The 56,268-nt window shown below is 69.4% G+C and carries 49 protein-coding genes and 1 tRNA gene (1 of these 50 only partly in view); 25 read left to right on the top strand and 25 right to left on the bottom strand.

Features of this window, described 5'->3' with window-relative positions:
• Positions 1-945, bottom strand: partial view of a diguanylate cyclase gene (locus VDQ83_RS12960; RefSeq protein ID WP_455435252.1) — the 5' portion only. 216 nt of this gene lie to the left of the window's left edge; only the first 945 of its 1,161 coding nucleotides appear in the window; its start codon is at positions 943-945; its stop codon lies beyond the left edge, outside the window.
• A 238-nt stretch (positions 946-1,183) separates the two neighbouring features.
• Here VDQ83_RS12960 and VDQ83_RS12955 point away from each other — a divergent pair, with 238 nt between their 5' ends.
• Positions 1,184-3,100: a CocE/NonD family hydrolase gene (locus tag VDQ83_RS12955; RefSeq protein ID WP_455435251.1), complete on the top strand. Its 1,917-nt coding sequence runs from the start codon at positions 1,184-1,186 to the stop codon at positions 3,098-3,100.
• A 367-nt stretch (positions 3,101-3,467) separates the two neighbouring features.
• Here the strand turns inward: VDQ83_RS12955 and VDQ83_RS12950 are convergent.
• From VDQ83_RS12950 to VDQ83_RS12935, 4 genes are all read right to left on the bottom strand, one after another.
• Positions 3,468-3,544, bottom strand: a tRNA-Pro gene (locus VDQ83_RS12950).
• A 60-nt stretch (positions 3,545-3,604) separates the two neighbouring features.
• Positions 3,605-3,715, bottom strand: coding sequence for a cytochrome bd-I oxidase subunit CydX (gene cydX / locus VDQ83_RS12945; RefSeq protein ID WP_263397977.1), 111 nt, complete (start codon positions 3,713-3,715; stop codon positions 3,605-3,607).
• 34 nt (positions 3,716-3,749) lie between these two features.
• Positions 3,750-4,901: a cytochrome d ubiquinol oxidase subunit II gene (cydB, locus tag VDQ83_RS12940; RefSeq protein ID WP_263397978.1), complete on the bottom strand. Its 1,152-nt coding sequence runs from the start codon at positions 4,899-4,901 to the stop codon at positions 3,750-3,752.
• Positions 4,902-4,920: 19 nt separating this feature from the next.
• Positions 4,921-6,510: a cytochrome ubiquinol oxidase subunit I gene (locus tag VDQ83_RS12935; RefSeq protein WP_455435250.1), complete on the bottom strand. Its 1,590-nt coding sequence runs from the start codon at positions 6,508-6,510 to the stop codon at positions 4,921-4,923.
• 201 nt (positions 6,511-6,711) lie between these two features.
• Here VDQ83_RS12935 and VDQ83_RS12930 point away from each other — a divergent pair, with 201 nt between their 5' ends.
• Positions 6,712-8,685, top strand: coding sequence for an ABC transporter ATP-binding protein/permease (locus VDQ83_RS12930; protein ID WP_455435249.1), 1,974 nt, complete (start codon positions 6,712-6,714; stop codon positions 8,683-8,685).
• Positions 8,682-10,358, top strand: coding sequence for a thiol reductant ABC exporter subunit CydC (cydC, locus tag VDQ83_RS12925; RefSeq protein WP_455435248.1), 1,677 nt, complete (start codon positions 8,682-8,684; stop codon positions 10,356-10,358). Before VDQ83_RS12930 ends, cydC begins: the two co-directional genes overlap by 4 nt.
• Before the next feature lie 459 nt (positions 10,359-10,817).
• Here cydC and metX read toward each other — a convergent pair whose 3' ends face one another.
• The 10 genes from metX to ccmA all read right to left on the bottom strand — a co-directional run bounded on the left by metX (position 10,818) and on the right by ccmA (position 19,383).
• Complete coding sequence (gene metX / locus VDQ83_RS12920) at positions 10,818-11,930, bottom strand: homoserine O-acetyltransferase MetX (protein WP_455435247.1); 1,113 nt, start codon at positions 11,928-11,930, stop codon at positions 10,818-10,820.
• Between the two features lie 448 nt (positions 11,931-12,378).
• Positions 12,379-13,455 carry a tetratricopeptide repeat protein gene (locus VDQ83_RS12915; protein WP_455435246.1) on the bottom strand — a complete coding sequence of 359 codons (1,077 nt, stop codon included), beginning with the start codon at positions 13,453-13,455 and terminating at the stop codon, positions 12,379-12,381.
• A 4-nt stretch (positions 13,456-13,459) separates the two neighbouring features.
• Positions 13,460-13,903 (bottom strand): cytochrome c-type biogenesis protein, encoded by a 444-nt coding sequence (locus VDQ83_RS12910; protein WP_455435245.1) that lies wholly within the window; start codon positions 13,901-13,903, stop codon positions 13,460-13,462.
• Positions 13,900-14,505 carry a DsbE family thiol:disulfide interchange protein gene (locus tag VDQ83_RS12905; protein ID WP_455435244.1) on the bottom strand — a complete coding sequence of 202 codons (606 nt, stop codon included), beginning with the start codon at positions 14,503-14,505 and terminating at the stop codon, positions 13,900-13,902. Before VDQ83_RS12905 ends, VDQ83_RS12910 begins: the two co-directional genes overlap by 4 nt.
• Positions 14,505-16,439: a heme lyase CcmF/NrfE family subunit gene (locus VDQ83_RS12900; protein ID WP_455435243.1), complete on the bottom strand. Its 1,935-nt coding sequence runs from the start codon at positions 16,437-16,439 to the stop codon at positions 14,505-14,507. Before VDQ83_RS12900 ends, VDQ83_RS12905 begins: the two co-directional genes overlap by 1 nt.
• Before the next feature lie 120 nt (positions 16,440-16,559).
• The gene (gene ccmE, locus VDQ83_RS12895) at positions 16,560-17,012 is read right to left on the bottom strand and encodes a cytochrome c maturation protein CcmE (RefSeq protein WP_455435242.1); all 453 of its coding nucleotides are present in this window, start codon (positions 17,010-17,012) and stop codon (positions 16,560-16,562) included.
• On the bottom strand, positions 17,009-17,182 hold the full coding sequence (locus VDQ83_RS12890; protein ID WP_455435241.1) for a heme exporter protein CcmD: 174 nt from the start codon (positions 17,180-17,182) through the stop codon (positions 17,009-17,011). The genes ccmE and VDQ83_RS12890 overlap by 4 nt, the downstream gene beginning before the upstream one ends.
• Positions 17,179-17,928, bottom strand: a complete 750-nt coding sequence (gene ccmC / locus VDQ83_RS12885) for a heme ABC transporter permease CcmC (protein WP_455435240.1) — start codon at positions 17,926-17,928, stop codon at positions 17,179-17,181. Before ccmC ends, VDQ83_RS12890 begins: the two co-directional genes overlap by 4 nt.
• A gap of 115 nt (positions 17,929-18,043) precedes the next feature.
• Entirely contained in the window at positions 18,044-18,739 is a 696-nt protein-coding gene (gene ccmB, locus VDQ83_RS12880) for a heme exporter protein CcmB (RefSeq protein WP_179563973.1), read from the bottom strand.
• Positions 18,736-19,383, bottom strand: coding sequence for a heme ABC exporter ATP-binding protein CcmA (gene ccmA / locus VDQ83_RS12875; RefSeq protein ID WP_455435239.1), 648 nt, complete (start codon positions 19,381-19,383; stop codon positions 18,736-18,738). Before ccmA ends, ccmB begins: the two co-directional genes overlap by 4 nt.
• 229 nt (positions 19,384-19,612) lie before the next feature.
• On the opposite strand from ccmA, the gene VDQ83_RS12870 reads away from it, so the two are divergent.
• The 3 genes from VDQ83_RS12870 to VDQ83_RS12860 all read left to right on the top strand — a co-directional run bounded on the left by VDQ83_RS12870 (position 19,613) and on the right by VDQ83_RS12860 (position 22,248).
• Positions 19,613-20,761 (top strand): pyridoxal phosphate-dependent aminotransferase, encoded by a 1,149-nt coding sequence (locus tag VDQ83_RS12870; protein ID WP_455435238.1) that lies wholly within the window; start codon positions 19,613-19,615, stop codon positions 20,759-20,761.
• A gap of 125 nt (positions 20,762-20,886) precedes the next feature.
• Entirely contained in the window at positions 20,887-21,723 is an 837-nt protein-coding gene (locus VDQ83_RS12865; RefSeq protein ID WP_455435237.1) for an amidohydrolase, read from the top strand.
• 90 nt (positions 21,724-21,813) lie between these two features.
• On the top strand, positions 21,814-22,248 hold the full coding sequence (locus tag VDQ83_RS12860; protein ID WP_263397993.1) for a hypothetical protein: 435 nt from the start codon (positions 21,814-21,816) through the stop codon (positions 22,246-22,248).
• A gap of 82 nt (positions 22,249-22,330) precedes the next feature.
• On the opposite strand, the gene VDQ83_RS12855 is transcribed toward VDQ83_RS12860, so the two are convergent.
• From VDQ83_RS12855 to VDQ83_RS12840, 4 genes are all read right to left on the bottom strand, one after another.
• Positions 22,331-23,023 (bottom strand): hypothetical protein, encoded by a 693-nt coding sequence (locus VDQ83_RS12855; RefSeq protein ID WP_455435236.1) that lies wholly within the window; start codon positions 23,021-23,023, stop codon positions 22,331-22,333.
• Between the two features lie 620 nt (positions 23,024-23,643).
• Positions 23,644-25,206: a pseudouridine synthase gene (locus VDQ83_RS12850; protein WP_263397995.1), complete on the bottom strand. Its 1,563-nt coding sequence runs from the start codon at positions 25,204-25,206 to the stop codon at positions 23,644-23,646.
• Positions 25,199-26,224 (bottom strand): SMC-Scp complex subunit ScpB, encoded by a 1,026-nt coding sequence (gene scpB, locus VDQ83_RS12845; protein WP_455435235.1) that lies wholly within the window; start codon positions 26,222-26,224, stop codon positions 25,199-25,201. The genes VDQ83_RS12850 and scpB overlap by 8 nt, the downstream gene beginning before the upstream one ends.
• 22 nt (positions 26,225-26,246) lie before the next feature.
• Positions 26,247-27,185, bottom strand: coding sequence for a segregation and condensation protein A (locus tag VDQ83_RS12840; protein WP_263397997.1), 939 nt, complete (start codon positions 27,183-27,185; stop codon positions 26,247-26,249).
• Positions 27,186-27,548: 363 nt separating this feature from the next.
• Here VDQ83_RS12840 and VDQ83_RS12835 point away from each other — a divergent pair, with 363 nt between their 5' ends.
• From VDQ83_RS12835 to VDQ83_RS12795, 9 genes are all read left to right on the top strand, one after another.
• A complete protein-coding gene (locus VDQ83_RS12835; protein ID WP_263397998.1) occupies positions 27,549-27,848 on the top strand; it encodes a YciI family protein in 300 nt (99 codons plus the stop codon).
• On the top strand, positions 27,845-28,144 hold the full coding sequence (locus VDQ83_RS12830; protein ID WP_455435234.1) for a BolA family protein: 300 nt from the start codon (positions 27,845-27,847) through the stop codon (positions 28,142-28,144). The genes VDQ83_RS12835 and VDQ83_RS12830 overlap by 4 nt, the downstream gene beginning before the upstream one ends.
• 248 nt (positions 28,145-28,392) lie before the next feature.
• Entirely contained in the window at positions 28,393-29,412 is a 1,020-nt protein-coding gene (locus VDQ83_RS12825) for a LacI family DNA-binding transcriptional regulator (protein WP_263398000.1), read from the top strand.
• Between the two features lie 118 nt (positions 29,413-29,530).
• Positions 29,531-32,494, top strand: coding sequence for a TonB-dependent receptor (locus tag VDQ83_RS12820; protein WP_455435233.1), 2,964 nt, complete (start codon positions 29,531-29,533; stop codon positions 32,492-32,494).
• 100 nt (positions 32,495-32,594) lie between these two features.
• The gene (locus VDQ83_RS12815; protein WP_455435232.1) at positions 32,595-34,220 is read left to right on the top strand and encodes a glucoamylase family protein; all 1,626 of its coding nucleotides are present in this window, start codon (positions 32,595-32,597) and stop codon (positions 34,218-34,220) included.
• The gene (locus tag VDQ83_RS12810; protein WP_455435231.1) at positions 34,217-35,530 is read left to right on the top strand and encodes a sugar ABC transporter substrate-binding protein; all 1,314 of its coding nucleotides are present in this window, start codon (positions 34,217-34,219) and stop codon (positions 35,528-35,530) included. Before VDQ83_RS12815 ends, VDQ83_RS12810 begins: the two co-directional genes overlap by 4 nt.
• The gene (locus VDQ83_RS12805) at positions 35,527-36,408 is read left to right on the top strand and encodes a carbohydrate ABC transporter permease (RefSeq protein WP_263109714.1); all 882 of its coding nucleotides are present in this window, start codon (positions 35,527-35,529) and stop codon (positions 36,406-36,408) included. The genes VDQ83_RS12810 and VDQ83_RS12805 overlap by 4 nt, the downstream gene beginning before the upstream one ends.
• Complete coding sequence (locus VDQ83_RS12800) at positions 36,405-37,241, top strand: carbohydrate ABC transporter permease (protein ID WP_184411024.1); 837 nt, start codon at positions 36,405-36,407, stop codon at positions 37,239-37,241. The genes VDQ83_RS12805 and VDQ83_RS12800 overlap by 4 nt, the downstream gene beginning before the upstream one ends.
• Before the next feature lie 390 nt (positions 37,242-37,631).
• On the top strand, positions 37,632-40,775 hold the full coding sequence (locus tag VDQ83_RS12795) for a discoidin domain-containing protein (protein ID WP_455435230.1): 3,144 nt from the start codon (positions 37,632-37,634) through the stop codon (positions 40,773-40,775).
• Between the two features lie 173 nt (positions 40,776-40,948).
• Here VDQ83_RS12795 and VDQ83_RS12790 read toward each other — a convergent pair whose 3' ends face one another.
• The 5 genes from VDQ83_RS12790 to zwf form a co-directional block, all read right to left on the bottom strand.
• Positions 40,949-41,608, bottom strand: coding sequence for a bifunctional 4-hydroxy-2-oxoglutarate aldolase/2-dehydro-3-deoxy-phosphogluconate aldolase (locus VDQ83_RS12790; protein WP_263398004.1), 660 nt, complete (start codon positions 41,606-41,608; stop codon positions 40,949-40,951).
• Positions 41,609-41,704: 96 nt separating this feature from the next.
• Positions 41,705-43,621, bottom strand: a complete 1,917-nt coding sequence (gene edd, locus VDQ83_RS12785) for a phosphogluconate dehydratase (protein WP_263398005.1) — start codon at positions 43,619-43,621, stop codon at positions 41,705-41,707.
• A gap of 127 nt (positions 43,622-43,748) precedes the next feature.
• The gene (pgl, locus tag VDQ83_RS12780; protein WP_455435229.1) at positions 43,749-44,468 is read right to left on the bottom strand and encodes a 6-phosphogluconolactonase; all 720 of its coding nucleotides are present in this window, start codon (positions 44,466-44,468) and stop codon (positions 43,749-43,751) included.
• A complete protein-coding gene (glk, locus tag VDQ83_RS12775; protein ID WP_309914946.1) occupies positions 44,465-45,472 on the bottom strand; it encodes a glucokinase in 1,008 nt (335 codons plus the stop codon). The genes pgl and glk overlap by 4 nt, the downstream gene beginning before the upstream one ends.
• Positions 45,469-46,932: a glucose-6-phosphate dehydrogenase gene (gene zwf / locus VDQ83_RS12770; protein ID WP_455435228.1), complete on the bottom strand. Its 1,464-nt coding sequence runs from the start codon at positions 46,930-46,932 to the stop codon at positions 45,469-45,471. The genes glk and zwf overlap by 4 nt, the downstream gene beginning before the upstream one ends.
• Positions 46,933-47,341: 409 nt before the next feature.
• Here zwf and VDQ83_RS12765 point away from each other — a divergent pair, with 409 nt between their 5' ends.
• Complete coding sequence (locus VDQ83_RS12765; protein WP_455435227.1) at positions 47,342-48,457, top strand: ABC transporter ATP-binding protein; 1,116 nt, start codon at positions 47,342-47,344, stop codon at positions 48,455-48,457.
• Between the two features lie 37 nt (positions 48,458-48,494).
• On the opposite strand, the gene ygfZ is transcribed toward VDQ83_RS12765, so the two are convergent.
• Complete coding sequence (gene ygfZ, locus VDQ83_RS12760) at positions 48,495-49,361, bottom strand: CAF17-like 4Fe-4S cluster assembly/insertion protein YgfZ (RefSeq protein WP_455435226.1); 867 nt, start codon at positions 49,359-49,361, stop codon at positions 48,495-48,497.
• A gap of 38 nt (positions 49,362-49,399) precedes the next feature.
• Between ygfZ and VDQ83_RS12755 the strand changes: the two genes are divergently transcribed.
• From VDQ83_RS12755 to lolD, 9 genes are all read left to right on the top strand, one after another.
• On the top strand, positions 49,400-49,570 hold the full coding sequence (locus tag VDQ83_RS12755) for a DUF1674 domain-containing protein (protein ID WP_263398011.1): 171 nt from the start codon (positions 49,400-49,402) through the stop codon (positions 49,568-49,570).
• Positions 49,571-49,631: 61 nt separating this feature from the next.
• Positions 49,632-50,024 (top strand): succinate dehydrogenase, cytochrome b556 subunit, encoded by a 393-nt coding sequence (gene sdhC / locus VDQ83_RS12750; RefSeq protein ID WP_455435225.1) that lies wholly within the window; start codon positions 49,632-49,634, stop codon positions 50,022-50,024.
• Positions 50,021-50,407 (top strand): succinate dehydrogenase, hydrophobic membrane anchor protein, encoded by a 387-nt coding sequence (sdhD, locus tag VDQ83_RS12745; protein WP_184411015.1) that lies wholly within the window; start codon positions 50,021-50,023, stop codon positions 50,405-50,407. Before sdhC ends, sdhD begins: the two co-directional genes overlap by 4 nt.
• A 34-nt stretch (positions 50,408-50,441) precedes the next feature.
• The gene (gene sdhA / locus VDQ83_RS12740) at positions 50,442-52,232 is read left to right on the top strand and encodes a succinate dehydrogenase flavoprotein subunit (protein WP_309914959.1); all 1,791 of its coding nucleotides are present in this window, start codon (positions 50,442-50,444) and stop codon (positions 52,230-52,232) included.
• Between the two features lie 105 nt (positions 52,233-52,337).
• Positions 52,338-53,120: a succinate dehydrogenase iron-sulfur subunit gene (locus VDQ83_RS12735; RefSeq protein ID WP_179564023.1), complete on the top strand. Its 783-nt coding sequence runs from the start codon at positions 52,338-52,340 to the stop codon at positions 53,118-53,120.
• Between the two features lie 128 nt (positions 53,121-53,248).
• Complete coding sequence (locus VDQ83_RS12730) at positions 53,249-53,497, top strand: FAD assembly factor SdhE (RefSeq protein ID WP_455435224.1); 249 nt, start codon at positions 53,249-53,251, stop codon at positions 53,495-53,497.
• Positions 53,448-53,903 (top strand): hypothetical protein, encoded by a 456-nt coding sequence (locus tag VDQ83_RS12725; RefSeq protein WP_455435223.1) that lies wholly within the window; start codon positions 53,448-53,450, stop codon positions 53,901-53,903. The genes VDQ83_RS12730 and VDQ83_RS12725 overlap by 50 nt, the downstream gene beginning before the upstream one ends.
• A 23-nt stretch (positions 53,904-53,926) precedes the next feature.
• A complete protein-coding gene (locus VDQ83_RS12720) occupies positions 53,927-55,171 on the top strand; it encodes a lipoprotein-releasing ABC transporter permease subunit (protein WP_309914969.1) in 1,245 nt (414 codons plus the stop codon).
• 10 nt (positions 55,172-55,181) lie between these two features.
• Positions 55,182-55,919, top strand: a complete 738-nt coding sequence (lolD, locus tag VDQ83_RS12715; RefSeq protein WP_263398432.1) for a lipoprotein-releasing ABC transporter ATP-binding protein LolD — start codon at positions 55,182-55,184, stop codon at positions 55,917-55,919.
• Positions 55,920-56,268 lie beyond the last annotated feature (349 nt).

The raw sequence follows: 56,268 nt of genomic DNA, 5'->3' as shown, positions 1-56,268 counted from the left end.
CTCGGCCATCGCATTGGCCTGCGCCAGATCGGTATCCGGCAGCACGCAGACGAACTCTTCGCCGCCGAAGCGGAAGATCCAGTCGCCCTTGCGCAGGCTGCGCCGCGCGATCTGCGCGGCCAGCACGATGACCGCGTCGCCGAGCCTGTGGCCATGGCGGTCGTTGATGCGCTTGAAATGGTCGATGTCGAAGAACAGCACCGAGCGGCGGCGCGCGCCGCGATCGCGCCATTGCTCCGCGCGCTGCTCGAAGAAGCGGCGGTTGTACAGGCCGGTCATCGGATCGCGTACCGAGTCGTCGTAGTAGCGCAGCGCCTCGCGCTCCTTGTGCATGGCCACCAGCAGTGCGCTGGCCAGCAGCACGTGCAGCAGGATCCTCACGTTGTAGAAGACCACCGCCCAGGTCTGCGCCGGCGCCGCGCCCAACGGCTGCGGCAGCCAGTGCGCGAAGGCCACCGCCAGCGCCGCCAACCCTGCGGCCACCCCGAACACGATGGCCAGCAGCCTGGCCGACGGAAGGCCGCCGTTGCGCCGGCGCCACAGTTCCCTCGCCGGCAGCGCGCTGTAGAGGCAGACCAGCCCGACGCGCAGGCCCGCGTTGGCCATGGCCCAGCCGTGGCGGTCGAACACGGCGATCGCCAAGCCCAGCCACAGCAGCGCCGGCAGCAGCAGCCAGCCCCATTTCGGCGGACGGTCGTAGAACGCGCGGATCGCCTGCCAGCCGAACGCATAGGCGAGGGTGATGCAGAACGCGCCCAGTTGCAGGCCGAGCCTGCCGGGAAACGCCTGCGGCTGGATCAGGAACGCGCAACCGCAGGCGCCGGCGAAGAACGGCATCGCCAACCACAGGCGCTTGCCCGCCTGCGGGCGGGCGACCAGCACCAGCAACGACAGGCACAGCAGCACCACGGTGGTGTAGCCGAGCAGCGTGGGAACATCGACCATGGCGGCAACAAGGGCCTTGCTGGCGCGTGGCAGCCAGGCGGGCCCTCTCGGAAAACGCCCATTATCCCCCCATTGCTCCGGCACGGGCGGGGTGCGTTGCCTGCCGCCGTTTTCCGCGTCGGCGGCCGTCGCCGCTTCAGGTTCACCACGAAGTCGCCACGTGCGTCGAGGCCGGAGCGACACTTCCGCCCGGGCCGCGGTTGCGCCTACAGTCGCGATCTCACTGCCCGGAGGTTCCATGCGCCCCATCGCCGCCCGCTTGCTCGTCACCGTCATTGCCGCCGCGCTGGCGACCGCCGCCCAGGCGCAGACCGCGCCGATGACCCCCGACATCACCGGCAAGGCCTTCGTCGCGCCGACCGAGGCCAACGACTACGTCAAGCGCGAGGTGATGATCCCGATGCGCGATGGGGTCAAGCTGCACACGGTGATCGTGCTGCCCAAGGGCGCGCATGGCGCGCCGATCCTGCTGACGCGCACGCCCTACGATGCCAGCGGCCGCGCCAGCCGGATGGCCTCGCCGCACATGCGCGACCTGTTGCCGCAGGGCGACGAAGTGTTCGTCGATGGCGGCTACATCCGCGTGTTCCAGGACATCCGCGGCAAGTACGGCTCGCAGGGCGACTACGTGATGACCCGGCCGCTGCGCGGCCCGCTCAACGGCAGCAAGGTCGACCACGCCACCGACGCCTGGGACACCATCGACTGGCTGGTCAAGAACGTGCGCGAATCCAACGGCAAGGTCGGTATGATCGGCTCGTCCTACGAAGGCTTCACCGTGGTGATGGCGCTGACCGATCCGCATCCGGCGCTGAAGGTGGCCGCCCCGGAAAGCCCGATGATCGACGGCTGGATGGGCGACGACTGGCTCAACTACGGCGCGTTCCGCCAGGTCAACTTCGACTACTTCACCGGGCAGCTCACCCAGCGCGGCAAGGGCAGCGGTATTCCGCGCCAGGGCCACGACGACTACAGCAACTTCCTGCGCGCCGGCTCGGCCGGCGACTACGCCAAGGCCGCCGGCCTGGAACAGCTGCCGTGGTGGCGCAAGCTCACCGAACATCCGGCCTACGACGCGTTCTGGCAGGGCCAGGCGCTGGACAAGGTGATGGCGGGCACGCCGCTCAAGGTGCCCACGCTGTGGCTGCAGGGCCTGTGGGACCAGGAGGACATGTGGGGCGCGATCCACAGCTACCAGGCGATGGAGCCGCGCGACGCCGGCAACGACAAGAACTACCTGGTGATGGGGCCGTGGCGGCACAGCCAGGTCAACTACGACGGCGCGTCGCTGGGCGCGCTGAAGTTCGATGGCGACACCGCGCTGCAGTTCCGCCGCGACGTGCTCAAGCCGTTCTTCGACCAGTACCTGGTCGACGGCGCGCCCAAGGCCGATACGCCGCCGGTGTTCATCTACAACACCGGCGAAAACCACTGGGATCGCCTGCAGGCCTGGCCGCGCAGCTGCGCGCAGGGCTGCGCGGCGCGCAGCAAGCCGCTGTACCTGGGCGCCGGCGGCACGCTGTCGTTCGACGCGCCGGCGGCCGGGCAGGGCGACTACGAGGAGTACGTGTCCGACCCGGCCAAGCCGGTGCCGTTCGTGCCGCGCCCGGTCGACTTCGGCGATCGCGACGTGTGGACCAGCTGGCTGGTGCACGACCAGCGCTTCGTCGACGGCCGCCCGGACGTGCTGAGCTTCGTCAGCGAACCGCTGGACGCGCCGCTGAGCATCGCCGGCGTGCCCGAAGTGAACCTGCAGGCCTCCACCAGCGGCAGCGACAGCGACTGGGTGGTGAAGCTGATCGACGTGTATCCCGACGAGATGGCGTCCGATCCGAAGATGGGCGGCTACGAACTGGCGGTGTCGATGGCGATCTTCCGCGGCCGCTATCGCGAGAGTTTCGAAACGCCCAAGCCGATCGCGCCGAACCAGCCGCTGGCCTACCGCTTCGGCCTGCCCACCGCCAACCACACCTTCCAGCGCGGCCACCGGGTGATGGTGCAGGTGCAGTCCAGCCTGTTCCCGCTGTACGACCGCAACCCGCAGACCTACGTGCCCAACATCTACTTCGCCAAGCCGGGCGACTACCAGAAGGCGACGCAGCGCATCTGGCATACGCCGCAGCAGGCCAGCTACATCAGTCTGCCGGTGCGCTGAGCGCGGTCCTCGGCGCGCGCCAGTGCGTGCCGGGGACGTATGCGTGCGGCGCCTTCGCCGGCGCGGCAGCAGCGCATGGATGCGTCTTGCGACGGCGCGCGACCTGCGGGTGCTACGGCCATCGTGTGGCACGCGATCCGTCAGTGGGCGGCTCGCAGGCTGGCTGCAAGATCGACCGACAGGAGTGGGGCGTTCGCGCGGCGGCGCGGATGCGTTATGCCGGCTCCGGAGTGGCGCAGGCGTTGCATCGGCTGCCGTGGCCGGTTGCCAGCCGTGGCGCGCGGGGCGCAACCTCGCCGGCTCCGTGCCGCAGACACAAAAAAACCCGGAAAACGTTGGTTTTCCAGGCTTCTTGTGACCTTGAAACTGGTCGGGGAGACAGGATTCGAACCTGCGACCTCTACGTCCCGAACGTAGCGCTCTACCAGACTGAGCTACACCCCGAAGGAGCCGCACATGATACGGGGGTCGCCCGCATTCGGCAAGATCCTTTGCGAAAAAATTTCAGTCCGCGGCGTCCGTGGTGGCGGCCTCGCGGGCCTCGAACCACATGCCGTTGAGGATGGCGGCGGTGGAGGCCAGGCCGACACCGAGAATCCAGGCGAAATACCACATGGTGCAATCTCCTATGCGATCGGGTTGAACGCGCTCAGTACGCGTTGGGGTTTTCGTCCATCGAGGCGGCGCTGACCTTGCCCTTCAGCACCCGGTACACCCAGGTGGTGTAGCCGATGATGATCGGCAGGAACACGACCGTGGCCAGCAGCATGATCCACAGGGTCAGGCGGCTGCTGGAGGCGTCCCACACGGTCAGGCTGGAGCCGGGCTGGCTGGAGGAGGGCAGCAGGAACGGGAAGATCGCAAAGCCCACGGTCAGGATGATGCCGGCGATGGCCGTGCCCGAAGCGATGAACGCCAGCCCGCCGCGGCGCTTGTGCAGCAACAGTGCGCTGAGCAGCAGGCCGAGCAGGCCGGCGACCGGCGCCAGCGCGGTCAGCGGCATCGTCTGGTAGTTGTGCATCCAGCCGCCGACCTCGCCCAGCACCGCGGTCTTCAGCAGCGGGTTGGTGGCGCCGTCGGTGACCACTTGCGAGGTCACCGCATAGCCGGGCAGACCCATCGCCACCCACACGCCGGCGGCGGCGAACAGCGCGCAGGCCACCAGCGCGGCCACGCTGCCGTAGCGGGCGGCGCGCTCGGCCACCGGGCCGTCGGTCTTCAGCACCAGCATCGCCGCGCCGTGCGCCACCAGCATGCTCACGCTGAGCAGGCCGGCGAGCAGCGCGAACGGCATCAGCAGGCCGAAGAAGCCGCCGGTGTAGAACACCCGCAGCGTGTCGTCGAAGTGGAACGGCACGCCGAGCAGCACGTTGCCCACCGCCACGCCCATGATCAGCGCCGGGATGAAGCCGCCGATGAACAGCGCCCAGTCCCAGCCGTTGCGCCAGCGCTGGCTGGGCAGCTTGCCGCGGAACTTGAACCCGACCGGGCGCAGGATCAGCGCGAACAGGATCACGAACATGGCCAGGTAGAAGCCGGAGAAGCTGACCGCGTACAACGGCGGCCAGGCGGCGAAGATCGCGCCGCCGCCGAGTACCAGCCAGACCTGGTTGCCTTCCCAGACCGGGCCGATGGTGTTGACCACCAGCCGCCGTTCGGCGTCGTTTTTGGCCACGAACGGCAGCAGCGCGCCGACGCCCAGGTCGAAGCCGTCCATCACCGCGAAACCGATCAGCAGGATGCCGAGCAGCAGCCACCAGATCAGGCGCAGCGTGGTGTAGTCCAATGCAATGAAGTCCATCGTCATTCTCCTGCCGGGATCAGAGTTGACCGGCGGCCGCGGTGGCGGCAAGGGGCGCGGCGGGGCGCGGGGTCGGCTGCAGCAGCGCCGGCAGGTCGTCGGGACCCTTGCGGATCGCCTTGAGCATCAGTTTGATCTCGATGACCAGCAGCACGGTGTAGATCGCCACGAACCCGGCCAGGGTGATCAGGATGTCGTGCAGGGCCAGGCCGGAGGCGGCGTAGAAGGTCGGCAGCACGCCTTCCACCGCCCACGGCTGGCGGCCGTATTCGGCGACGAACCAGCCGCATTCGATCGCGATCCATGGCGCCGGCAGGGTCCACACCGCCAGCTTCAGGAACCAGCGCTTTTCCTCGAAGTTGTGCTTGCACGAGAACCACATCGCGGCGATGAAGAACGCGATCAGGTAGAAGCCCAGGCCGGCCATGACCCGGAACGTCCAGAACAGCGGCAGCACGCGCGGCACGGTATCCAGCGCCGCCTTGGAGATCTCCTCGGGAGTGGCGTTGAGGATGTCGTCGCGGTAGCGCTTGAGCAGCAGGCCGTGGCCCAGGTCCTGCCAGTGGCGGTCGAACACCTCGCGCGCCTGCGCGTCGTTGCGGTCGGCCTTGAGCCGTTCCAGCGCGCCGTAGGCGATCTGGCCGCCGCGGATGCGGTGCTCGGCGCGGCCGACCAGTTCCAGGATGCCGGGAATCGGCGTGTTCAACGAGCGCGTGGCGACCAGGCCCATCAGGTACGGCACCTTGATCGCGTAGTCGTTCTTGCCGGTGGTCTGGTTGGGGATGCCGAAGGCGGTGAAGTCGGCCGGGGCCTGCTCGGTCTCCCACATCGCTTCGATCGCGGCCAGCTTCATCTTCTGGTGTTCGTTGGCGGCATAACCGCTCTCGTCGCCGAGCACCACCACCGACAGCGAGGACGCCAGGCCGAACGCGGCGGCGACCGCGAACGAGCGCCGCGCCATGTCGCGGTGCTTGCCGCGCAGCAGGTACAGCGCGCTGATCGACATCACGAACACCGCGCCGGTCACGTAGCCGGCGCTGACCGTGTGCACGAACTTGGCTTGCGCCACCGGGTTGAACAGCACCGCCATGAAGTCGACCACCTCCATGCGCATCGTGTCCGGGTTGAACACCGCGCCGGTCGGGTTCTGCATCCAGCCGTTGGCGATCAGGATCCACACCGCCGACAGGTTGGTGCCCAGCGCCACCAGCCAGGTCACCATCAGGTGCTTGACCGGCGAGAGCTTGTTCCAGCCGAAGAAGAACAGGCCGATGAAGCTGGCCTCCAGGAAGAACGCCATCAGCCCCTCGATCGCCAGTGGCGCGCCGAAGATGTCGCCGACGTAGTGGCTGTAGTAGGACCAGTTCATGCCGAACTGGAACTCCATCACGATGCCGGTGGCCACGCCCATCGCGAAGTTGATGCCGAACAGCACGCCCCAGAACAGGGTCATGCGCCGCCACACCTCCTTGCGGGTCATGACGTACACGCTCTCCATGATCGCGATCATGAAGGACAGGCCGAGAGTGAGCGGGACGAACAGGAAGTGGTACATCGCGGTCATGGCGAACTGCAGCCGCGACAGCTCTACGACAGTGGTGTCGATCATGGCTGTGCTACCTCGTGGAGAATGTGCATCTGGGTGGCCGGGTGGCGGTAGGTTGGGGGCGATGTTCCGCTTCCGTCGCGGATCCGGCCTTGATCCAGATCAATGCCGGTGCCGGCCGGGATCGGCATCGTGGCGGCATGCGGCGGTCCCGACCGGGATGCCGCCTTACAATGGCGGCCCGTTCGCCGCGCCGAGCCCGTTTTGACCGATCCCGCCGAGCCGTCCGCCGCACTGTCTGCCGAGTCGCCGCACCTGCGGCAGCAGCGCGTGCGCTGGCTGGCGTCGCTGGCCGCGGCGGCGCGTGGGCCGCAACGGATGGCCGCCGCGGCGATCAGCCTGTCCGGGGCGCTTTTGATCGTGCAGGCCGGCGCCATCGCCTGGCTGCTGCAGGCCTTGCTGGTGGAGCGTCGCGAGCTGCAGCAGGCGCTGCCCGCTTTCGCCGTGCTGGCGCTGGTATTGGTTGTACGCGCGTTGCTCGGCGCCTGCGCGCAGCGCGCCGCTGGCGACGTCGCCGACGCGGCCAAGTTCGAGTTGCGTCGGCGCGTGTACCGGCGCCTGCTGCAGCGCGGCCCGCTGTGGCTGCGCGGCCAGCGCAACGGCGAGCTGGGCGAACTGCTGCTGGCGCACGGCGACGCGCTGGACGGCTACTACGCCGGCTACCAGCCGGCGCGGCTGGAAGTGAGCGTGGTGCCGCTGCTGATCCTGCTCGCGGTCGGCTGGAGCGATTGGGTGGTGGGCCTGCTGCTGCTGTTCACCGCGCCACTGGTGCCGATCTTCATGATGCTGGTCGGCTGGGGCGCCGAGGCCGCCGGGCGCCGCCAGCTGCGCGAGCTGGCACGGATGGGCGGGCATTTCGCCGACCGGCTCAAGGGCCTGGGCCTGCTGCGCCTGTACGGCCGCGGCGAGGACGAGCTGCGCGGCATCGCCGCCGCCGCCGAGGGCGTGCGCGAACGCACGTTGAAGGTGCTGCGCATCGCGTTCCTGTCCTCGACCGTGCTCGAGTTCTTCGCCTCGGTCAGCGTGGCGATGGTGGCGATGTACCTGGGCCTGAGCTACCTGGGCATGATCGCGCTGCACGCGGCGGTGCCGACGCTGGGCGTGGGCGTGTTCTGCCTGCTGCTGGCGCCGGAGTTCTACGCGCCGCTGCGGCGCCTGGCCGCGCACTACCACGACCGCGCCAACGCGCTGGCGGCCGCGGCCGAGGTGGAGCGCCTGCTCGGCGACCTGCCGGATGCGACGGCATCGCCGGCGCCGTCCGTGTCGTCGGCGGCCGTTGCTGCGCCAGCGCTCTCGTCGCCGGTGCCGCCGGTGTCGGCGCTACCTGCTCCGGCGATGCCGGCAGCGCCTGATGAGTTTGCAGTGTCGCCGCCTATAGCACCCGCGGTGCTTGCGGCATCTGCAACATCTGCAGTGCCTCCAACGCCTCCAACGCCTCCAACGCCTGCGGTGCATGCAACGCTCGCAGTGCCTGAAACGCCTTCGGCACCTGCAGTGCCCATGGCGCTGGCGCCGCCGGCAGCGCCAGCGCAGCCGCTGCTGCATGTCGAGGATCTGACGCTGCGGCCGCAGGGCGCGCGCTGCGATGCGCTGCGCGATCTGTCCTTCAGCCTGCAGCCTGGCCAGCGTCTGGCCCTGGTCGGGCCCAGCGGCAGCGGCAAGAGCACGCTGCTCGAAGCGCTGGCCGGCTGGCTGCCGCCGCGCGCCGGCCGCCTGCAGCTGCGTCCTGGGTTGCGCGTCGGTTATGCCGGGCAGCGCCCGTACCTGTTCCACGGCAGCATCGCCGACAACCTGCGCCTGGCCGATCCGCAGGCCAGTGCCGCGCAATTGCAGGCCGCGGCCGAGGCGGCGCAGGTCATGCGTTTCGCCGCGCGCCTGCCGCTGGGCCTGGACACGGTGATCGGCGAACGCGGCTTCGGCCTGTCCGGTGGCGAGGCGCGGCGCATCGGTCTGGCGCGGTTGCTGCTGCGCGATCCGGACCTGCTGCTGCTGGACGAACCCACCGCCTTCCTCGATCCGCAGACCGAGGCCGAACTGCTGCGCACGCTGGCCGCCTTCAGCCACGGCCGCAGCGTGATCGTCGCTACCCACAGCGAGGCGGCGATGCGCTGGGCCGACAGCGTGCTGCGGCTGCCGGCGCGCGCCGCGGCCGACGCCGCGATCGGAGCGGCGCCATGAGCGGTCCCGCGCGCGACGACCTGCGCGGCGTGTTCGGCCGCCACTACGGCCGCCTGCTGCTGACCGCGCTGCTGTTGCTGTGCACGATGCTGGCCGGGGTCGGCCTGCTCGGCCTGTCCGGCGGCTTCCTGACCGCCGCGGCGCTGGCCGGCGTGGCCGGCATGGGCAGCGGCTTCAACTTCTTCTCGCCCTCGGCCGGCATCCGCGCGCTGACCTTCGCGCGCATCGCTTCGCGCTACGGCGAAAAGCTGGTCGGCCACGACGCCACCTTGCGCATCGCCCGCGACCTGCGCGTGTGGTTCTTCCGTCGCGCGCTGCCGCTGGCCCCGGCCAGGCTCGGCGCCAGCCGCACCGGCGAACTGCTGGCGCGCTTGATGTCCGACATCGGCGAGGTCGATGGCCTGGTGGTGCGCGCACTGGGACCGCTGGCGGCCCTGCTCGGCGTCGGCGCGGTCGGCGTGGCCGCGGCGGCCGCGATCTATTGGCCGGCGGCGCTGGTGTTGGCGCTGCTGGCAGTGGCGATCGGCGCCGGCGTGCCATGGGTGGTCGCGCGCGGCGGGCGCATACGCGAGCAGCGCCGCGCGCAGCGGCGCGAGACCCTGCGCACGCTGGCCTACGAAGGCCTGGAAGGCGCCGCCGACCTGGCCGCGCTGGACGCCCAGGCCGACTGGATCGCGCGCGTGGACGCCAGCGCGCACGACCTGCGCGCGCAGGATCGCCAGCAGCGGCAGCGCCTGATCGGCGGCAATGCGCTGCATGCGCTGTGCGCTGCGCTCGGCTTGCTGGCGATGCTGTGGCTGGCGCTGGGCGCGGCACGCGCCGACCGGATCGGCGCCGAACAGGCGGCCGGCCTGCTGTTCCTGACCGTGGCCCTGCTCGAGGTCTGGGCCGGTGCCGGCTTGGCCTGGCAGGCGCTGCAATCCGGGCGCGTGGCCGCGCAACGGCTGCAGGCGATCGCCGGGCAGCGCCCGCCGGTGGCCGACAGTGCGCAGCCGCAGCCGGTGCCCGCGGCCGGCGAGGTGCGGTTCGACGCGGTCGGCTTCGCCTGGCCCGGCGAGACCCGGCGCGTGCTCGACGGCATCGACCTGCGCATCGCGCCGGGCGAGCGCATCGCCATCAGCGGCGACAGCGGCAGCGGCAAGACCACCTTATCGGCGCTGCTGCTGCGGCTATGGGATCCGCAGCAGGGCAGCATCCGTTTCGCCGGCGTCGACCTGCGCGACCTTGCGCAGGCGCAATGGCACCAGCGCATCGCCTGGCTGCCGCAGGGCGCCCCGGTGTTCGCCGGCAGCGTGCGCGACAACCTGCGCCTGGGTGCGGCCGACGCCGACGACGCCACACTGCAACGCGCGCTCGCCGACGTACGCCTGGACGCATGGCTGCTCGAAGTCGGCGGCCTGGACGCCTGGCTGGGCGAGAACGGCGCGACCATGTCCGCCGGCCAGGCCCGGCGCCTGGCCCTGGCCCGCGCGCTGCTGCGCAACGCGCCGCTGCTGGTGCTGGACGAACCCACCGAAGGCCTCGATGTGGACACCGCGCAGGCCTTGCTACGCGACCTGACCCAGGCGCTGGGCCAACGCAGCCTGCTGCTGATCAGCCACGACGCGCTGCCCGAAGGCGTGGTGCATACGCGCTATCGCATGCAGCAGGGGCGATTGCAGGCCGAGCCGTAGCGCCCGGAATCGGCCGCGATGATCAGATCGGCGCATGGGCTGAGGGTGGATGCAGTCGGGACTGAAGTCTCTCCTGCAAGGGCAGCAGCATGCCGTTGCCTCGTCGCGCGAGCGGTGCCGCGTAGCCTGGCGCCATCAACCATGACGAGAAACCGCGAGCCATCCGTCAGCGAGCACATCTCGGGGCCGAACTACATGTCGGGGCTGAAGCCCCTCCTACAGAAAGCAGCAGATTCCTGCGATCGCAAGAAGCTCCATGTAGGAGCGGCTTCAGCCGCGACCAACGCAACAGGCAGCAGCGAACTTTCCGAGACAGGATGCAGTCGGGACTGAAGTCCCTCCCACAAGAGGCCTCGGGCCTCTACGTTGCCGGAAATCCTTGTGGGAGCGACTTCAGTCGCGACGAGCAGAGCGTTGAATCATCCGCCTGCCATTGCGGCCGGGGCACACATCCGCCCGCTACAGCGCGTCCAGAAACCCCTTCACCGCCGGCCCGAAGCGCGCGAAATCCACCAGGAACGCATCGTGGCCCTGCGGCGAGTCCAGGCCCAGGAACTGCGCGTCGGCGCCGCCGGCGCGCAGGCCGTCGGCGATCTGCTGCTGTTGCTGCACCGGGAACAGGATGTCGGTGTTGGCGCCGATCGCCAGCGCGCGCTCGACGCGGATCGTCGCCAGTCCGGCGAGCACGTCGCCATCGGCGTATTCGGCCAGGTCGAACCAGTCCATCGAACGGCTCAGGTACAAGTAGCAGTTCGGATCGAAGCGGCGCACGAAGCGCCGCGCATGGCCTTCCAGATAGCTTTCGACCTGGAATTCCAGGCCGAACGGGTCGTCATGCGCCTGATCCGAGTCCAGCCGCACGCGGCCGAAGCGGCCGTCCCATTCCAGCGCCGAGCGGTAGGTGATGACGCCCAGCTTGCGCGCCATGCGCATGCCCGACTCGGGATAGGTGGCTTCGTCGTAGTCGCCGCCGTTCCAGTTCGGATCCAGACGGATCGCTTCGCGCTGCAGGGAGCGGATCGCGATCGAGAACGGCAACGCCTGCGCGCTGCCGGAGATGTTGATGTGGCTGCGCGCCAGCCGCGGATGCCGGCGCAACAGCGCCAGCGCGGTCATGCCGCCCATCGAGTTGCCGATCAGGCACGCCAGCCGTTCGATGCCCAGCGTGCGCACCACGTGCGCGGCGGCGTCGGCGACATCCTCGATCGACAGCTCCGGGAAGCGCAGGCGATACGGTTGCGCGTCGTCCGGATGCGGCGAGGACGGGCCGGTCGAGCCCTTGCAGCTGCCCAGCGAATTCACGCAGATCACGAACCAGTGCTGGGTGTCGATCGGCTTGCCGGCGCCGAGCATCGCCTCCCACCAGCCGGGGCTGGGATCGTCGGCATGCGCGGCGGCGTGCGCGTCCGGCGACAGCCCGGTGACGATCAGGATCGCGTTGCCGCGGTCCGGCGCCAGCGTGCCCCAGGTTTCGTAGGCGACGCGCGCATCGCGCAGCTGGCCGCCACGTTTCATCGGGAACGGCGAGGGCAGGGCGAGGAAGCGGCTGCCGGGAGGGATGAATTCGGTCATGCGCCGATTCTAGCCGTGCGGCGGCGGGCGCGGCGTTGCGAAGGAAGGTGCGGAACGACGGGAACACGGCCGATGCACCCCTGTAGGAGCGGCTTCAGCCGCGACATCGGCGCCGGAAGGATGTCGGCTACGGAAAATCTCTGTCGCGGCTGAAGCCGCTCCTACAGGAGCATCCGTCAGGCTCTCCGATCACTAACTCCACTGGCGCCGCCGCGGGGAGCGTTACCGTGACCGGCACAGATTTTAGGTCGCCTTCCTGGCGCATCGCGTTGCCGCTGGCCGAGAGCCGCGGCAGGATCTGCGTACGGTGTGGCGAAGGACGATGCGGCGGCGACGCGCAAGGTGACTGCTCCCTGTAGGAGCGGCTTCAGCCGCGACATTGGTGCCGAAAAGATGCCGCTGCGGAAACTTGCTGTCGCGGCTGAAGCCGCTCCTACAGGAGCATCCGTCAGCGCTTTCCGATCACCAGTTCCACCGGCGTCGCCGTCGGCAGTGTCACCGTGACCGGTGCCGATTCCAGGTCGCCTTCCTGGCGCATCGCGTTGCCGCTAGTCGAGAGCCGCGCCAGGACCTGCACCTGCTTCAGTTGCGAGAGCTTCTGCGTCGGCATCGGGCTGTCGGCGTCGCTCAGGGTCACGCGCAGCGGCAGCGCTTGCAGCGGATGCTTCTGCACCGCGACCGGCATCGGCGGGCCGCCGGGCACGCGCGCGATCACGAACACGCTGGCGTCGCCGCGCAGGCGCGCGCGTGCGACGAATTCCGGGTCCAGCGCTACCGCAACGCTGAGCGTGCCGGCAGCGGCGGCTGCAGATGAGGCTGCGGCATTCGGCGCGGACGTTGCGCTAGCCGTGGCCGTTGCCGCCGCGCCTGGCGCAGCGGCCGGCAGCGCCGGCAACCCGGCATCGGCGCGCGCCGCATCGATCTGCGGGCGCAGCGCGGCGGCGGTGGCCGCATCCACGCGTGGCAGCAGCGCTTCCCAGGTGGCGGCGGCCTCGGCGTTCCGGCCGCGCTGGCGCTGCGCGATGCCCAGGAACCACGCGGCGCGCTCGCTGTCCGGCGCCACCTGCAAGGCGTGCCGCAGCCAGGCGATGCCCTGGTCGTCGAACTGGCGCTGCGGATCGGCCAGCGCACGCGCTTCGGCCGCCGGCACCAGCCATTGCGCTTCGTCCGGCGCCAACTGCACCGCGCGCGCGAACGCGGCGGCGGCCTCGGCGGGGCGGCCCAGCGACATCTGCGAGCGCGCCAGCAGCGCCCAGCCGTCGGCGCGATTGGGGTCCTTGGCCAGCGCCGCCTTTAGTTGCGCCACGCCGTCTTCCAAGGTGCGCGGCGCCTCGCGGTTCTGCGCCTGCAGCGCGCGCGGCGTGCCGACCAGCGCGTACAGCGCGGCCGACGCCACGCCCAGCGCCAGCACCGCCACGACCAGCAGCGCCATCCCGCCACGGCCGCGCCGCAACGGCCACAGCACCGCGGCGAAGACCAGCGCGGCCAGGACCGCCGCGGCGGCATGCATGCCCCAGCTCAGCATCGGCTCACCATTCCTGTTCGTCCTGCGCCGGCGGCGCCGCGTCGACCGGCGCGCGGCGGCGCACCACCCACACCAGCAGCAGCGCGCCCGCACCGAGCAGCGCCAGCGGTCCGAACCACAGCAGCCAGGTGCGCGACTCCACCTGCGGCCGGTACAGCACGAATTCGCCGTAGCGATCGACCAGGAAGCGCTTGATCTGCGCGTCCGATTGCCCCTGCTGCATCAATTGCAGCACTTCGCGGCGCAGGTCCAGCGCGATCTGCGCATGCGAGTCGGCCAGCGACTGGTTCTGGCACTGCACGCAACGCAGTTCGGCGGTCAGCGCATGGAAGCGCGCTTCCTCGGCCGCCGAGCGATAGGCCAGCGGCGTGGGGTCGGACGCCGGCTGCGCGCCTGCGTGCGCGGCGCAGGCCAGCAGTACCAGCAGCACGAGCCAGCGGCAGTTCACGGCGCAGCCCGGCCCTGCTTGGAAGTCGGCGCATCGCGTTCGGCCTTGAGCAGCGCCGGCAGCAGTTCGTCCTGGACGATCTGGTCGGTCAGCGCGCCGGAATGCTTCCAGCGCACCACGCCGTGCGCGTCGACCAGGAACGTCTCCGGCGCGGCGGCCACGCCCCAGTCGATCGCGGTGCGCCCGTCCGGGTCGAACAGCACCACGAAGAACGGGTTGCCCAACTGCTCCAGCCAGTGCAGCGCGTCTTCGCGCGTGTCCTTCCAGTCGTAGCCGATCACCCGCACGCGCTTGGTCAGCGCGAAGCGGGTCAGCACCGGATGTTCCTCGCGGCACGCCGGGCACCAGCTGCCCCACACGTTGAGCACGTACGGCGCGCCGCGCAGCTCGGTGCTGCGCACGCGGATCGACGCATCGTGCAGCACCGGCAGCTCGAACGCCGGCGCCGGCTTGCCGATCAGCGCCGACGGCAGCGCGTCGCGATCGGCCATGCCAGAACGCTGTACCGCATAGAACATCAGCGCCAGCAGGCCGAGGAAGAACAGGGCGCCGAGCACGATGGCGGCAAGCGGCAGGCGGCGGCGGGGAGCAGGGGCGGACATCAGGATTTCTCCGGGGAACGACGGAAGCGCCGGTCGCCGGCGGTGACGAAGCCACCCAGCGCCATCAGCGCCGCGCCGAGCCAGATCCAGCGAACGAACGGTTTGACATGCAGGCGCATCGCCCAGGCGTTGCCGCCCAGCGGTTCGCCCAGGGCGATATAGACATCGCCGAACAGGCCTGGGTGGATGCCGGCCTCGCTCAGGCTCTGGCCACCGCTGGCGTACACACGCTTCTCCGGATGCAGCAGCGCCAGCGGATGGTCGTCGCGCAGCACCTGCACGTGTGCGCGTTCGGACACGTAGTTGGGGCCGCGGATCTCGTCCAGGCTCTGGAACTCGAAGCGGTAGCGGCCCATCTGCAGGCTCTGCCCCGGCGCCAGCGCCACTTCGCGTTGCTGGTCCAGCGCTTCGACCAGCAGCGCGCCGGTCAGGAACACCGCGATGCCGGCGTGGGCCAGGGTCATGCCCAGCATCTCGGCGGTGAAGCGGCTGCCCTTGAGCTGGAACCGGCTCCACACGAAGCGCGCGGTGCCGAGCAGCACCCAGGCCGCGCCGGCGACGCCGGCGGCGGTCTTCCACGGGCCCTGCTGCGCCAGGAAGAAGCCGAGCACGCCGGCCAGCAGGGCAAGCCCGGCCCACGGCGCCAGCAGCGCCAGCGGCCGCGACGGCTGTTCGCGCTGCCAGCGGGTCAGCGGCCCGAACGGCAGCAGCACCACCAGCGGCGCCATCAGCACCACGAACAGGGTGCCGAAGTAGGGCGGGCCGACCGACAGCTTGCCCAGCCCCAGCGCGTCGGCCAGCAGCGGATACAGCGTGCCCAGCAGCACCATCGCGCAGGCGCAGGTCAGCAGCAGGTTGTTGGCCAGCAGCAGGGTCTCGCGCGAGGACGCGGCGAAGCGCTGGCGCTCGTCGCCGGCCGTGGCGCCGATGCGCCCGCCGCGCAGCGCGTACAGCAGCAGCGCGCCGCCGCAGACCAGGCTCAGGAACACCAGGATGAACAGCCCGCGGCTGGGATCGGCGGCGAACGAGTGCACGCTGGTCAGCACCCCCGAGCGCACCAGGAACGTGCCCAGCAGCGACAGCGAGAACGCGGCGATCGCCAGCAGCAGCGTCCAGGCGGTGAAGCTGCCGCGCTTTTCGGTCACCGCCTGCGAATGCAGCAGCGCCGCGCCGGCCAGCCACGGCATGAAGCTGGCGTTCTCCACCGGGTCCCAGAACCACCAGCCGCCCCAGCCCAGCTCGTAGTACGCCCACCAACTGCCCAGCGCGATGCCGATGGTCAGGAAGCCCCAGGCCACGTTGGTCCACGGCCGCGTCCAGCGCAGCCAGCGCGCGTCGACATGGCCGTCGAGCAGCGCGGCGATCGCGAACGCGAACGGCACCGCGAAGCCGACGTAGCCGGCGTACAGCAGCGGCGGGTGGATCACCAGGCCCGGGTCCTGCAGCAGCGGATTGAGGTCGCGGCCTTCCAGCGGCGCCGGCAGCAGCCGCGCGAACGGGTTGGAGGTGAACAGCAGGAACGCTAGGAAGCCCAGGCTGACCAGTGCCAGCGTGCCGATCACCCGCGCCATCACCGGCGTCGGCAGGCTGCGCGAGAACAGCGCCACCGCGCCGGTCCACAGCGCCAGGATCAGCGTCCACAGCAGCAGCGAGCCTTCGTGCGCGCCCCACACCGCCGAATAGCGGTACATCAGCGGCAGCAGCGAATTGGAGTTCTCGGCCACGTAGCGCACCGAAAAGTCCTGCACCAGGAATGCATGGGTCAGCACCGCGAAGGCGCCGGCGACCAGCGCCAGCTGCGCGAACGCGGCCGGCCGCGCCACCGCCATCCAGCGCGCGTCGCCGCGCTGCGCGCCGGCCAACGGCACCACCGCCTGCAGCAGCGCGGCGAGCAGGGCCAGGATCAGCAGGACTTGGCCGAGTTCAGGGAGCATGGTGTGGCCGGGACTCGGGACTCGGGACTCGGTGCCCGGAAAAGCCAACGCTCAGGCCGCGCGCGGTCTTGCTGTTACGAGTCCCGAGTCCCGAGTCCCGAGTCCCGCAAAACACTCCCGTCACTGCGCCGTCTCCGGCACATCGTGCTTGCGATGCGCACTGCCCATCTTGTCTTCCAGTTCCTTGGGCATGTAGGTCTCGTCGTGCTTGGCCAGCACGTCCTCGGCCACGAACACGCCGTCGCGCATGCGCCCGGTGGCCACCACCGCCTGGCCCTCGCGGAACAGGTCGGGCAGGATCCGGTCGTAGCTGACGGTCAGCTGCGCGTCGCCGTCGGTGACCCGGAACCGCGCCAGCAGCGAACCTGGCGCGCGCTGGAACGAGCCTTTCTCGACCATGCCGCCGAGACGGAAGCGCGCGTGCTCGCCGGTCTTGCCGGCCAGCACTTCGGCCGGGGTGTACAGGTAGGCGGTATTGCGCTGCAGGGCCATCGCCACCAGCGTGGTGGTCAGGCCGGCGGCCAGCACCAGCACCATCAGCAGCAGCAGGCGGCGCTTGCGCTGCGGGTTCATCGGCTCAGGTCCAGCGTGGCCGGGTCGGGCTTGGGTTGCTGCTTGCGCTGCGCGCGCAGCCGCACCGCGCGCAGGGCGCCGCGCAGCTGCAGCCGCGCCAGCACGAAGTCGGCCAGCAGCACGCCGACGAACACCGCATAGGCGCCGATCACGTAGGGCAGGTAGTTCATGCGCGCGCCTCCGCCAGTTTCGCCACCCAGTCCTTGCCGGACTCGCGGCGCAGGTTGTCGGCGCGCGCGCGCGCCAGCAGCGAGCCGGCGAACCAGAACTTGGTCGCCGCCACCATCAGCCACAGCGGCGGCAGCATGCTCGCATCCATGCTCGACTCGCCGAACAGGCGGATGGTCTGGCCCTGGTGCAGCGAATTCCACCACACCACCGAATAGCGGATCACCGGCAGCAGCACCACGCCGACGATGGCCAGCAGCCCGGCGGCGCGCGCGGCGTTGCGGCCGTCCTCGATCGCCAGGTACAGGCCCATCACCCCGATGTACAGGAACAGCAGGATCAGTTCGGTGGTCAGGCGCGGGTCCCAGTCCCACCAGGCGCCCCACATCGGCTTGCCCCAGATGCTGCCGGTCAGCAGGGTGATCACGGTGAAGGCGGCGCCGATCGGCGCGCACGCCATCGCCAGCACTTCGCACAGCTTGATCCGCCACACCGCCGCGATCGCCGCGTACAGCGCCATCAGCCCGAACACGAACAGGCTCATCCACGCGCTGGGCACGTGGATGTAGAGGATGCGGAAGGCGTCGCTCTGCAGGCGGTCGGCCGGCACCACGAACAGCGCCTGCCAGATGCCCAGCCCGCCCAGCAGCAGCGCGGCCAGGTAGCACCACGGCGTCCAGCGCGCGGCGAAGCGGTCGAAGGCGGGGGGCGAGCCGAGTTGGTGGAACCAGCGGACGACGGAGGACATGCGGTCGATTCTAGCGGGCGGAGGGCTTGCTACGGTGCGGCGACAACGGTGCGACGATAGCGCAGGACAAGGCGATGGTGCGGCCCGCGACGCGTTGGCGCTGCGCCACGTGCGCTCAGCTCAACGAGATGCGGATCGCCGCCGCCGCCGCCAGCGGCGCCAGCACCAGTCCCAGCACCAATCCGGCCGCCAGCAGCAGCAGGCCGCCGCTGGGATCCAGGCCCTGCGCGGCGGCCGCCACGCTGCCGGCGCCGAACACCAGCACCGGCACGTACAGCGGCAGCGCCAGCAGCGCGACCAGGATCCCGGCGCGCTTCATGCTCACCGTCAACGCCGCCACCACTGCGCCGATCAGGCTCAGCAGCGGCGTGCCCAGCGCCAACGATGCCAGCAGCACCGGCATTCGGTCATGCGGCAGGTGCAGCAATTCGCCGAGCAGCGGGGTCGCCACGATCAGCGGCAGCGCGGTGGTCAGCCAGTGCAGCAGCACCCGCACCAGCACCAGCCAGGCCAGCGGCACCGGCGCCAGCAGCCACTGTTCCAGCGAGCCGTCCTCGGCGTCGCCGCGGAACAGGCTGTCCAGCGCCAGCAGCCCGGCCAGCAGCGCCGCCAGCCACAGCGCGGCGCCGGCGACCTCGCCGAGCAGGCGCGGCTGGTTGCCCAGCGCCAGCGCGAACAGGGCCACGATCAGCAGCGCGAACAGCGCCGGCTGCAGCGCGTCGCCGCGGCGCCGCCACAGCAGGCGCAGGTCGCGCAGCAGCAGCGCGCGGGTGGCCTGCCACAACGAGGGCACCGGCGCGGCCAGGCTCATGCCGCCACCCCGCTCAGGCTCAGCATGCGCGTACGCACCGGCGGCGCGGCGTAGGCGCCATGGGTGGTGACCAGCGCCGCGCCGCCGCTGCGCAGGTGCGCGGCGATCATCCGGTTGACCAGGGTGATGCCGTCCAGGTCGAGGTTGGCGTAGGGCTCGTCGAGCAGCCACAGCGGCGCCGGCGACAGCCACACCCGGGCCAGCGCCAGACGCTTCTTCTGCCCGGCCGACAGCTGCCGCACCAGGGTGTCCTCGTAGCCGGCCAGGCCGACGATGGCCAGCGCGCTGCCCGGCATCTGCTTGGCGCGGCGGCCCTGCAGGCCGCACAGGTAGTGCAGGTTCTCCAGCGTGCTCAGGTCCGCCTTCAGCGCGCCCAGGTGGCCGAGGTAGGCCATGTAGCGCGCGCGGTCGCCGCGGCGCACGGGATGGCCGTCGATCTCGATGCTCCCGGCCTCGGCGCGCAGCAGCCCGACCAGCACGCGCAGCAGCGTGGTCTTGCCGGCGCCGTTGTCGCCCTGCACCAGCAGCGCTTCGCCGGCGTCCAGGTGGAAGTCCAGCGGGCCGAACACGGCGGCGTCGTCGCGGGCGAAGGTGAGCCCGTGCGCGGCCAGCAGCGGCGGCGGGGAATGCAACGGATCGGTCATTGGCGAAGGGCCGCAGCGGACGGCGCGGCGGCAGGCGGTGGGTGCGGGAGGCGCGCATTGTATCGGCATGCGGCCGCCCGCCGCGGGCGCCGCTGCACGGCGTGCGGCGCCTGTGGCGTGGCGCGGCGGCGCACGCCGTGCAGGGAACGCTGTTTTGCGTGGCGGCGGCGCATCGCCGGCAAGCGGCTTTGCGTACACTCGGCGCTTTCCCGCTCCCGTACCCGGACGCATGCACCCGCAGACCAAGCTGCCCAAGGTGGGCACCACCATCTTCACCGTGATGTCGCAACTGGCCGCCGAGCACGGCGCGGTCAACCTGGGCCAGGGCTTTCCCGACTTCGCCGCGCCGGCGCGGCTGATCGACACGCTCGCCCAGGCGATGCGCGACGGCCACAACCAGTACCCGCCGATGACCGGAGTGCCGGCGCTGCGCCAGGCGATCGCCGGCAAGGCACTGCGCTGCTACGGCGCGCAGGTCGACCCGGACACCGAGGTCACCGTGACCAGCGGCGCCACCGAGGCGCTGTTCAACGCGATCCACGCGGTGGTGCGGCCGGGCGAGGAAGTGATCGTGCTGGATCCGGCCTACGACAGCTACGAGCCGGCCATCGACCTGGCCGGCGCGCGCGCGGTGCACGTGCCGCTGGACCCGCAGACCTTCGCGGTGGACTGGGAGCGGGTCCGCGCGGCGATCACCCCGCGCACGCGGCTGCTGATCCTCAACAGCCCGCACAACCCGTCCGGCGCGATGCTCGGCGCCGACGACCTGCAGGCGGTCGCCGAGCTGCTGCGCGGCAGCGACATCTTCCTGATCTCCGACGAGGTCTACGAACACATCGTGTTCGACGGCCGCCGCCACGAATCGGTGCTGCGCTGGCCGGAACTGCGCGAGCGCGCCTTCGTTATCTCCAGCTTCGGCAAGACCTACCACTGCACCGGCTGGAAGATCGGCTACGCGATCGCGCCGCCGGCGCTCAGCGCCGAGTTCCGCAAGGTCCACCAGTACAACACCTTCACCAGCTTCGGCCCGGCCCAGTACGCCTTCGCCGCGATGATCCGCGACGAACCCGAGCACGACGAGCAGCTGGGCGCGTTCTACCAGGCCAAGCGCGACCGCTTCCGCGAACAGCTGCTGACCACCCGGCTGAAGCCGTTGCCGGTGCCGGGCGGCTATTTCCAGCTGGTCGACTATTCGGCGGTCAGCGACCTGCCCGACACCGAGTTCGTGAAGTGGCTGACCATCGAGAAGGGCGTGGCCGCGATCCCGCTGTCGCCGTTCTACCAGACCCCGCCGCCCGGCCAGCGCCTGGCGCGGCTGTGCTTCGCCAAGAACGAAGCGACGCTGGATGCGGCGATCGAGCGATTGCGGCGGCTCTGACGAGCCGCCGGGACCAGGGACCGGGGACCCGGGACCCGGAAGAGCAAAAGCCGCTCGCTCTTGATTTTCCGGGTCCCCGGTCCCTGGTCCCTGGTCCCGATCCTTCAAACCTCCGGACACTCTGCATGCACCCCATCGACCTCCGCATCTCCCTGGTCCAAGGCGACACCCGCTGGCACGATCCGGCCGGCAATCGCGCGCACTACGCCGAACTGCTGGCGCCGCTGGTCGGCACCACCGACCTGGTGATCCTGCCGGAGACCTTCACCAGCGGCTTCTCCAACGAGGCGCTGGACCAGGCCGAGGGCATGGACGGGCCGACCGTGGCCTGGATCCGCGAGCAGGCGGCGCGGCTGGGCGCGGCGGTGACCGGCAGCGTGCAGTTGCGCGTGCCCGGCGAGGATGGGGCGACCCAGGTCTTCAATCGCCTGCTGTGGGCCACGCCCGACGGCGCGCTGCAGCACTACGACAAGCGCCATCTGTTCCGCTACGCCAACGAGCACCAGCGCTATGCCGCCGGGCGCGAGCGGCTGTGCGTGGACTGGAAGGGCTGGCGGATCAATCCGCAGGTCTGCTACGACCTGCGCTTCCCGGTGTTCTGCCGCAACCGCTACGACGTCGAACGCCCGGGCCAGCTGGACTTCGACCTGCAACTCTTCGTCGCCAACTGGCCGTCGGCGCGCGCTTACCCGTGGCGCACGCTGCTGCGCGCGCGCGCGATCGAGAACCTGTGCTTCGTGGCCGCGGTCAACCGGGTGGGCGAGGACGGCAACGGCCTGCACTATGCCGGCGACAGCGCGGTGATCGATTTCCTCGGCCAGCCGCAGCTGGAGATCCGCGAGCGCGAACAGGTGGCCACCACCACGATCTCGGCGGCGGCGCTGGCCGCGCACCGCGAACGCTTCCCGGCGATGCTCGATGCCGACGCCTTCAGCCTGGGCGCGGCCAACGCCGATCGCTGAACGGCGCCGTGCCGGACCCGGTTTCCACCACGCCGCCTTGGACCGCGCGCTGCTAGGCTCGGCGTCGTTTTCACATCCACGGAGCGTGCCATGAACAAGCTGTTGACCACCGCCGCGCTGCTCGCCGGCATCGCCTTCATGCCGCAGGCGCATGCCGCCGGCAACATCGATTGCCAGCTGCGCTTCAACCTGTCCGGCTGGTCGGTGTTCTACAAGACCGCGTCCGGCACCGGCACCATCACCTGCGACAACGGCTCCAAGATCCCGGTCAAGATCAGCGCCAAGGGCGGCGGGCTGAGCGTGGGCAAGTCGAAGATCGTCGACGGTCGCGGCCGCTTCACCGGCGCCTACACCCTCAACGACCTGTTCGGCACCTACGCAACCGCCGAGGCGCACGCCGGCGCGGCCAAGTCCTCCGACGCGCAGGTGATGACCAAGGGCGATATCTCGCTGGCCCTTGCCGGCACCGGCAAGGGTTGGGACCTGGGCGTGGCGGTCGGCGGCTTCACCATCGAGCGTCGCTGAGCCGCGCGGCGCCGTCTGCGATCGCAGCGGCGCCAGGGCGCAGCGGCTAGCTTAAAAAGCCCCGCTGCGCCGGCAGTTGCGCTTACTGCTGGGCGAAAACCCAGGCCAGCTGGCCGCGGACCGGTTCCTTGGCGGCCAGCGCCTGCCTGTACAGCGTGCGCGCTGCCCAGCAGGCGTCTTCGTCGCTGGCCTGCGCCATCTGCGGCAACACCTTCACCAGGCGCTGCTGCTCATCGGAGGGCAGGCCGCCGATCAGGCTGCTCATCGCCGCTTCCACGTCGGCCGGGGCCACTGTCTGCGGCGGCGTATTGCTCAGCTGCGCATCGGTGGCCTTGAGCGACACCTCGAACCAGCGATCGATCTGCGCCGGCGGCAGCGTCTCCAGGCCCTGCAGCATCGCCGCGCTCATCGCCTGCGCATCGTTGGGATTGCCGCCGCGCGCCAGCAGCGCGCACTTGGGTACGTCCACCTTCTCGCTGACCGCGGCCAGGATCTCCAGGCGCTGTTCGAGCGTGGCGTGGTCCAGCCGCGCGATGCCTTTCTGCGCCAGTTCGAAGCCGGCACGCTGCGCCTGCGTCTTGTCGCCCTGCTTGAGCAGCGCCACGTAGCGTGGGTCGTTGACCAGCTTGCGCAGCATGCGGTCGAACGGCTCGTGCAGCGGCGAGCTCTTGGGGTAGGGATTCTGCGCCGCGGCGACTTCTTCCTGCACTTTCTTGCAGGCGCCCAGGCTCAGCACGGCGGCGATCAACAACGGCAGCAGTATCTTCCGTGACATGGAGATATCCCGATAGGTGAGTGCGCCGCCGAGGAGCGGCAGCGAGGCCGGCTAGGATATCGGCTTCGCGCCGCGCGCGCATGGGCGCGCACCTGCCGATCTGCCAAGGGGCGACCGGGCCAGAGACCGTCCTCATCGACGGATGCCGCCACCGGGCTGCCGACGCGCCTATGCCGCAGGCTGGGGGACGGTTTCGCCGCGCGTGGCTCACGAGTTCCTCAATGCCTGGACCATGCGGTTCGCGGCCGGGAGCGGCGCGCAACCTGTTCACGGGCAACGGCCTGTACACGAGCACTTGCCCGAGCCGCAGTGGGTATCGCGAACTCGATGGGGGGTTCGCCGCGCGTATCCCGCGAGGCGCACGTGTCCTTGCCACGTGGTTCGCAGCCGGGCGCGGCACGCGCGCTGCTCGCGTGCGGCGGCCTGCACGCGGTCGCTAGCCCGAGCCGCGATGGGCACCGCGATCGGCGTGGCGCATGGTCCGCGTCCGGCCGGTCGTATTGCTCGGGATCAGGCCATCCGTTGCGATCAACCGTATCCGCGCCCAGCAAAAAGGGCGCCGCTTGCGCAGGCGCCCTTGATCTTGGCCGACGTGCCGGCGCGGACGCCGGTGCTGTCGCTCAGCCGCCGCCGCGCGGACCGCGGTTGCCGCCGCCGGGGCGGCCGCCGCCACCCGGACGCCCGCCGCCGGGGCGGTTGCCGCCCGGACGACCGCCGGGGCCGCCCGGGCCGCGCTTCTGCCCGTCGGCGCGCGGGCCGGCCGGTCGCGCCGAGCGCGGGGCGGCGCCGTAGGGGCTGAAACCGGGGTTGGCATGGTCGGACGGGAAGCTAGGTGCATTGCCCGGGTGCCCGTACGGGTGCGCCTTGCGCTGGCCTTGTCCCTGGCCCTGGCCACCGCGGCCCGGGCCTGCGCCCTGGCCGGCACCGGCGCCGGCGGGGCGCGGCTTGCCATAGGGCCGGCCCTGTCCCTGGCCCTGGCCGCCACGGCCCGGGCCGGGACCGGCATTGCGGTGGCCGGTCGGGCCGGTGCTGACGCCGTCGGGCACGTACCAGGTGCGGAACGCGGCCGGGTTGCCGTCCGGCAGCGGCTTGGGACCCTTCGGGTTGCGCTGCTTGAACGGCTTCTGCGCCTGCTGGGCGGCCATCTCGCCGCTGACGGTGAGCCCGCCGTGCGGCTTCTTGCCGCCGCGGCCGCGGCCGCGGTCCTCGCGGAAGTTGTCGAAGCGGCGCAGCTCGCGGCCTTCGTCGGCGACGTTGTGGCCGTTGACGTAGGCGTTGCCGCCGCGGCCGACCTGCACGGTGGCCTTGGCCGCCTTGCGCTGGCCGATCACCGGCTGCAGGGTCAGCGCCGACGGCGTGCCTTCCTCCAGCTTCAGTTCGGCGCGCAGCGCCTCGACCTTGTCCTGCGCCAGCTCCAGCGACTGCCCGCGCAGCAGTTCGCGCGGCAGCGCCACCTTGCCGTAGCGGGTGCGCTTGAGGCGGCTGACCTGGCAGCCCTGCGATTCCCACAGCCGGCGCACCTCGCGGTTGCGGCCTTCCTTGACCACGACGCGGAACCAGTCGTGCGAATCGGTGCCGCCGATGCGTTCGATCTCGTCGAACTTGGCGCCGCCGTCTTCCAGCAGCACGCCGCGCGAGAGGCGCTCGACCATGCTGTCGGGGACCTTGTCCTCGCCTTCCGGGGCGCGCACGCGCACCACGTACTCGCGCTCGATCTCGTAGGACGGATGCATCATCGCGTTGGCCATCTCGCCATCGGTGGTCAGCAGCAGCAGCCCGGTGGTGTTGATGTCCAGGCGGCCGATCGCGATCCAGCGCGCGCCCTTCAATGCCGGCAGCGCCTCGAAGATGGTCGGGCGGCCTTCGGGATCCTCGCGGGTGGTCACTTCGCCTTCGGGCTTGTTGTAGATCAGCACGCGCGCCGGCTCGGTCAGCGCGCTGGCGACGAAGCTGCGGCCGTCCAGCTCGATCTTGTCGCCGCTCTTGACCGACATGCCGGTCTGCGCGACCTCGCCGTTGACCTTGACCAGGCCGTCGGCGATGCGCTGTTCCAGCGCGCGGCGCGAACCCAGGCCGGCCTGCGCCAGGACCTTGTGCAGGCGTTCTTCCAGTTTCGGCTGCTCGGCGGCATCACGCTTGAGCGAGAGCTTGTTCAACGACGGCTTGCGGGAGGTGTCACTCATTTACTTGGCTCCGGCCGGCGCGCGGTGCGTCGGCCTGTGGTTCGGAATCGGCATCGTCAACAGCCACGGTCGTCGTCGCGACGGCGTTGTCTTCGGCTTCGTTCGCATCCGCCGCGCGCTCGCCCGGCGCGGCTTCGGGTTCGCCCGTCGGGGCGGTATCGGGAAACGAGGCATCGGCCGTGGTGGCGTCTGCATCGGTGTCGCTTTCGGTGTCGGTATCGCCATCGCTGTGCGCGGCGGCCGTGTCGTCCGCCGCGCGGGGATCGGCAGCGCTGTCGGCTTCGGCCTGAGCATCTGGATCGGGTGCAGTATCCGGATCGGATGTGGTGTCGCTGTCGCCGCTCGCCGCGGCGGGCGGCGCGTCAACTGCGCCGGCATCCGCTGCCGACTTGGCCGCGTCGGCGTCGCCGTCGCCATCGGCCGCTCCGGCCTGGGCCATGTCGCCGACCGGCAGGGTGTCGCGGTCCAGCTGCAGCTGCGGTTCCAGTTCGCCGATGTCCTTCAGTTCTGACAGCGGCGGCAGTTCGTCCAGGCGCTTGAGCCCGAAGTAGTCCAGGAATCCCTTGGTGGTGCCGAACAGCGCCGGCTTGCCGGGCACGTCGCGGTGCCCGACCACGCGGATCCACTCGCGCTCTTCCAGCGCCTGGATGATGTTGCTGCTGACCGCCACGCCGCGCACCTGCTCGATCTCGCCGCGGGTGATCGGCTGGCGATAGGCGATCAGCGCCAGCGTCTCCAGGGTGGCGCGGGTGTAGCGGGTCTTGCGCTCGGTCCACAGCCGCGCCACCCATGGGTGCACCTCGCTGTTGACCTGGTAGCGGAAGCCGGAGGCCACTTCCACCAGTTCCACGCCGCGCCCGGCGCAGGCCTCGCGCAGCTGCTCCAGCGCGCGCTCGATGCTGCCCGGCGGCGCCGGCTCGTCCTCGGGGAACAGGCCGTGCAGCTGGGCCAGCGGCAGCGGCTGGTTGGCGGCGAGCAGGGCGGCCTCGACGATGCGGTTGATCAGCGCTTGATCCATGCGTAAGTGGGTCTTCGTGGACTCAGGTAGGGTCGTTGGCGGCGTCGGTGTCGTCGAACTCGCTGTTGAACTGCAGCGGTTCGTTGGTGTTGCCCAGCGCCAGCGACTTGACGTAGATCGGCGCCAGCGGCAGCCGTTCGCCGTTGCGCACGACGTGCTCCATCGGCTCCTGGACGATGTCCAGCAGCTGTTCCTTGGCCAGTTCCAGCAAGGCCAGGAAGGTGACCAGCACGCCGAGCTTGCCTTCCTCGGCGTTGAACAGCGATTCGAAGCGGTAGAACCGGCCGTCGTCCAGCCGGCTCAGCACATCGCCCATCCGCTGCCGCACGCTCAGCGCCTCGCGCTTGATCGCGTGGCCGCTGAACAGCTCGGCGCGCTTGAGCACGTCGTACAGCGCCAGCAGCATCTCTTTCAGCTCCACCGGCGGCGGCAGCTTCACCGCGGCGCGGTCCGGCACGTGCGCCTGCACCGGCGTGGTGTCGCGGTCCTGCCGCGGCAGCGCGTCGATGTCCTCGGCAGCCTGCTTGAAGCGTTCGTACTCCTGCAGGCGGCGCACCAGCTCGGCGCGCGGATCGGCTTCCTCGCCTTCCTGCGCCGGCGGCCGCGGCAGCAGCATGCGCGACTTGATCTCGGCCAGGATCGCGGCCATCACCAGGTATTCGGCCGCCAGTTCGAAGCGCAGCTCCTGCATCACGTTGATGTAGTCCACGTACTGCCGGGTGATCTCGGCGACGGGGATGTCCAGGATGTCCAGGTTCTGCCGGCGGATCAGGTACAGCAGCAGGTCCAGCGGGCCTTCGAACGCATCCAGGATCACTTCCAGCGCATCCGGCGGGATGTACAGGTCCTGCGGGATCTGCAGCACCGGTTGCCCATGCACCACCGCCAGCGGCATTTCCTGCTGCTGTGGCGCGGTCGGCTGGATTGGCGGGTTCGCGGCGAGCGCGAGTTCGGAGGTCATCGATTGGACATCAGGTGTTGCGGTAGCGAAGGGCCGGGCAGGGGCGATCCGGCTCGGCGCCTTGCCTGCAGTACTGCGGTTCACGTCGCGTCATCCCCGCAACGCGATCCACACTTCAACAGGACACAAGGCGTACGCCGCACGAGTCGCGGCGACGGAACAGCTCGAGGATGACGTCTGCGCGGGCGGGTATCGGGCAGCGAATCGGTCGTCGGAAGGGGCTGGGGCGCCAATCACCGACGGGCCGCTGCATCCGGCCGCGTGCAATGGAACCAAGGGTAATGCGCCTGCCGGGTCGGTGTCCAGCGCTGTGGCGCTAGAATTGTGCGGGGTTCATATGCGAAGCGAAGGGCAGGTGGCGCGATGTGGTACGTGATCGAGGGATACGACGGCGCCGATGCGCTGCCGCGGCGGGCGGCGGCGCGGCCGCCGCACCTGGCCCGGCTGGTGGCGCTGCAGGAGGCCGGACGCCTGCTGCTGGCCGGTCCGTGCCCGGCGATCGACGCCGAGGATCCGGGCCCGGCCGGCTTCAGCGGCAGCCTGGTGGTGGCCGAATTCGACTCGCTGGCGCAGGCCCGGGCGTGGGCAGAGGCCGACCCTTACGTGGCCGCCGGCGTGTATGCGCGGGTCGAAGTGCGGCCGTTCCGGAAGACCTTGCCATGAGCGCGCCAGCCCCGAGCGAGGCCGCCGCAGGCCGGGTCGAGCGCATCCGCACGGCGCTGCAGGCGGCGTTCGCGCCGCAGGCGCTGGAGGTCGAGGACGACAGCCATCGCCATGCCGGCCACGCCGGTGCGCGCGACGGGCGCGGGCATTTCAATGTCCGCATCGTCAGCGCCGCCTTCGCCGGGATGGCGCCGCTGGCCCGGCACCGCGCGGTCTATGCCGCGCTCGGCGAGATGATGCAGACCGACATCCACGCGCTGTCGATCCAAGCCGAAGTGCCTCGCGACGCTGCCTGACAGGCCGTCGCATTCCGGCGCAAACGGCGCGGCCTGGCCTGCCGATGCGCCGGAACAGGGGCAAAAAATCCGGGATGCATGCGTCGATTATGCTGCGTCGCATCATAATTCGGCCGATTTCCCGTTTGCCCAACTAGCTGAATCCAAAAGATTTTATTGGAAAAATAACAAAAGGCTTCTGCCTCGCGCTGAAAACGATTACAGTCCGCGCCAGTTTCTCACTAGTCACTGCCGCGGAGGGCGGCACGATGGCGAAGAGCGCGGTCACCATCAAAGATGTCGCACGCGAGGCCCGGGTATCCGTGGCCACGGTGTCGCGTGCGCTCAACGGCCACGAGAACGTCGCCGAGCCGGTGCGCAAGCTGGTGCTCGAGGTGGCCGAGCGGTTGCGCTACAGCCCGCACGCGGCCGCGCGCAGCCTCAGCAGCCGCTCGACCCAGACCATCGGCGTGGTGCTGCCGGACCTGTACGGCGAGTTCTTCTCCGAGCTGATCCGCGGCATCGACGGCGCCGCCCGCGCGCGCCGCCAGCACCTGCTGGTGTCCAGCTACCACGGCGATCCGGAAGAGCAGGGCCGCGCGCTGCGCGCGATGCGCGGGCGCGTGGACGGCCTGCTGGTGCTGTCGCCGTACGCCGAACGCCCCGGCTTCCTCACCGACAACCTGCCGCAGGCGTTGCCGACGGTGTTGATCAACACCCATCTGCCCGATGCCGACTACCCGGTGCTGAGCATCGACGACCACGCCGGCGCGGTGGCGATGACCGAGCACCTGCTGGCGATGGGCCATCGCCGCATCGCCTTCGTCGCCGGCCCGGAACTGAACTTCGATGCGCGCGAGCGCCTGCGCGGGTTCCGCGACGTCATCGCCGCCCATCCGGGCGTGGCCGAAGGCCAGGAGTTTCCGGGCGACTTCGACGAAGCCTCGGGCCATCGCGCGGGGCAGGCGATGCTGCAGGCCGGCGCGCTGCCGGACGCGGTGTTCGCCGCCAACGACATGACCGCGCTCGGCTGTCTGTACGCCTTCGCCCAGGCCGGCGTGCGCGTGCCCGACGACGTCGCCCTGGCCGGTTTCGACGACATCCCGCTGGCGCGTTTCGTTCACCCCTCTCTCACCACGATGCAGGTGAGTATCGCCGGCCTTGGCGAACAGGCGATGCGGCGTTTGCTGCACCTGATCGACCAGCCGGGAAGCGACGCGGGGCATCGGCAAACGCTGACGCCGCTGCTGGTCGTGCGCGATTCGAGCATCAACGCAAGGAAACAATAGGCGGCGCAACGTCGTCGCCGCCTGTTCGTCGCTGTCGTTCATAACGCTTCACTTGTTGCACTTTTCTCCCTTGTTTACGCAGTCACTACAACAACCAAGAACCACCCTGGAGGGTTTCATGAATCATCGTACTCACACGGCAGCCAAGCCGGTCCGCAAGCTGCTCAGCGCAGCGTTGGCCAGCTGCCTGCTGCTGAGCGCCGCGCCGGCGTTCGCGCAGAGCACCGCCGCCACGATCCGTGGCCAGGTCGCGAGCGACGCGGCGGCACAGGCCCAGGTCACCGCCACCAACCTGGCGACCGGCCTGTCGCGCACCGTGCAGGTCAACAACGGCAGCTACTCGGTCGGCGGCCTGCCGCCGGGCGCGTACCGCATCGACCTGACCGCCAACGGCCAGACCACCACCCAGAACGTCACCGTGCAGGTCGGCCAGACCGCCACGCTGAACCTCGGCGCCGCCGCGCCGGCCGCCACCGCCAACGGCGAAGGCGCCACCACGCTCGACGCGGTGCAGGTCACCGCGCCGCCGGTGCTGGTGGAGACCCGCACCTCCGAGAACGCCACCTACATCTCCAACGTGCAGATCGAGAAGCTGCCGCAGGCCACGCGCAACTTCCTCGAGCTGGCCGACAGCGTGCCCAGCGTGCAGTTCCAGCGCGACGCCAAGGGCAACACCTCGGTGCGCTCCGGCGCGACCTCGGCCAACGGCACCAACGTCTACATCGACGGCATCAGCCAGAAGAACTACGTGCTGACCGGCGGCGTCAGCGGCCAGGATTCCAGCCGCGGCAACCCGTTCCCGCAGTCGGCGATCGGCGAGTACAAGGTCATCACCTCCAACTACAAGGCCGAGTTCGACCAGGTCAGCAGTGCGGCGATCGTCGCCTCGACCAAGTCCGGCGGCAACGATTTCCACGGCAGCTTCTTCTGGGATACCACCAACGACGACTGGCGCGCCGAGAGCCCGCTGGAGCGCGAGGCCGGCAAGCGCGACGATTTCTCCGAAACCCAGTACGGCGCCACGTTCAGCGGCCCGATCCTGCAGGACCGCGCGCACTTCTTCGTCGCCTACGAGGCCAAGGAATACACCACGCCCAACACGGTGATCCCGGGCGGCATCTATGCCGATCGCGTCGACCAGTTGCCGGGCGAACTGCAACCGCTGGTCGCCACCTACAGCACCCCGTTCAAGGAAGACCTGTATTTCGGCAAGATCGACTGGACGATCGGCGACAACCACCTGTTCGAACTGTCCGGCAAGTACCGCAAGGAAGATGAGCTGTCGGACATCGGCGACACCACCACCTACCAGCACGGCAGCACCAACGGCCAGGAAGAGAAGCGCGCCAACCTGCGCTGGCAGTACACCGGCGCGGCGTTCCTCAACGATCTGAACCTGAGCTACGAAAGCGCCTACTGGACCCAGGATCCGCTGACCAACGGCAGCGGCTATGTGCTGTCGTACGTGCCGCAGGCCGGCAACGAGACCACCATCCTCACCGCCGGCGCCGGCAGCAGCTTCCAGAACAAGGGCCAGGAAGGCTGGACCCTGCAGGACGACCTGACCTTGAACAGCATGGACTGGCACGGCAGCCATACGGTCAAGATGGGCTTCAAGTACAAGGACATCGAGCTGGATTCGACCCAGATCAATCCGGCCAATCCGCAGTACTACTACAACATCCTGACCGATACCGACACGCCGTACCGGGTTCGCTGGGGCGACACCAACAGCGGCGGCTCGGTGGTGTCCAAGAACAAGCAGTACGGCATCTACCTGCAGGACGACTGGGAGGTCAACGAGCACCTGACGTTGAACCTGGGCGTGCGCTACGACTACGAGAAGACCCCGTCGTTCCTCGATTTCGTGACCCCGGCCGACGTGGCCGGCGCGCTGCAGAACTGGAGCAACCTCAATAACGCCAACTACGACATCTCCAACTACATCAGCACCGGCAACAACCGCAAGGCGTTCAAGGACGCCTGGCAGCCGCGCCTGGGCTTCTCCTACGACCTGGCCGGCGATCAGGCGCACGTGATCTACGGCGGCGCCGGCCGTGCCTACGACCGCAACATCTTCGACTACCTGGCGCTGGAGCAGCTCAACAACAGCTTCAAGTCGTACAGCTACTACTTCAACAGCGCCAACAATCCCTGCCTGGGCGACCCCTGCGTGGCCTGGAACGAGAGCTATGCCACCCAGGCCGGCCTGGACGGGCTGGCCACCAGCAACACCGGTGGCGGTGGTCGCGAGATCTACCTGATCGACAACAACATCAAGGTGCCGTACTCCGACCAGTTCAGCATCGGCATGCGCAACATGCTGCACTTCTGGGGCAACGACTGGTACACCGACGTGACCCTGAGCCGGATCGTGAGCAAGGACGGCTTCGTGTTCCTGCGCGGCAACCGCCGTGCCGACGGTTCGTTCTTCCTGCCCGGCACCACCTCCGGCGTGCCGACCGAGTCGCCGGACGGCTACAGCGCGATCGTGCTGGGCACCAACGGCCTGGAGACGCGCAACAACCAGCTGGCGCTGAAGCTGGACAAGCCGTACGACAAGGAATCGGGCTGGGGCCTGACCGTGGCCTACACCTTCTCCGACGCCAAGGAGAACCGCCAGTACGGCGAGCACTACGCGCTGGACCAGGAGTCGATGGCCGGCTACGGCTGGCGCGAGGCCGGCGGCATCCCCAAGAACCGCCTGGTGGTGACCGGCATCTACGACCTGCCGTACGCCATCACCCTGTCCGGCAAGCTGTCGCTGGCCAGCCAGACGCCGCGTTACGGCACCAATTGCCTGGCAGGCAACGAGCAGTGCTATATCATTCAGTACAAGCCGGATTCCACGTTGGGCTACAAGGAATTCAGCCTGGCGGCGAACAAGGAATGGGATACCGGCGCCGGCATCAAGTTCAACGTGCGTGCCGACGTCATCAACCTGTTCAACTGGACCAACTATGCGGACTACAACACCGCCACCGGCACCTTCGACGATCTGAACACGTCGTACGGCACGCCGAATGGGGTGCTGGCCTCGCCGATGCGCACGTTCAAGCTGTCCTTCGGCTTGAACTGGTAAGTCCTGCTGCCGCGGCTCCCGAACGATCGGGAGCCGCGGCGGTCGCAGAGTGGGGTATATTTTCGGGTGTGGATGTAAACGATTTCACAGGGGTGGCACGATGATGAAGCAGCGCGCTTTCGTACGCTTTTCGCTGGTCCTGACGATCGCGGTCGGCGTGTTGTTGACGTCGTGCAAGAAAACCGAGGAACCCGCGGTGAGCGAAAAGAAGCCGGTGCAGGTGATCCTGATCGAGGCCGAGCTGCCGCCCAAGCCGCTGAAGCCGGAACTGCCGCCGCTGTTCGGCGACATCGAACGGCGCACCTTCCAGTTCTTCTGGGATACCACCAACGAGACCAACGGGCTGACCCCCGACCGCTTCCCGTCGCGGCCGTTCGCCAGCATCGCCTCGGTGGGGTTCGCGCTCACCGCGTACCCGATCGGCATCGAGAACGGCTGGATCAGCCGCAACCAGGCGATCGACCGCACCCTGACCACGCTGAAATTCTTCGAGGGCGCGCCGGTCGGCCCGCAGCGCACCGGCAAGGCCGGCTACAAGGGCTTCTACTACCATTTCCTGGACATGCAGAACGGCCACCGCTACGACAGCTGGGTGGAACTGTCCAGCGTGGACACCGCGCTGCTGATGATGGGCGTGTTGTTCGCGCAGTCGTACTACGACGGCGACGACCCGCGCGAGAAGCAGATCCGCGAGATCGCCGACACCCTGTACAAGCGCGTGGACTGGACCTGGCTGCAGCAGCGCGAGCCGCTGATCTCGATGGGCTGGTTCCCCGAGAGCGGCTTCATCAGCCACGACTGGATGGGCTACAACGAGGCGATGATGCTGTACATCCTCGCCCTGGGGTCGCCGACCCACGCGGTCAGTCCGGACGCATGGACGGTGTGGACGCGTACCTACAACAACGACTGGGGCGTGTACTACGGCCAGGAATACCTGTCGTTCGGGCCGATGTTCGCGCACCAGTACAGCCATGTGTGGATCGACTTCCGCGACCTGCAGGACCAGTACATGCGCGAGCGCGGCATCGACTACTTCCTCAACAGCCGCCGCGCGGTACTGGCGCAGCGCGAGTACGCGATCGCCAACCCGATGAAGTGGAAGGACTACAGCGAGGACGTGTGGGGCCTGACCGCCAGCGACGGCCCGCAGAACACCGCGCAGGACTACCGCGGCGAGCAGCGCCAGTTCCGCCACTATTCCTCGCGCGGCGCCGGCCTGCGCGAGAACTTCGACGACGGCACGCTGGCGCCGACCGCGGCGGTGGCCTCGATCGTGTTCGCCCCGGAAGTGGTGATCCCGGCCACGGTGGAGATGCACAAGCGCTACGGCGACTACATCTATTCCAGCTACGGCTTCCTGGATTCGTTCAACCCCAGCTTCAACTACGATATTCCGCTGAAGACCGGGCGCGTGGTGCCGGACCGCGGCTGGGTGTCCAGCGACTACATCGGCATCGACCAGGGCCCGATCCTGACCATGATCGCCAACTACCGCAACGAGTTCGTCTGGAACGTGATGAAGAAGAACAAGTACGTGCGCACCGGCCTGGAACGCGCCGGCTTCAGCGGCGGCTGGCTGACCCCGGAAGGCGAGGCGCAACCGGTGCCGAAGAAGGACGAGCAGGCCGCCGCCGCGCGCGCGATCGGCATCGCCGAGTCGCGCGCCGCGTCCGCCGAGGCGCAGCAGAATCCCGCGCAGCGCCAACCGCAGAAGCCCGAATGAGCGCACTGCGGACAACCCGTCGCTGGCTGGCGCTGGGCGCGCTGATGGTGGCCGTGTGCGGCTGCGCGCGTACGCCGCAGGGCGAGGTGGTACGGTTCTGGGCGATGGGCCGCGAGGCCGAGGTGGTGGCCGAGCTGATCCCGGAATTCGAGAAGGAGAATCCCGGCATCCGCGTGGACATCCAGAACATCCCGTGGACCGCCGCGCACGAGAAGCTGCTGACCGCGTTCGCCGCCGACGGGCTGCCGGACGTGTGCCAGCTCGGCAACACCTGGATCCCCGAGTTCGCCGCGCTGGACACGCTGCAGCCGCTGCAGCCCTATGTGGACAGCTCCAAGGTGGTGGATCCGAAGGACTACTTCGCCGGCATCTGGGACACCAGCGTCATCGACGGCCAGCTGTACGGGGTGCCGTGGTACGTGGACACGCGCCTGCTGTTCTACCGCAAGGACATGCTCCGCGACGCCGGCGTGGAGACGCTGCCGCAGACCTGGGCCGAGTGGGAACAGGCCATGGCCGCGGTGAAGAAACACGTGGGGCCCAAGCGCTACGCGATCCTGATGCCGATCAACGAATTCGAGCAGCAGCTGTCGCTGGGCCTGCAGCTGGACGATCCGCTGCTGCGCGACCACAACAACTACGGCAACTTCCGCAGCCCCGGCTTCCGCAAGGCGCTGGGCTTCTACGCCAACATGTTCGAGCAGGACTGGGCGCCGAAGATGTCCGAGACCCAGATCTCCAACGTGTGGGACGAGTTCTTCAACGGCTTCTATGCGTTCTACATCTCCGGGCCGTGGAACATCCGCGAGTTCCGCAAGCTGGAACCGGCGGCGCTGAAAGGGCAGTGGGGCACGATGCCGCTGCCGGGTCCGGACGGCCCGGGCGCCGGCATCGCCGGCGGCACCAGCCTGGTGATCTTCCGCAAGTCGCAGCAGAAGGACGCGGCGTGGAAGCTGATCGAGTTCCTGTCGCGGCCGCAGACCCAGGCGCGCTTCCACGCGCTGATCGGCGACATGCCGCCGCGGCGCAGCACCTGGGAGTACCCGTCGCTGGCCAACGATCCGCTGGCGCATGCGTTCCGCGACCAGCTGGAGCGGGTCAAGCCGGCGCCGAAGGTGCTGGAATGGGAGCGCATCGTGCAGGAAATGCGGCTGGTCACCGAGCGCGTGGTGCGCGGCGGCGAAAGCCAGGAGAAGGCGGTGCAGGACCTGGACAAGCGCGTGGACGAGATCCTGGAGAAGCGGCGCTGGATCTACCAGCAGCAGCATCCGCAGGCAGCGGCGGCGCCGGCCGCGGGAGCGGCGCCATGAAGCGCGGGTCCCTGGCCGGCTGGCTGTTCGCCGGCCCGGCGCTGATCGTGATCGGCGTGTTCTTCGGCCTGCCGGTGCTGTCGGCGCTGGCGCTGAGCGTCACCGACTTCGACCTGTACGCGCTGGCCGACAGCAACCACCTGCGCTTCGTCGGCTTCGGCAACTACATCGAGCTGCTGCAGACGCAGATGTTCTGGAAGTCGCTGTGGAACACCACCTACTTCGTCATCGTCGGCGTGCCGCTGTCGATCGGCGCCTCGCTGGGCGCGGCGCTGCTGCTCAACGCGCCGGTGGCGCGGTTCAAGCCGCTGTTCCGCACCGCGCTGTTCGCGCCGGTGGTGACCACGCTGGTGGCGGTGGCGGTGATCTGGCGCTATCTGTTCCACACCAGCTACGGCTTGGTCAACTACGGCCTGAGCCACCTGGGCATCGGCCCGGTCGACTGGCTCGGCGACCCGCATTGGGCGATGCCGACGATCATGCTGTTCGCGGTGTGGAAGAACTTCGGCTACAACATGGTGATCTTCCTGGCCGGCCTGCAGGGCATCCCGCAAGACCTGTACGAAGCCGCGCGCATCGACGGCGCATCGAAGTGGCGGCAGTTCCTGCACATCACCCTGCCGATGCTGGGGCCGGTGTTGCTGGTGGTTGGGGTGATCACCGTGTCGGGCTACTTCCAGCTGTTCGCCGAACCCTACGTGATGACCCGCGGCGACCCGCTGCAGAGCACGGTCAGCGTGCTGTACTTCATGTTCGAGGAAGGCTTCAAGTGGTGGAACCTCGGCCGCGCGTCGGCGGTGGCGTTCCTGCTGTTCCTGATCATCCTGGGAGTGACGTCCGTGATGCTGCGCTTCGGCCGCAAGAAGGACCTGGTATGAGCCGCGAGATCGGCGCTTCGCGCTGGAACACGCTGCTGGTCAACGGCGGGCTGCTGGTGTTGGCGCTGGTCAGCCTGGCGCCGCTGCTGTGGATGGTGTCGGTGTCGTTCATGCCGGCCGGGCAGGCCAGCCGCTTCCCGCCGCCGATGCTGCCGACCGGCCCGACCCTGGCCAACTACGGCGAGCTGTTCTCGCGCACCGGCATGGCCCGCAACTTCGCCAACAGCCTGCTGGTGTCGTGCGCGATCACCTTCGGCTCGCTGCTGATCAACACCATGGCCGGCTACGCCTTCGCCAAGCTGCGCTTCGTCGGCAAGGAGCGGATCTTCCAGATCCTGCTGGCGGCGCTGGTGATCCCGGCGCAGGTGGCGATGCTGCCGCTGTTCCTGCTGATGAAGCAGCTGCATCTGGTCAACAACTTCGGCGGCGTGGTGGTGCCGGCGCTGGCGACGGTGTTCGGCATCTTCCTGGTGCGCCAGTACGCGCGCTCGATCCCGGACGAGCTGCTGGAGGCGGCGCGCATCGACGGCGCCGGCGAACTGCGCATCTTCTTCCAGATCGTGCTGCCGATGCTCAAGCCGGTGCTGGTGACGCTGACCATCTTCACCTTCATGGCCGCGTGGAACGACTTCATGTGGCCGCTGATCGTGCTGACCGACCAGGAGCACTACACCTTGCCGGTGGCGCTGGCGGCGCTGTCGCGCGAGCACATCATGGACGTGGAAATGATGATGGCCGGCGCAGTGGTGACGGTGATCCCGGTGCTGGCGCTGTTCCTGGCGCTGCAGCGTTACTACATCCAGGGTTTGCTGCTGGGTAGCGTGAAGGGGTGAGCGGACGCGCTTGCGAGCCACTGGCTCGCGCGTCCGCGAACGCCTGGCCAGGGATGGCCAGGCCGGACGTTCTGGTGCACGAGTGTTGCGCCATGGATGGCAGCAGTTTTGCCGATCATGGAGCGCCACTGGCGCGCGTTGCACCGAACGCCCGGCCATGGATGGCCGGGCCGGTTTGCCCGGAGCCGATTGGTTGCGCCATGGACGGCATGGGAACCGGGCAAGTGTGGGAACGCGCCTGCATGGCTTCGCGCTGAACTGCAAACCATGATGGACGTACGTGCAGGAGGGGCTTCGGCCCCGACGCCTTGCTGGTAGAGCCAGGGCCGAAGCCCCTCCTGCAAAAAACCAACGACGAGCAGGACGAGGTCTATGACGGACGGTGCGGCGATGACGAGCGGGCGGTGGCTGGTGGCGGTGCTGGGACTGGCGGCGGGGCAGGCCTTCGCCGCGGTGCCGACCGCGCCGCTGGCGCTGGACGGCTTCAACAACCTGGACAACTGGCAGATCGTCGTCTCCAACCAGGTCACCGCCTCGACCCGGCTGGTGCAGGCCGCCAGCGGCGGCCGCGCCAAGGCGATCTGCCTGGACTACGACTTCAACGGCGTCTCCGGCTACGCCGGCATCCGCCGCGCGCTGCCGGTCGAGTATCCGGACAACTACCAGCTCTCGTTCCAGCTGCGCGGCGATTCGCCGAGCAACGACCTGCAGTTCAAGCTGGTCGATGCCAGCGGCGACAACGTGTGGTGGGTCAACCGGCCGCGCTACGACTTCCCCAAGCAATGGACCACGGTCGCCTTCAAGAAGCGGCAGATCGACAAGGCCTGGGGGCCGAGCCCGGACAAGGAACTCAAGCGCAGCGCGCAGATCGAGTTCACCATCTACAACCAGGTCGGCGGCAAGGGCACGGTGTGCTTCGACCAGTTGGCGCTGACCCCGCTGCCGCCGCAGGACACCTCGCCGCTGGCGGTGAAGGTCAGCGCCGACACCGCGCCGGCGCTGGAGCAGCGCATCGCCGACGGCAAGGCGGACACGGTGTGGTACAGCGGCAACGCCAAGACCCAGACGGTGATGCTGGACCTGGGTAAGGTGCGCGAGTTCGGCGGCGCCAAGCTGCAGTGGGCGCCGGGCGTGTACGCCTCGCGCTACCGGCTGCAGGGTTCGGCCGACGGCCGCAGCTGGCGCGAACTGCGCAACGTCACCGCCGGCAACGGCGGCACCGACTGGCTGCCGATGCCCGAGACCGAGGCGCGCTACGTGCGCATCGACCTGGAGGACGGCCCCAGCTTCCGCTACGGCATCGCCGACATCGCGTTGCAGCCGCTGGCCTTCGCCGCCACCCCGAACGACTTCGTCAAGTCGGTGGCGGCCGATTCCACCCGCGGCTGGTTCCCGCGCGGCTTCAGCGGCGAGCAGCCGTACTGGACCATCGTCGGCCTGGACGGCGGCCGCGAGCAGGGCCTGGTCGGCGAGGACGGCGCGATCGAAGTGGGCAAGGGCGGCTTCAGCATCGAGCCGTTCCTGCTGCTGGACGGCAAGCGCCTGAGCTGGGCTGACGTGGAGACCGCACAGAGCCTGCAGGACGACTACCTGCCGATCCCGAGCGTGGACTGGAGCCACGACAACGCCGGCCTGCGCATCACCGCCTTCGTCCAGGGCACCCCGGAGCAGGCGCAGCTGGTGGCGCGCTACCGGCTCAGCAACCCGAGCAAGCAGCCGCACGACTACACCCTGGCGCTGGCGGTGCGGCCGTTCCAGGTGAACCCGCCCAGCCAGTTCCTCAACACCGTCGGCGGGGTCAGCCCGATCCATCTGCTGGCGTTCGACGGCGGCCAGGTGCAGGTCAACGGCGAGCCGCGGGTGTTCGCGGTACAAAAGCCCGATGCGGCCTATGCCACCGCGTTCGACGCCGGCATCGACGTGGAGCGCTTGTCTGCCGATGGCGCCGCGCTGCCGCAGCAGGCATCCGACGCCGACGGCCTGGCCTCGGGCGCGCTGCTGTACCGCGGGCGCCTGGCCCCGGGCGAAGTGCGCGAGGTGGCATTGTTGATCCCGCAGACCGGCGCGCAGGCGTTGCCGGCCGGTTTCGACCCGGCCAAGGCGCAGCAGCAGGTCGCCGCGCAATGGCGCGAGAAGCTGGACCGGGTGCAGCTGCACGTGCCGGCCGAGGGCAAGGCGCTGGCCGACACCCTGCGCACCGCGCTGGCGCACATGCTGATCTCGCGGATCGGGCCGCGCCTGCAGCCGGGCACGCGCTCGTATTCGCGCAGCTGGATCCGCGACGGCGCGATGATTTCCGAAGGCCTGCTGCGCCTGGGCCGCGCCGACGTGGCGCGCGAATACCTGGGGTGGTACGCGCCGTACCAGTTCGCCAACGGCATGGTGCCGTGCTGCGTGGACGACCGCGGCAGCGATCCGGTGCCGGAGAACGACAGCCACGGCGAACTGATCTTCGGCGTCGCCGACTACTACCGCTACAGCGGCGACCGCGCATTCCTGGAGAAGATGTGGCCGCACGTGCTGGCCGCGTACGAGTACATGGAGCAGTTGCGGCTGAGCGAGCGCACCGAGGAGAACCGCGCGCGCAACCCGGCGTTCTACGGAATGATGCCGGTGTCGATCAGCCACGAAGGCTATTCGGCCAAGCCGATGCATTCGTACTGGGACAACTTCTGGGCGTTGCGCGGCTACAAGGACGCGGTGGAGATCGCCGCCGAGCTGGGCCGGATCGACGATGCGGCGCGCTTCGCCGCCGCGCGCGACGAGTTCCGCCAGGACCTGTACGCCTCGCTGGACAGCGCCACGCAGCAGCACCACATCGATTTCCTGCCGGGTTCGGCCGAGCTGGGCGATTTCGATCCCACCTCCACGACCATCGCGCTGGCGCCGGGCGGCGAGCAGGGACGGCTGCCGCCGCAGCTGCTGGGCAACACCTTCGAGCGCTACTGGGGCGAGTTCGCCAGCCGCCGCGACGGCAAGCGCGAATGGAAGGACTACACGCCGTACGAATGGCGCAACGTCGCCGCGTTCGTGCGCCTGGGCTGGCGCGAGCGCGCCTGGGACGCGACCCAGTTCTTCTTCAAGGACCGTGCGCCGCAACCCTGGAACCAGTGGGCCGAAGTGGTCTCGCGCACGCCGCGCAAGCCGTTCTTCGTCGGCGACCTGCCGCATGCCTGGGTCGGCTCGGACTTCGTGCGCTCGGTGCTGGACATGTTCGCCTACGCGCGCGACGTCGACGACAGCCTGGTGCTGGCGGCCGGCGTGCCGGCGGCGTGGTTCGACGGCAAGGGCATCGCCATCCAGGACCTGCGCACCCCGCAGGGCGAACTGAGCTACCAACTGCGCCGGCAGAAGAATCGCCTGACCCTGGGCATCGCCGGCGGCCTGCGCGTGCCCAGCGGCGGTCTGGTGCTGCCGTGGCCGTACCCGGGCGAGCCCGGCCGCACCCAGATCAACGGCGAAGCGGCGCAGTGGGAAAACGGCGAACTGCGGATCCGTTCGTTGCCGGCGGATGTGCAGATTGAGGTGAGGTGAGGCGTCGGGACTCGGGACTCGGGACTGGGGACTCGGTGGAGCCGGGACCAGGGACCGGGGACCCGGAACGGCAAACGCGACAGCAACAGCCAAACAAAAAGCGCCGGCATGCCAGCGCTTTTCTTTTGCTTTTGATTTTCCGGGTCCCTGGTCCCCGGTCCCCGGTCCCGGCCTCACCCAGCCCTGACAGACCGCACGATCCCGGCCGCCTTCGCCGCGCTCTCCCGCACCTTGTCCCACTCGCCGTTGGCCAGCCAGTCCTTGGGTACCATCCATGAGCCGCCGATGCAGACCACGTTCGGTTGCGCCAGGTACTCGGCGGCGGTGCTTTCGCCGATGCCGCCGGTGGGGCACAGCTTCAGGTCGGCCAGCGGGCCGGCCAGGCCCTTGAGCATCGCCAGGCCGCCGACCGCCGAGGCCGGGAACAGCTTGCACACGCGGAAGCCGCGCGCCATCAGCGCCAGCAGCTCGGTCGGGGTGGCCGCGCCCGGCACCACCGGCAGCGGCGCCCGCGCCAGCGCGTCGGCCAGCGCCGGCGGCGTGCCCGGGGTGACGATGAAATCGGCGCCGGCGTCGATCGCCTGCTGCAGCTGGGTCTCGCTGAGCACGGTGCCGGCGCCGATCTTGATGTCCGGCAGCTCGCGCTTGAGCATCGCCAGCGCGTCCATCGCCACCGGCGTGCGCAGGGTCAGCTCGATCGCGGGCAGGCCGCCTTCGAGCAGGGCGGCGGACACGCGGCGCGCCTCGTCCAGGGTGTGGACGGTGACAACCGGCAGGATGCCGGCGTCGCGCAGCAGCGCTTCGGCTGTGTTCTGGTATTCGGCAATCGTCATGACAGTCTCGTGTTGGCGATGATGGCAGGGGTTCGTTGGCCGCATGCGGCCGGCGCAGGGGAGGGCAGGCGCGCGCGCGCCTGCCGGGCCGCGGGCTCAGGCGTCCTTTTCCTCGTGCGGCGCGGCGGCGGCTTCGGCGCTGCGGCCCAGGTCGTACTCGGCGTCGTAGTCCCACACGTCGCCGTCGGCGGCCGGCGGGCCGCAGGAGATCGACATCGCGCCCTGGTCGGCGGGGCCGACCACGCGGCGATTGATCGCGAACAGGTTGCGGCCGATGTCGTGCGCGGCCGGCGCGGTGTTCGGCGCCAGCGCGCGCGAGGCCCATTCGACCGCATCCACCAGCACTTCAAGCGTACCGGCCTCGCCGTCCAGGCGCACGATGTCGCCCTCGCGCACGCGGGCGATCGGGCCGCCGCGCGCCGCTTCCGGGGTCACGTGGATCGCCGCCGGGAACTTGCCCGAGGCGCCGGACAGGCGCCCGTCGGTGACCAGCGCCACGCGCCGGCCCTGGTTCTGCAGCAGGCCCAGCAGCGGCGCCAGCGAATGCAGTTCCGGCATGCCGTTGGCGCGCGGTCCCTGGTAGCGCAACACCACCACGAAGTCGTGCGGCAGCACGCCGGCGGCATGCAGCTTGTTCAGGACCTGCGGCGCGTCGATGACCACCGCCGGCGCCTCGATGGTGCGGAATTCCGGCTTCACCGCCGACAGCTTGATCAGCGAGCGGCCGATATTGCCGCGCAGCAGGCGCAGCCCGCCCTGCGCCTCAAACGGGTTGGACGCCGGGCGCACCACCGTCTCGTCGGCGCTCTTGGCCGGAGTCGGCACGTAGGCCAGCGCGCCGTTCTGCACGCACGGCTCGTCGCCGTAGGCGCGCATGCCGCCGGGCACGATGGTGGCCAGGTCGTCGTGCATCAGTCCCGCATCCATCAGTTCGCGGAACACGAAGCCGATGCCGCCGGCCGCGGCGAAATGGTTCACGTCGGCCTCGCCGTTGGGATACACCCGGGTCAGCAGCGGCACGATCTGCGACAGCTCGTCCAGGTCGTCCCAGGTCAGCACGATGCCGGCCGCGCGCGCCACCGCCACCCAGTGGATGGTGTGGTTGGTGGAGCCGCCGGTGGCCATCAGCGCGACCGCGGCGTTGACGATCGCGCGCTCGTCGATCAGCCGGCCGAGCGGGCGGAAGTCGCTGCCCAGCGCGGTGATGCGCAGCGCGCGCTCGGTCGCCTGCTGGGTCAGCGCGTCGCGCAGCGGCGTGCCGGGGTTGACGAACGAGGCGCCGGGCAACTGCACGCCCATCGCTTCCAGCAACACCTGGTTGGAGTTGGCGGTGCCGTAGAAGGTGCAGGTACCGGGCGCGTGGTAGGAGGCCGATTCGGCGGCCAGCAGTTCGTCGCGGGTGGCCTGGCCGGCGGCGTAGCGCTCGCGCACCTCGGCCTTCTGCTTGTTGGGGATGCCCGGGGTCATCGGCCCGGCCGGCACGAACACCGCCGGCAGGTGGCCGAAGGCCAGCGCGCCGATCAGCAGGCCGGGCACGATCTTGTCGCACACGCCCAGGTAGATGGTGGTGTCGAACATGTCGTGGCTGAGGCCGATCGCGGTGGCCTGGGCGATCACGTCGCGCGAAAACAGCGACAGCTCCATGCCCGGGCGGCCCTGGGTCACGCCGTCGCACATCGCCGGCACGCCGCCGGCGACCTGCGCGGTGGCGCCGAGCGCGCGCGCGGTGCTGCGGATCATCTCCGGATAGTGCTCGAACGGCTGGTGCGCCGACAGCATGTCGTTGTACGCGGTGACGATGCCCAGGTTCGGGGTGATCCCGCCTTCCAGCCGGCTCTTGTCGGTCGGGCCGCAGGCGGCGAAGCCGTGCGCCAGGTTGCCGCAGCTCAGCCGCGCGCGGAACGGACCATCGCGCAACGCGGCGTCGATGCCGGCCAGGTAGGCGCGCCGCGACGGCGCACTGCGCTCGCGGATGCGTTCGGTGATCGCATGGATTTTCGGATGCAGGCTCATTGGCTGAAGTGGCTATGAAGTGTGGGGATGTCGGGACTCGGGACGGGGGACTGGGGACTCGAAAGAGCGGGAATGCGGCAGCCCTGGGCTGTTACGAGTCCCGAGTCCCGAGTCTCCGGTCCCGGCTTCATTCGCACCAAAGCACGCGCAAGCGCGCACCAGGCGTATCGAAGGCGACACGGATCGGGAATTCGTGCGGATCGGTGCCGGCCAGCGCGCGTTCGAGCACGTCGAGCTTCTGCTTGCCGCGCAACAGCAGCATGCGCCGGCCAATCGGTGCCAGCCCGGCCGGGGTCAGGGTGATGCGCAGCGGCCAGGTATTGGCGCCGGGGCAGCCGGTGGCGTCGAGCGCGGCGTAGGGCAGCGGATTGGCCAGCGCCTTGCTCAGGTCGGTGGCGCCGGGGAACAGCGACGCGGTGTGGCCGTCGCCGCCCATGCCCAGCACCGCCAGGCACGCGGCCGGCGCGTGCTGCGCATGCAGGTTGGCGGCGTGCACGCAATCCTGCAGCGGCTTGCCGACCCGCACCAGCGGCTCGAAGCGCGCGCCTTCGGCACGCTCCAGGAAGCTCTGTCGGACCAGGTAGGCGTTGCTGTCGCTGTCCTGCGGCGACAGCCAGCGCTCGTCGACCAGGCCCACGTCCAGCTTCGACCAATCCAGCGGCAGCTCGGCCAGCGCCTGGTACACCGGCGCCGGGGTGGTGCCGCCGGACAGCAGCAGCCGCGCGCCGCCACGCCGTTGGATCTCCTCGCGCAGCGTGTCGCCGATCTCGGCCGCCGCCGCGTCGATCCATTCGTCGGGATCGTCGTAACGGATCAGGGTGATGCGATCGGACAACGTGGGGTTCATGCGACGACTCCTGGGGATTCGCGCTCGGCATCGACCGCGTAGGCAGCGGCGCCGAGCAGGCCGGGACGCGGATGGATCACCGCCAGCGACGGCACCCGCGCCATGATCGACGAAAAGCGGCCCTTGTGCTCGAAGCGCTGGCGGAAGCCGGAATGCTGGAGCGCATCGAGCATCTTCGGCACCAGGCCGCCGGTCAGGAACACGCCGTCCCAGGCGCCGTGCATCAACACCAGGTCGCCGGCGATGGCGCCGAACACCGCGCAGAACACGTCGATCGTGCGCATCGCGCGGTAGTCGCCCTGCGCGGCGCGCGCGGTGATGTCGGCCGGCTGCAGCGGGCCCGGGTCGTCGCCGGCGATCTCGCTGAGCGCGCGGTGGATGTTGACCAGGCCGGGACCGCAGATCAGGCGCTCGTTGGAGACGCGGCCGAACTGTTGCGACAGCAGTTCCAGGATGCGGATCTCTTCGGGCGTGCCGGGCGGGAAGCTGACGTGGCCGCCCTCGGTCTCCAGCGGATAGCAGCGGCCGCCGCGGATCAGCAGGCCGCCCACGCCCAGCCCGGTGCCCGGGCCGATCACCGCGTAGTTGCGCGGCTGCGCGATCGGCGCCGGCTGCCAGACCGCGCCGCCGACCTGGATCACGTCCTGCGGCTGCAGCAGGCTGATCGCCATCGCCTGCGCGGCGAAGTCGTTGATCAGGTGCAGTTCTTCGAAGCCGAGCATGGCGCGGGTGCGCGAGCGCGAGATCACCCACGGATGGTTGGTGATCCGCGCCTCGTCGCCGTCCACGCGCCCGGCCACGGCGAACACGCCGCTGCGCGCGTCCACCCCTGTCTGCTGCAGGTAGTAGCGCGCGGCATCGCCCAGCGACGGGAAGTCCACCACCGCGAAGGTCTGGGTGCTGTCGTCGAGCAGCGGCGCGGACGCGCCGAGATCGGCGAGCGCGAAGCGCGCGTTGGTGCCGCCGATGTCGGCGACCAGCACCGGACGCAGCGGCGCGGTCATGGCGTGTCCCGCTGCACGGCGCTGGCGTCGTCGGCGGAGACGTAGCGTTCGGCTTCCTGCGGCCCCCAGCTGCCGGCCGGGTAGGGCAGCAGCGGCGACTGCGCCTGCGCCCAGGCGTCGCTGACGCTGTCGATCCAGGCCCAGGCCGCGCGCACTTCGTCGTCGCGCACGAACAGCGCGTGGTTGCCGTTGAGCGCGTCGAGCATCAGCCGCTCGTAGGCGATGCGGCGGTGCAGGCCGGTCGGCACCGACAGCTCCAGTTCCAGCGGCTGCAGTTCCAGCGCGCCCCATTCCGGGCCGGCCAGGCTGCTCATCAGGCCCAGTTCGATGTTTTCCTGCGGCTGCAGCTGGAAGGTCAGCCGGTTCGGCGCCACGTGGGTCGCGTCGGGCCGCTCGAACAGCCAGTGGGTGACCGGCTTGAGCGTGACCACGATGCGCGTGGTGCGTTCGGCCAGGCGCTTGCCGGTGCACAGCCGGAACGGCACGCCGGCCCAGCGCCAGTTGTCGATGTAGGCGGTGACGCCGACGAAGGTCTCCACGTCGCTGCCTTCCGGCGGCTGGTAGGCCTGCGCCGGTTGGCCGTTGATGGTGCCGGCGGTGTAGCGTCCGCGCACGCTGTCGCGCGCGGCGTGCGCGGCCTGCAGCGGGCGCAGCGCGCGCAGCACCTTGACCTTCTCGTCGCGGATGCGGTCCGCTTCCAGCGACGCCGGCGGCTCCATCGCCACCAGGCACAGCAACTGCAGGATGTGGCTCTGGACCATGTCGCGCAGCGCGCCGGAGCGCGCGTAGTAGGCGTCGCGGCCATCCACGCCTTCGCTCTCGGCGACCAGGATCTCCACCGATTCGATGTAGTTGCGGTTCCACACCGCTTCCAGCAGCGTGTTGCCGAAGCGCAGCGCGATCAGGTTCTGCACCGCGGCCTTGCCCAGGTAGTGGTCCAGGCGGAACACGCGGTCCTCGTCGATCAGCGCGCCGATCGCCTGCAGGATCTCGCGCGCGCTGGCCGAGTCGTGGCCGATCGGCTTCTCCAGCATCAGCCGGTTCGGCGCCGCCAGCGCGCCGCCCAGGGCCAGGCCCTGGCAGGTGCTGATGTACAGCCCCGGCGGGATCGCCAGGTAGCTGACGCACTTGCGCGAGGCCAGCTCGCGCACCGCATCGGCCACCGACTCGGCGTTGCGCAGGTCCACCGAGCGGTAGTCGGTGCGATCCAGCAGCGATTGGATGACCGCCTCGCTGACCTGCGGCATCGCCGCCTGCAGGCGCGGCTTGAGGATCTCGTGGAACTTGGCGGTGTCGTGCGGCGACAGCGCCAGCGCGCGGATGCGGAAGTCCTCCGGCAGGAAGCCGTCGTCGAGCATGCGCAGCAGCGACGGGAACAGGTAGCGCTGGGCCAGATCGCCGGTGGCGCCAAACAGCAGGAAGGTATCGTGCATCGACCGGTTTTCGGTTTCGGGTGACATTTCGTCGATCACCTGGGGGCTAGAAGTGACGTGGCGTTGGTAAGCAAGCGGCGGGACCGGCCTGTATCCGTCCTGCGGCTCGTGCGGGCATAGCGGGTGACCGCCAGCGGGACCGCACGATCCTGGAGATGAATACGACTGCCAGACCTCTGAGCATACCTGTCTAATGCCTCAAGCATCAGGCCGTTGCTCGTGCGCGCGCCGGGACGGCGGCAGGTTGGCGGATCGCATCGCAGGCCCTCGCAGGCGTCGATGTTGCCCCGTGAAAACGGTTACATGGCAGAATACCGCATTGCGCTCCCATTGTTGCCTGTGTCGCTGGCACGATGCGAACCGCATTCGTATGCACTGCCATCGGGAGGGACCGGCGGCAGCCCGTCTCTCCCAGCCGGAAACCGGATACCGCACCATGGCGAAAGTACAACTGGACAACATCCGCAAGGTCTACGACAACGGCCAGGTCGCCGTGCACGGGGCCAGCTTCGAAGTGGCCGACGGCGAGCTGATGGTGCTGGTCGGGCCGTCCGGCTGCGGCAAGTCCACTCTGCTGCGCATGATCGCCGGGCTTGAAGAGATCAGCGGCGGCGAGCTGCGCATCGGCGAGAACGTGGTCAACGACGTGGCGCCGAAGGATCGCGACATCGCGATGGTGTTCCAGAGCTACGCGCTGTACCCGCACATGACCGTGGCCGAGAACCTGGCGTTCGGGCTGAAGCTGCGCGGCGAACCCAAGGACGTCATCGAGCGCCGTGTCGCCGCCGCTGCCGAGACGCTGGGCCTGACCCCGATGCTCGGCAAGCTGCCGCGGGCGATGTCCGGCGGCCAGCGCCAGCGCGTGGCGCTGGGTCGCGCGCTGGTGCGCGAGCCGGCGGTGTTCCTGCTCGACGAGCCGTTGTCGAACCTCGACGCCAAGCTGCGCCATTCGGTGCGCACCGAGATCGCGCAGCTGCACCGCAAGCTCGGCACCACGATGATCTACGTGACCCACGACCAGGTCGAGGCGATGACCCTGGGCCAGCGCATCGTCGTGCTCAAGGACGGACTGATCCAGCAGATCGACACGCCGATGGCGCTGTACGAACGCCCGGCCAACCTGTTCGTGGCCGGGTTCCTCGGCAGCCCGGCGATGAACGTGCTGCAGGGCCAGCTGGTCGAAGAAGACGGCGTGCACCTGCAACTGGCCGACGGCAGCCGCGTGCCGCTGCACGGCGCGCATGTCGCGCCGCAGTGGCTGGGCCGGCCGATCGCGATCGGCGTGCGGCCGGAGCACCTGCAGCCCAGCGCGGACGGGCAGGGCGGGTTCGCAGCCACCATCGAGGTGATCGAGCCGGTCGGCAACGAGATCTTCGTCAACCTCAGCTACGGCAGCCAGCCGCTGGTGATGCGGGTGGCCCCGCGCGCGCTGCCGGGGCTGGGCGAGAGCCTGCGCGTGGCGGTGCGCGGTGAGGCGCTGCATTTCTTCGATCCGGAGAGCGGCGAGCGTTTGGAGGCGCGGGACGCGGGACTCGGGACTCGGGACCCGTAACGGCAACAGACGAAGGCCGAAGCCCTGCGCTGCCGGTTCAGCGCGCGAGGCCTTCGTGCAGCGGCTGCCATTGCGCGGCCTGCGCACCGATGGACAGACCGGTCGGCGGCGCGTCCTCCAGCGGCAGCACCGCCAGCGCCAGCTCGCCGGCGACGCTGACCACGCTGCCCAGCGCCTGTCCGTCGCGCAGCACCTGCGCGCCGACCTCGGCCACGCCGTCCACCGCCAGCAACTGCAGCGCGCGCTTGGCCTTGCCCAGGAAATGGGTGCGGGCGACGATCTCCTGGCCCGGATAGCAGCCCTTCTTCACGCTGAAGGCGTGCAGCCGGTCCAGCGCCAGCTGCTGCGGGGTCCATTGTTCGCGCTGGCTGGCGTCGAGCCGGGCCAGGCCCAGCGCCAGGTCCGCCCGGCGCCACGCCGCGGCGAATGCGGGATCGACCGCGGCGGCATCGGCGGCCGGCGCCAGCAGCAGCGTGCGCGGCATCGCGCCGCCGCCCATGTCCAGCTCGATCACGCCGTGGTCACCCGGCGCAGACGCTGCGCCCCGGGCCTGCTCGGGCATGCTCAGGCGCCCGAAGCCATGCAGATCCTCACGCACCGCGATGCGTACCTTGCGCCGGAACACGAAGCGGTTCAGCGCCGTCGCCAGTTCCGCTGCGCCGCCGTCTGGCAGCAGCACCAGTAGTTCGTCGTCGGCGCGCCGCAGCAGCGCGAACAGCGCGATCACCCGGCCTTTCGCGGTCAGCCAGGCGTTCCATTGCCAATGGCCGTTGCGCAGCGCCTGCACGTCGTTGGCGAACTGCGCCTGGGCGAAAGCCACTGCATCCACGCCGCTCAAACCTACGTATTGCAGGTCTGGCAGCGCGGAAAAACGGTCGAAAGTGAGATTCAGGTTGTCAGGCACGAGGGGGAGGACTAAAATTACGCTGTTGTGAGACCCGCATGATAGGCCAACCAACCCCCACACCCGAGTCCGATCCCGAAACGCAGCGACCCGCCGAGGAGACGACTCCGGAAGCGACGCCTGCGCCGCGGGAAATCGGCGGTCGCGGCGGCCTCGAGCCGACGCGCTACGGCGACTGGGAGAAAAACGGACGCTGCATCGATTTCTGATCCAGCTTTGAGCCAACGCGGCCTTAAGCACGCCGCCCAGCCGAGACAACGAGCCCAGCGAATGGCGACCCGCGAACGTCCTCTTTCCCCCCACCTGCAGGTCTATCGTTGGCAGATCCAGATGGTGACCTCGATCCTGAATCGAGCCACCGGCATCGTGCTCTCGATCGGCGCCTTGGTCATCGCCGCCGGTTTGCTGGCGCTGATGCTCGGCCCGTCCTCCTGGAACCTTTTCCGCGATATCGCCGGCGCCTGGTACGGACAGGTGTTCCTGTTCGGCTGGACCTGGTGCTTCGCCTTCCATCTGTTCGGCGGCCTGCGCCACATCCTGCAGGACTTCGGCCAGGGCTACGCGGTGCGCGCCTTCGTCACCATCGGCTGGCTGTCGGTGATCCTCAGCTTCGTGCTGACCGGCGCGGTGTGGGCCTACGTGTTGCTGGGAGCTGACGCATGAACCGTTACCGTACTCCGCTGAAGAACGTGCGCGGCCTGGGCGCTGCGAAGACCGGCACCGAGCATTTCGTGGTGCAGCGGCTGACCGCCACCGCGCTGGTGCCGCTGTCGATCTGGTTCCTGATCTTCGTGCTGGGCCTGATGGGTTCGGACTACGTCGCCGCCACCGAGGCGGTGGCCAAGCCGTGGAACGCGATCCTGCTGGTCGGCTTCCTCATCGCCGCGTTCTGGCATGCGCAGCTGGGCATGCAGGTGGTGCTGGAAGACTACGTGCACACCTCGCTGCTGGCCCTCGCGGCGCAGACCATCGTGCGTTTCGTCGCCGTGCTCGGCGCCATCGTCAGCATCTTCGCCGTGGCGCGCATCGCGCTGGGCATTGCCTGATCCGCCGGCGACCCTTCTAGGAACCCCCATTTCGATGTCCGCTTACAAGATCACCGAACACAAGTACGACATGGTCGTGGTCGGCGCCGGCGGCGCCGGCCTGCGCGCCACCTTCGGCCTGGCCCAGAAGGGCCTGCAGACGGTCTGCCTGACCAAGGTCTTCCCGACCCGTTCGCACACCGTGGCCGCGCAGGGCGGCATCTCCGCCGCGCTCGGCAACATGGGCGAGGACGACTGGCGCTACCACTTCTACGATACCATCAAGGGCTCGGACTGGCTGGGCGACCAGGACGCGATCGAGTACATGTGCCGCGAGGCGATCCCGGCGATCATCGAGCTGGAACACTACGGCGTGCCGTTCTCGCGCACCGAGGACGGCAAGATCTACCAGCGTCCGTTCGGCGGCATGACCACCAAGTACGGCGAAGGCCCGTCCGCGCAGCGCACCTGCGCCGCCGCCGACCGCACCGGCCACGCCATGCTGCACACGCTGTACCAGCAGTCGCTGGCGCACAACGCGCGCTTCATGATCGAGTACTTCGCGCTGGACCTGATCTTCGACGAGGAAGGCGTGTGCCGCGGCGTGCTCGCGCTGGACATGGCCGAAGGCTCGCTGCACCTGTTCCGCGCCCATGGCGTGGTGCTGGCCACCGGCGGCTACGGCCGCGCCTACTTCAGCGCCACCTCCGCGCACACCTGCACCGGCGACGGCGGCGGCCTGGTGATGCGCGCCGGCCTGCCGATGCAGGACATGGAGTTCGTGCAGTTCCATCCCACCGGCATCTACGGCGCCGGCTGCCTGATCACCGAGGGCGTGCGCGGCGAAGGCGGCATCCTGCGCAACAGCAACGGCGAGCGCTTCATGGAGCGCTACGCTCCGCACTACAAGGATCTGGCCTCGCGCGACGTGGTGTCGCGTTCGATGACCATCGAGATCCGCGAAGGCCGCGGCGTCGGCGAGCACAAGGACCACATCCTGCTCGATCTGACCCATCTCGGCCCGGAAGTGATCAACGACAAGCTGCCCGGCATCGCCGAGAGCGCGCACATCTTCGCCGGCGTCGACGTGGCCAAGCAGCCGATCCCGGTGATCCCGACCGTGCACTACAACATGGGCGGCATCCCGACCAACTACCACGGCGAAGTGGTGCGCAAGGACGGCGACAACCCGGATTCGGTGGTGCCCGGCCTGTACGCGATCGGCGAGGCGGCCTGCGTGTCGGTGCACGGCGCCAACCGCCTGGGCTCCAACTCGCTGCTGGACCTGGTGGTGTTCGGTCGCGCGGTGGCCATCCGTTGCGCCGAGACGATCAAGTCCGGCGCGCCGCACAAGACCCTGCCCAGCGATTCCTGCGACAAGGCGCTGGGCCTGCTCGACAAGCTGCGCAACTCCAACGGCGGCACCCCGACTTCGGTGATCCGCGACAAGATGCAGCGCACCATGCAGTCCGACGCGGCGGTGTTCCGCACCAGCAAGACGCTGCAGGAAGGCGTGGACAAGATGGCCGAGATCTTCGCCACCTTCGAGGACGTGAAGGTCTCCGACCGCTCGCTGGTGTGGAATTCGGACCTGATCGAGACCTACGAACTGAACAACCTGCTGCTCAACGCGGTGGCGACGATCAACTCGGCCGAGCAGCGCAAGGAAAGCCGCGGCGCGCATGCGCACGAGGATTTCCCCGACCGCGACGACGTCAACTGGCAGAAGCACACCCTGGTCACCGTCGACGACAAGGGCCAGTGCAGCTTCGACTACCGCCCGGTGCACATGTACACGCTCAGCAAGGATGTCGACGTGGTGCCGCCGAAGCCGCGCGTGTACTGACCAAAGCCGGGATTGGGGATTGGTGATTCGGGATTCGAAGCACTTCGTTTCCTGCGCCCAACGCACCCCCCAATCCCTAATCCCCAATCCCGGATTTTAAAAGCCATGGCAGAGTTCACCCTCCCCAAGAATTCCAAGATCGGCAAGGGCAAGCACTTTCCCGCCACCGGCGCGAAGAATGCACGCACCTTCAAGGTCTACCGTTGGAATCCGGACGACGACAGCAACCCGCGCACCGACACCTACGAGGTGGATCTGGACGCGTGCGGCCCGATGGTTCTGGACGCGCTGATCAAGATCAAGAACGAGATCGATCCGACCCTGACCTTCCGCCGTTCCTGCCGCGAGGGCATCTGCGGTTCGTGCGCGATGAACATCGACGGCACCAACACGCTGGCGTGCACCAAGGCGATCGCCGACTGCGACAAGGCCGAAGTGCCGATCTATCCGCTGCCGCACATGAGCGTGATCAAGGATCTGGTGCCGGACCTGACCCACTTCTACGCGCAGTACGCGTCGATCAAGCCGTGGATCCGCACCCAGACCCCGCCGCCGCCGGACCGCGAGCGGCTGCAGTCGCCGGAAGACCGCAAGAAGCTCGACGGCCTGTACGAGTGCATCCTGTGCGCGTGCTGCTCGACCAGCTGCCCGAGCTACTGGTGGAACGGCGAGCGTTACCTCGGCCCGGCGATCCTGCTGCAGGCCTACCGCTGGATCATCGACTCGCGCGACGAGGACACCGGTGCGCGCCTGGACGACCTGGAAGATCCGTTCAAGCTGTACCGCTGCCACACCATCATGAACTGCGCGCGGACCTGTCCGAAGGGGCTGAATCCGGCGCTGGCGATCGCCGAGATCAAGAAGCTGATGATGGCGCGCCGCGCCTGATCGGTTAGCTCCACACACGGCGGGCGTGCCCGTCGACTGCGCGGCACCGGCTTTCGGGTTCGGTGCCGCGCGCGTTTCCGGCGGTCGCCGCAGCAGGCGCCCGTCCACAAAGACATGGGTGCGATGCGATGGACGAAGCCACCGAACTGAAGAAGCTGCGCTGGCGCTGCCGGCGCGGTATGCGCGAGCTGGACCAGCTGTTCGGGCGCTACCTGGACCGGCGCTGGGCGCAAGCCCCCGAGGCCGAGCGCGGGGTTTTCCTATACCTGCTCGATTGCGAGGACGATAAGTTGTGGCGCTGGTTCATGGGCTACGAGGCTTGTCCCGATGCACGCGCCGCCGATCTCATCGCCACCATCCGCGCCATGCCGGCTTGAGTGGCGCCCCTCGCGCTGGCTGCTGGCGGCGCTGACGCTGCTGAGCGTGCTGGCGCCGCTGTCTATCCTGGGCTCGGACATGCCGCGGCCCTGGGCCTGGCCGGCAGCGGCGCTGGCCGCGCTATACGCGGCGCTGCTGCTGCGCCGCGAAGCCCACCGCCCGCTGCGCGCGCTGCTGATTCCGCCGCAGGGCAGTGCGGCGGCGAGCGTCGATGGCCAGCCGGTGGCGGCGCTGCAGGTGGACTGGCGCGGGCCGCTGGCGTTCGTGCGCTGGCGCGACGCGCATGGCCGGGTAGGGCGCCTGGCCTGGTGGCCGGATACGCTGCCGGCGCCGGCGCGACGTGAACTGCGTCTGGCCGCTCAGGCCCGTGCCGCTTCGTCTGCGCCCCCGCAGATGGCACCATAGCGCTCCCTGGACGGTGGCTGCGCATGTTCAAACCCTTACCCGTGGCCATCGGCCTGCGCTACCTGCGCGCCAAGCGCCGCAACAACTTCATTTCCTTCATCTCGATGGCCTCGATCCTCGGCATCGCCCTGGGCGTGACCGTGCTGATCACCACGCTGGCGGTGATGAGCGGTTTCCAGAAGGAGATCCGCGACCGCCTGCTGCAGATGGCCGCACATGCCACGGTCAGCGCGCAGGGCGCGCCGATGCAGGACTGGCAGCACGCGGTGGACGTGGCCAAGCGCGATCCGCGCGTGGCCGGCGCCGCGCCGTACGTCGAGGAAGAGGCGCTGCTCACCGGGCAGCGCAATCAGCCGGCGATCGTGCGCGGCATCCTGCCCGGCGAGGAGGCCAAGGTCTCGGTGCTGGCGCAGAAGATGAAGCAGGGCTCGATCGACAGCCTGACCCCCGGCTCCTACAACATCCTGCTCGGCCAGGAACTGGCGCTGTGGCTGGGCGTGGGCGTCGGCGACAAGGTGGTGGTGATGCTCGGCGAACCGCAGGCCAGCCCGATGGGCATGGTGCCGCGCTACAAGCGCTTCACCGTCAGCGGCATCTTCGAGGCCGGCTACAACGAGATCGACCGCGGCCTGGCGGTGACCAGCATGGCGGACATGCAGCGTGTGCTGCGCATGGGCGACGGCGTCACCGGCGTGCGCCTGAAGCTGCACAACATGGACCTGGCCTGGAACGTGGCCCGCGACCTGGCGCTGAACCTGCACGGCCCATACATGGTCAGCGACTGGACTCGCGAGAACGCCAACCTCTACCAGTCGCTGAAGATGGAAAAGACGGTGATGGGCATCCTGCTGTCGCTGATCATCGCGATGGGGGCGTTCAACCTGGTGTCTTCGCAGGTGATGCTGGTCACCGACAAGCAGGCCGACATCGCCATCCTGCGCACGCTGGGGCTGAGCCCGGGCGGGGTGATGCAGGTGTTCATGGTGCAGGGCACGCTGATCGGCGTGATCGGCACCGTCGCCGGAGTGATCGGCGGCATCGTGCTGACCCTGAACCTGGAGCGGATCCTGGCCGGCATCGAGGCGCTGTTCAACATCAAGCTGCTGCCGGAGGACGTGTACTACATCACCGGCCTGCCCACCGACATGCAGCCGCACGACGTGGTGGTGATCACCCTTGTCGCGCTGCTGATGAGCTTCCTGGCCACGCTGTACCCGGCCTGGCGCGCGGCGCGTACGCAACCGGCGGAGGCGCTGCGCTATGAATGAGCATCGGGACATGGGACTCGGGACTCGGGACTCGGAAGTGCAAAAGCCACAGCGTGCCGATGCGGCGATCCGCGCCGAAGGCCTGGGCAAGACCTACGCCGAAGGCAAGATGCGCACGCCGGTGTTCGACGGGCTGGACCTGGCCGTGGCGCCGGGCGAGACCGTAGCCATCGTCGGCGCGTCCGGCGCCGGCAAGAGCACCCTGCTGCACCTGCTCGGCGGCCTCGACGTGCCCACCGCCGGCGAGGTGTACGTGGCAGGGCAGCGCATGTCGGCGCTGTCGGACGCGGCGCGCGGGCAACTGCGTAACCGCTCGCTGGGCTTCGTCTACCAGTTCCATCACCTGCTGCCGGAATTCACCGCGCTGGAGAACGTGATGATGCCGGTGCTGCTCGGCGGCGCCGCGGTCAAGGACGCCGAGGCGCGCGCGCGCGCCTTGCTGGAATCGGTGGGCCTGGGCCATCGCCTGGAGCACAAGCCCGGCGAATTGTCCGGCGGCGAGCGCCAGCGCGCGGCGGTGGCGCGCGCGCTGGTCAACCGCCCGGCCTGCGTGCTCGGCGACGAGCCGACCGGCAACCTCGACGACAAGACCGCGGCCAACGTGTTCGCGCTGATGCTCGACCTCAACCGCGCGCACGGCACCAGCCTGGCCCTGGTCACCCACGACCGCAGCCTGGCGCGCAAGCTCGACCGCGTGCTGGAACTGCACCAGGGCAAGCTGCGCGAACTGGCGCCTGCCGACGTGTAGCGGCGCGTGTGTCGGCGTGGAATGCGCCGGCATGGTCGCGACCCGGCGGCTGCGACGAATGCATTTCGGAACAATGGCGGTTCCGGCGATCGGTCGCGGCTGAAGCCGCTCCTACAGTGCACCCAAACCGCCCCTGTAGGAGCGGCTTCAGCCGCGACGAACGAAGCCGAAGTTTGTCCGGCCATGGAACAACCGGTGGCCCGATGGGCCGACGCCACGCGGAGTCGCTGCACAACGAGGGCGGTGCACTGTGGGAGAGACTTCAGTCCCGGCGCGGTCCGGTCGCGGCATCTCCACCGCTTCGCTCGTCGCGACTGAAGTCGCTCCCACAAGGGACTTGTGGCCTGCT

The sequence above is a fragment of the Xanthomonas sp. WHRI 7945 genome, assembly GCF_035026585.1.
The sequence above is the reverse complement of the archived record's forward strand: the minus strand, read 5'-3'. Positions and strand labels throughout refer to the sequence as shown.

Bases quoted from the DNA above. Each gene is read 5' to 3' on its own strand.
- VDQ83_RS12825 (WP_263398000.1), top strand. From the start codon at position 28,393: ATGGCGAAGAGCGCGGTCACCATCAAAGATGTCGCACGCGAGGCCCGG.
- VDQ83_RS12810 (WP_455435231.1), top strand. From the start codon at position 34,217: ATGAGCGCACTGCGGACAACCCGTCGCTGGCTGGCGCTGGGCGCGCTG.
- pgl (WP_455435229.1), bottom strand. From the start codon at position 44,468: ATGAACCCCACGTTGTCCGATCGCATCACCCTGATCCGTTACGACGAT.
- VDQ83_RS12955 (WP_455435251.1), top strand. From the start codon at position 1,184: ATGCGCCCCATCGCCGCCCGCTTGCTCGTCACCGTCATTGCCGCCGCG.
- edd (WP_263398005.1), bottom strand. From the start codon at position 43,621: ATGAGCCTGCATCCGAAAATCCATGCGATCACCGAACGCATCCGCGAG.
- VDQ83_RS12850 (WP_263397995.1), bottom strand. From the start codon at position 25,206: ATGAGTGACACCTCCCGCAAGCCGTCGTTGAACAAGCTCTCGCTCAAG.
- VDQ83_RS12720 (WP_309914969.1), top strand. From the start codon at position 53,927: ATGTTCAAACCCTTACCCGTGGCCATCGGCCTGCGCTACCTGCGCGCC.
- VDQ83_RS12735 (WP_179564023.1), top strand. From the start codon at position 52,338: ATGGCAGAGTTCACCCTCCCCAAGAATTCCAAGATCGGCAAGGGCAAG.
- VDQ83_RS12840 (WP_263397997.1), bottom strand. From the start codon at position 27,185: ATGACCTCCGAACTCGCGCTCGCCGCGAACCCGCCAATCCAGCCGACC.
- VDQ83_RS12935 (WP_455435250.1), bottom strand. From the start codon at position 6,510: ATGATCGACACCACTGTCGTAGAGCTGTCGCGGCTGCAGTTCGCCATG.
- VDQ83_RS12755 (WP_263398011.1), top strand. From the start codon at position 49,400: ATGATAGGCCAACCAACCCCCACACCCGAGTCCGATCCCGAAACGCAG.
- cydB (WP_263397978.1), bottom strand. From the start codon at position 4,901: ATGGACTTCATTGCATTGGACTACACCACGCTGCGCCTGATCTGGTGG.
- zwf (WP_455435228.1), bottom strand. From the start codon at position 46,932: ATGTCACCCGAAACCGAAAACCGGTCGATGCACGATACCTTCCTGCTG.
- VDQ83_RS12835 (WP_263397998.1), top strand. From the start codon at position 27,549: ATGTGGTACGTGATCGAGGGATACGACGGCGCCGATGCGCTGCCGCGG.
- glk (WP_309914946.1), bottom strand. From the start codon at position 45,472: ATGACCGCGCCGCTGCGTCCGGTGCTGGTCGCCGACATCGGCGGCACC.
- VDQ83_RS12870 (WP_455435238.1), top strand. From the start codon at position 19,613: ATGCACCCGCAGACCAAGCTGCCCAAGGTGGGCACCACCATCTTCACC.
- VDQ83_RS12905 (WP_455435244.1), bottom strand. From the start codon at position 14,505: ATGTCCGCCCCTGCTCCCCGCCGCCGCCTGCCGCTTGCCGCCATCGTG.
- VDQ83_RS12790 (WP_263398004.1), bottom strand. From the start codon at position 41,608: ATGACGATTGCCGAATACCAGAACACAGCCGAAGCGCTGCTGCGCGAC.
- scpB (WP_455435235.1), bottom strand. From the start codon at position 26,224: ATGGATCAAGCGCTGATCAACCGCATCGTCGAGGCCGCCCTGCTCGCC.
- VDQ83_RS12915 (WP_455435246.1), bottom strand. From the start codon at position 13,455: ATGCTGAGCTGGGGCATGCATGCCGCCGCGGCGGTCCTGGCCGCGCTG.
- VDQ83_RS12805 (WP_263109714.1), top strand. From the start codon at position 35,527: ATGAAGCGCGGGTCCCTGGCCGGCTGGCTGTTCGCCGGCCCGGCGCTG.
- VDQ83_RS12795 (WP_455435230.1), top strand. From the start codon at position 37,632: ATGACGAGCGGGCGGTGGCTGGTGGCGGTGCTGGGACTGGCGGCGGGG.
- VDQ83_RS12725 (WP_455435223.1), top strand. From the start codon at position 53,448: ATGCACGCGCCGCCGATCTCATCGCCACCATCCGCGCCATGCCGGCTT.
- VDQ83_RS12730 (WP_455435224.1), top strand. From the start codon at position 53,249: ATGGACGAAGCCACCGAACTGAAGAAGCTGCGCTGGCGCTGCCGGCGC.
- ccmB (WP_179563973.1), bottom strand. From the start codon at position 18,739: ATGAGCCTGGCCGCGCCGGTGCCCTCGTTGTGGCAGGCCACCCGCGCG.
- VDQ83_RS12900 (WP_455435243.1), bottom strand. From the start codon at position 16,439: ATGCTCCCTGAACTCGGCCAAGTCCTGCTGATCCTGGCCCTGCTCGCC.
- VDQ83_RS12815 (WP_455435232.1), top strand. From the start codon at position 32,595: ATGATGAAGCAGCGCGCTTTCGTACGCTTTTCGCTGGTCCTGACGATC.
- VDQ83_RS12830 (WP_455435234.1), top strand. From the start codon at position 27,845: ATGAGCGCGCCAGCCCCGAGCGAGGCCGCCGCAGGCCGGGTCGAGCGC.
- sdhD (WP_184411015.1), top strand. From the start codon at position 50,021: ATGAACCGTTACCGTACTCCGCTGAAGAACGTGCGCGGCCTGGGCGCT.
- cydC (WP_455435248.1), top strand. From the start codon at position 8,682: ATGAGCGGTCCCGCGCGCGACGACCTGCGCGGCGTGTTCGGCCGCCAC.
- VDQ83_RS12820 (WP_455435233.1), top strand. From the start codon at position 29,531: ATGAATCATCGTACTCACACGGCAGCCAAGCCGGTCCGCAAGCTGCTC.
- ccmA (WP_455435239.1), bottom strand. From the start codon at position 19,383: ATGACCGATCCGTTGCATTCCCCGCCGCCGCTGCTGGCCGCGCACGGG.
- cydX (WP_263397977.1), bottom strand. From the start codon at position 3,715: ATGTGGTATTTCGCCTGGATTCTCGGTGTCGGCCTGGCCTCCACCGCC.
- VDQ83_RS12890 (WP_455435241.1), bottom strand. From the start codon at position 17,182: ATGAACTACCTGCCCTACGTGATCGGCGCCTATGCGGTGTTCGTCGGC.
- VDQ83_RS12860 (WP_263397993.1), top strand. From the start codon at position 21,814: ATGAACAAGCTGTTGACCACCGCCGCGCTGCTCGCCGGCATCGCCTTC.
- sdhC (WP_455435225.1), top strand. From the start codon at position 49,632: ATGGCGACCCGCGAACGTCCTCTTTCCCCCCACCTGCAGGTCTATCGT.
- VDQ83_RS12865 (WP_455435237.1), top strand. From the start codon at position 20,887: ATGCACCCCATCGACCTCCGCATCTCCCTGGTCCAAGGCGACACCCGC.
- sdhA (WP_309914959.1), top strand. From the start codon at position 50,442: ATGTCCGCTTACAAGATCACCGAACACAAGTACGACATGGTCGTGGTC.
- ccmC (WP_455435240.1), bottom strand. From the start codon at position 17,928: ATGTCCTCCGTCGTCCGCTGGTTCCACCAACTCGGCTCGCCCCCCGCC.
- ccmE (WP_455435242.1), bottom strand. From the start codon at position 17,012: ATGAACCCGCAGCGCAAGCGCCGCCTGCTGCTGCTGATGGTGCTGGTG.
- VDQ83_RS12855 (WP_455435236.1), bottom strand. From the start codon at position 23,023: ATGTCACGGAAGATACTGCTGCCGTTGTTGATCGCCGCCGTGCTGAGC.
- VDQ83_RS12800 (WP_184411024.1), top strand. From the start codon at position 36,405: ATGAGCCGCGAGATCGGCGCTTCGCGCTGGAACACGCTGCTGGTCAAC.
- VDQ83_RS12765 (WP_455435227.1), top strand. From the start codon at position 47,342: ATGGCGAAAGTACAACTGGACAACATCCGCAAGGTCTACGACAACGGC.
- lolD (WP_263398432.1), top strand. From the start codon at position 55,182: ATGGGACTCGGGACTCGGGACTCGGAAGTGCAAAAGCCACAGCGTGCC.
- metX (WP_455435247.1), bottom strand. From the start codon at position 11,930: ATGACCGAATTCATCCCTCCCGGCAGCCGCTTCCTCGCCCTGCCCTCG.